Below are 45382 nucleotides of genomic sequence, written 5' to 3'. Positions count from 1 at the left end.
CGTGACCTCACGCATACGGTCCTGGCGCAGCGGACGGCCGAGCACTGAACGCATCGCCGTGTGCTCGGGCGGGTCGCTGCACAGGGTGATGCCTTCGAGCTGGGCGTTCATCGCCGGATCCACGAACACCCCGCGCGCCGAGGAGAATATCTGCCAGTCCATCAGGGCCGCGCGTACCTCGGCGTAGCGGGGCAGCGCGTAGAGGTCGTACCGGGACAGGTACACCACCGGCCCGAGAGCCCGGAGTTCGGAGTAGATCGCGTAGGGGTCGATACGCGCCTGCTCCGTGTAGAGGTCGACGTCGCTGACCGGAATGGTGGGCATGGGTTCTCCCAAGGGCGATCGGGTGTCTGGGTCTCCCAGGTCGTACCGCGAAAATCGACAAGGTGGCCGACGGGACGCACCTCCTGGGCCCGTGTTCATGGCGTCCCGCACGATCACCATCGTGGTGGGCGAAAACCCAGTCGCCGGTGATTTCGGGCGGATCATGGCACGTTTGGGCATCAACCTTGCCCGAAAGTCCTCGGCTTTCACGGTTCGGTGGAGCGGTCGGTTCACGCACGACCCGCCGATGGGCGACGCCTTCCGATACGCGGGAGTGCGGAAGCGGACTCCTACGCGTCCGTGAAGTGCGCGAGCGTGGTGATGACACGGTCGGCGATGTCCGGCGGCCAGGGGAACGAGGGGGCGACCGCTCGCTGGTGGGCGAGTCCGTGCAGGCCGAGCCACAGCGCGACCGCGTCGGCGGACACGTCGGTGCTGGTCGCGCAGCCGGCGGTGACGCAGTCCTGGAGGGCTTCGGTGAGTCGCCGCATGCTCGCCCGGCCGAGCGTGACCATGTCCTCCTCGGTCACGGAGCTCTCGTTCAGATCGGGCACCCAGACTCCCCCGAACATCGTGCGGTAGCGGCCGGGATGGGCCAGAGCGAACTCCAGGTAACTCCGGCACAGCGCCGTAAGCCGTTCACGGGGTGCGTCACCCGCGGCGTCCACGGCCGTGCGCAACTGTTCGTCCAGCTCGGTGAAAGCGCTGCGCACCACGGCCAGCATGATGGCGGGCTGGTCGGGGAAGTGACGGTAGATCGAAGGGGCGGCGATTCCGACACGGCGAGCGACGGAGCGCAGGGTGATGGCGCTCTCGTCACCGGTCTCGTCGAGCAGGTCGACCGCCGCCGCCACGATCTCGTGACGCAGTCGATCGCCCTCCCCCCGGCGGTTGCGGACGCGGACGCGAGTCGCTGACGTGTCGTCTCCCATGCCATCACCTTACATCGCAAAACTTACGAGCGTTGTCAGATGCCGAGGCCGGGATGGTCCCTGAGCTGTCTGCGGGAGGTGACGCCGAGCTTGCGGAAGATGTTGCGCAGATGCGCGTCGATGGTGCGCGGGCTGAGGAACAGCCGGGCGGCGACCTCTTTGGACGTCGCGCCGGAGGAGACCAGCCGTGCGATGTACACCTCCTGCGCGGTGAGCTGGTCGTAGGCGGGCCCGGACCGGCCGCGGGCCTTTTCGCCGGTGGCACGCAGTTCGTCCGCAGCCCGCCGGGCGAAGGCTTCGGCGCCCACCTCGGACAGCAACTCGTGAGCAGTACGCAGGTGCAGGCGGGAGTCGCGCCTGCGGCCCTCGCGCCGCAGCCATTCCCCGTACAGGAGGTGGGCCCTGGCTCGGTACGGGACCATGGGGCTCTTCTCCAGGTGCTCGACGGCCTCCCGGTAGTGGTCCTCGACTCCGGTCACCAGCCCTCGTGCGTACGCCGCGATGCCCAGGCCTGAGGCGGTTCCACTGGCGTCGGTGCGCTCGGTCAGCGATTCCAGGGCCCTGGCTGCCTCGTCCCGCTCGCCGCAGCGGACGGCCGCCTCCACCAGCTCGGGCAGGGAGAAGCCGGCGAGGAAGAGGTCGCCGTGCGCGGCGGCCTGCCGGGCCGCGGTCAGTGCGGCCGGATAGTCGCCCAGGCCGTTGTGCAGCACGGCCGCCGTCACCTGGGTGTTGGCGATCAGTTGCCCGGTGCCGCGTACCGTCGCCGCCGCGGTGACCGTCTCGAACAGCTCCAGGGCCTCCTGGCGGCGGCCACGCATCGCGACCAGTTGCAGCCGGTGATACGTCACCGGGGGTCCGCCGGTCGCGTCGGTGATCGCCTCCTCCTCGGCGATCGCCGCCATCGCCTGACCCAGGTCGCCGGTCAGGACGGCGTGGGACGCCAGCTGGGCGAGGCCGAGGCGCAGCAGGAGCGGCGAACCCGACTCGCGGCCGGTCTTCATCAGCCACTCGACGATCGCCCCGAGGGCGTGCGGGTCCCACAGTTCGCCCGCGAGCATGACGGCGAGTCCGGGCCGCCGGGTCCACATCGGCGCCCCATCGCCGTCGCCATCGCCATCGCCGTCGAGAACGCTTCGTATCAGCGGAACCGCGGCCCGGTGTCCGTCCGCGGCCAGCCGGATCAACGCGTCCAGGACGTCCGGGGAACGCGGCGCCGGCTCCGCGGACCGTGCCGCCGCCAGGACCATGTCCATCACACCGGTGGCCCGGCCGACGACCAGGCTCATTTCGAGCGCGTCCAGGAAGCACTCGCGGGACCGTTCCAGGTCCGTTTCCGCGAGCCGCTGGGCGGCGCGCAGCATGAGCATCGGGCCGTTGCCGTCGGTGTTGCGTACGAAGGCGATCTGTCCGCGCAGCAGATCGACCGTGGCGTGCTGGAGTTCGTCCAGTGCCGCGTTCTCGACGGTCGCCAGGAGTTGTGCCGCGCTGTCGTCGATGCCCGCGTCGAGCTTCGCCCGCACAGCCGTGAGCGTGCGTTCAGTCCGTCTGTCGGCGTCCAGCGACAGTTCCGCCGCGCGTTCGAGGAAGGCCGCCGCGGCCACCGCGCCGCCGCGCGACCGGGCACGGCACGCGGAACGCTCCAGCTCGGCGGCGACGTCCTCGTCGGGTCCCGTGCCGGCCTGGGCGCGGTGCCAGGCGCGCCGGTCGGGGTCCATGACCGGGTCGGTGACCTCGGCCAGCACCCGGTGAGCCGTACGGCGCTGTTCCGTCTCGGCGGCCCGGTAGACCGCGGAACGGGCCAGCGGGTGGCAGAAGCGGACGCGGGTGGAGAACTCGACCAGACCGGTGGCGGCCGCGGCCGCACCGGACGCCGTCAGGTCGAGGTCCAGTTGTCGCGCGGCGGGCCACAGCAGGCCGGGATCGCCGGTCGGGTCGGCGCTCGCGACGGTCAGCAGCAGCCGCGCTCCGTCGGGCAGGTCGGCCAGCCGGGCTTGGAAACCGCGCTCGATCCGGGTCGGCACCGACGACGTGTCCGGCGGGGCGAACCCGCCGGCCCTGGGCAGTTCGAGCAGCGCCAGGGGGTTTCCGCGTGCCTCGGCCATGATCCGCTGACGTATCTGGTCGTCGAGCGTCACATGACTCTTCGCCGTCAGTAACGTCCGTGCGTCGGTGTCGCTCAGCCCGCCGACGAACAGGCCGGGCAGTTCGTCCAGTTCACCCGCGGCGCGATGCGGCCGGGCCGCGAACATCATGGCGACGGGTTCGCAGGTGACACGCCGGGCGAGGAAGGTCAGCACCTTCGACGACGCCGCGTCCAACCAGTGGGCGTCGTCGATCAGGCACAGCAGCGGGCGTTCGCGGGCCGCGCAGGACAGCAGCTCCAAGGTCGCCACACCGATGCGGAACACGTCAGGCGCGCCCGTGACCAGTCCGAACGCGTTCCGCAGGGCCTCGCGGTGCCGGTCGGGCAGTTCGTCGAGATGCGGCAGCATCGGCAGGCACAGCTGGTGGAGGGCGGCGAACGGCAACTCCCTCTCGTACTGCGACCCGCACGCCTGGACGGTCCGGAACCCGGAGGCCGCCCGCCGGGCGTGGTCCAGCAGTGCGCTCTTGCCGATGCCCGCCTCGCCTCGCAGGACCAGTGCCCCGCCCCGGCCCGCGCGCGCGGCGCCGGTCAACTCGTCGATGCGCCTGATCTCGGCCTGTCTGCCGACGAGTTGACCGGGAGAGTGGGCCGACGTCATACCGCCTACGTTAGGCGACCGCCGTCACCTGATCTCTTGCGAGGAGGTCCCTGCGTTCACGCCGGGGAGGAATCGCATCCCGTGACAGCGGCGCGGAGCGTCGCCGCATCCTGCTTCCCGGGCGCGGAGCGCCGCTGCGGTTCGCCCGGCGGAGCCGGGTGCAGACGAACACGTGTGCCCGTGTTCGCCGATAGGAGTGATCGCAGTGGGAGAGGGGTGCGGGTGTGCGGATCCCGCACGTACGGTCGTCCGGCAGGCCTTGGGGTGGCCGGACCGTGGACGGGGGTGAGGGTGTGGTGGGAGCAGCAGGGGCCGGCGGAGCGGGGCGTGCCCGGTACACGTTCCGGCTTCGCGTGTCGTCCACCGCTCACACGCTGCTGCGGGCGGAGTGGGACCGGTGCCGGTGGACGTGGAATGAGTGCGTGGCCAAGTCGAAGCAGGTCCACGGCTGGAACAAGAACCGGCCCGAGGGAACGGACAAGCGGACCTGCGGCCCGGCGCAGCTCGACAAGATGCTGACCGAGGCCCGCGCCGCGAATGCGTGGCTCCGGGAAGGGGCCAGCGTTCCGCAGCAGCAGTTGATCCGGGATTTCGGCAAGTCCCGCGCCAAGGCCCAGAAGGACATCACGGAACGTCTGCCGATGCGGCAGCGGGCCGGGATGCCGAAGTGGAAGAAGAAGCGCGAGACGCTGCCCACGCTGAACTACACCCGGCGTGGCTTCCGTCTCAAGGACGGCAGGCTGCACCTGGCGGGCGGCATCGCCCTGACAGTGGTGTGGTCGCGAGACCTCCCGGCCGACCCGTCATCAGTGCGCGTGTATCAGGACAGCCTCGGGCACTGGTACGCCGGCTTCGTCGTCCCCGCCGAGGTGCAGCCGCTCCCCGCCACCGGCGGCGTGATCGGCATCGACTGGGGCGTGAAGGAGACCGCGACCACCACCAGCAACGCCCATGACCTCCCGCACACCCAGCACGGCCGGAAGGCCAAGGAGAAGCTGACCCGCTACGACCGGATGATGGCCCGGCGCAAGCCGAAGAAGGGGCAGGCCGCCTCGAAGGGGTACCGCGAGGCGAAGCGGTTGCGGGCCAAGGCGCACAAGAAGGTGGCCCGGCAGCGGCAGGACACCGGCCGCAAGTGGGCCAAGAGGGTCGTGCGTGACCATGACGCTCTTGCTGTCGAGGACTTCAGGCCGAAGTTCCTGGCCAAGTCCACCATGGCCAGGAAGGCCGCGGACGCCGCCATCGGCGCCACCAAACGGGCCCTGATCGATATGGGCCGCAAGCACGCACGCCGCGTGCACCTGGTACACCCCGCGCACACCACGATGGACTGCGCGCACTGCGGAGCGAGAGCCAAGCACGCTCCCCCACTGCCTTAAGGGCGTGGGGGGACCCCCAGCCGCTGGGTGAGCGCACCTACACCTGCACCGCCTGCGGAATCTCCTCTCCGAGGGACAAGAATTCCGCACGCGTGATGCTCGTCCGGGCTGGTCTCAACCCGGCTGGCGGCGAGGGCATAAGACCGCCTGGGGCGCCGCCCCGGATGGCAGCCTGAGCCAGAAATCCCCTCCCTTCAAGGAGGGGAGGATTCAATCGGGCATGTCATCCGCCGAGTACGGGCTGCTGACGCCGGTGTAGGCGAGGTGCATGATCATGCCGTTGGCGGCGTGCTCGAAGTTGTGGCAGTGATCCATCCAGATGCCGGGGTTGTCCGCGGTGAAGGTGATCTCGAAGACCTCGCCCGGGGCGATGTTGAGGGTGTCGGTCCACCAGGGGCTGCCGGTGGCCGGCTCGCCGCCCCGGGAGAGCACGCGCACGCGATGGCCGTGCAGGTGCAGTGGGTGGTCGTTGACGCCGCGGTTGGCTATACGCACCCGCACCTGGTCCCCTTCGGTGACCTCCAGTGTGGGCACCGCCGGGTACAGCCGGCCATTGATCAGGCTGCTGACGAAGCCGAACCCGTCCTGGCTGAAGCCGAAGCCGTCGTCCAGCCGGAGGTCGTACGTGCGGTCGTAACTGTCCGGTGCGGAGAGGGCGCCCGAGCCGTAGGTGAGCGGATCGAACAGCGAGCCGTCGGACAGGTCGGCGGGTTTCGCCTTGCCGTCCGGGCTGAAGGCGAGTGCGGCGGAGCCCTGGTTCCCGGAGTAGTCCAGGGTCACCGGACCGTCCGGCATGGTGAAGGTGATGTCGTAGCGTCCGCCGGCGGCCAGCAGGAGATCGGTTCCCGGACCGACCGGTTCGGCGCCCTGGATCGCGTTGCCGTCGATGGCCGCGACGGTGAAGCGTGTGCCGCCGATGCGGATCCGGCGCGGCTCCGCGGAACTGTTGATCAGCCGCAGCAGAACCGGCCGGCCGGCGTCGGCGGTGTACCGGGTGGGTCGGTCGTCCCTGCCGAAGGCGAGGGCCGAGGAGTCACCGGCGGGCCATTGATGGGTGAAGAGCGTGCGCTCGATCCCGTCGAAGGCGGTTTCCCGGGTGTCCTCGACGATCAGCGCTCCGAACAGCCCCCGCTCCACGGAGTCCAGGGCGTCGCGGTGCGTGTGGTACCAGAAGGTGCCCGCCCTGTTCGGTACGAACCGGTACACGTGCCGCTCCCCCGGCCGGACGGCGTTCTGTGTCACGCCGGGCACCCCGTCCTCCGCGTTGGACACGTCGACGCCGTGCCAGTGCACGGTCACGCCCTCCTCCACGTCGGTGTTCACGAGCGTCACCTCGACCAACTGCCCTCTCCTCGCCCGGATTTCGGGTCCGGGCGAGACGCCGTTGAACGTGAGCGCGTCGACGGTACGGCCGGAAGCCAGCCGCACCGTCTTCCGGGCCGCAGTCAGGGTCAGCCGGAGGTCGGGCTCCCGGTCGCGCGGGCCGGTGAGCTGATCGACGCTGACCTCACCGGCCGCGGAGTGGTGATGCCCGCCCGGTACGGCGTTCGCCTGGCTGCCCAGAACCAGCGCCAGCGCGGGCACCAGCAGGAACGCCGCCGACAGCCAGGGCATGCGCGAGACGCGTGAGCCCGATCGACGCCACCGGCCGAGTCCCGTGGAGAGCCCGGCGATCATCGCCAACGCGGCCACGGATCCGATGAGTACGTACACCGTGTCCTGGGGACCGAACGGCACGAAGAGCCACCAGACCGACAACAGCACGCCGGACACGCCGACATGAGCGGCCGTCCGGCCAGGCTTCCACACCGCCCAGGCGACCGGCAGGACCGCCAGCGGGACCTGCACGAGCAGCCGTGAGTCGGCCAGCACCATCCCACCGCTGAGGATCACGCAGGCGACGACCAGCCGTGCCGCCACCAGGGCCGCGGTGATGTACAGCCATCGACGGAGCCGCCGTTCGGTACCGGACGCCCGACCGCCGAGGACGAGTGCTGCGGCCATCGCCGGCAGGGCGAGCACCGCATCTGCAAGGAAGAGAGTCTCGAACACCTGATCACGGTGACTGCGAGCCATCCGTGCTCGCGTCGGTGGTGATCGCCCATGCGGCGCCGACCGTGGCCTCGTAGGCGGACTTCACCGACGCGAGGGTGCGTGCGCCCGTACAAGCCTGGCCGCCCGACCATGTCGTGCTTGAGGAGCGACCGTCGGCGGCACCCCCACCACGCAACCGGAAGAGAGCCCGATGATCTACCACGGCACCCGGATAAAGCTGAAGGAAGGCATCACCCCGGAGCAGTTCGAGGAGGCGCTGGAGATCCTGCACGAGCAGGGCCGGTCCATCTCCGTAGTGGAGGACATGAACGCCTACGAGGAGTACCTGACCCACCCGGCCCACACCAGGTCGGAACGGTTCGCATTCCCGTTGATCGAGAAGTTCGAGGCGTACGACATCACGGACGACCCCGACCCCGACCCCGAGTTCGGCGCCAAGGTCGCGGAGCTGCAGAGGCGCCACTACGAGACCGGCTAGTACCGCGGGGGCCCTTCGCCTTACACCGTGAAGTTTATCGGCGCATCCCCTTGCCACGCTTGAGCTAACACATGTAGCTTTACGGCCGTAAGCACACAGTCGAAACCTCTAGAGGTACGCCATGACCAGCACCGTCACCAGCTCCATCACCGAGATCGTTCTGCCCGGCGCCGTCGAACCGGACGGCCTGGAGCTGCGCACCCGCGATCTTCCGGCCCCGGTCAAAGGCCAGGTCGTCCTGCGGATGGACGCGACCGGCGTGTCGTTCGCCGAGCAGCAGATGCGGCGCGGCACGTACTACGACCAGCCGCCGTTCCCGTTCGTGCCCGGCTACGACCTGGTCGGCACCGTCACGGCGGTCGGCCCGGAGGTGGACGCCGCGCTCGTCGGACGCCGGTTCGCCGCGGTCACCAAGACCGGTGCGTGGGCCAGCCACCTCCTCATCGACGCCGCGGACCTGATGCCCGTACCGGACGAAGTGGACGCGGCCGCCGCGGAGACCGTGCTCGTCAACGGCGTCACCGCCTGGCAGATGCTGCATCGCGTCGCCAAGGTCCGCACCGGCGGCACGATCGTGGTGCTGGGCGCCAACGGCGGCGTCGGCTCCACGCTCGTGCAACTGGCCCGTCACGCCGGGATCACCGTGATCGGCACGGCGTCGGAGCGGCACCACGCGACCGTACGCGCGCTCGGCGCGAGCCCGGTCGACTACCGCGACCCGCACATGTACGACCGGATCCGCGAACTCGCCCCGGACGGCGTGGACGCGGTGTTCGACCACGTCGGCGGCGCCGGAGTGGAGCAGTCGTGGCGGCTGCTGCGCCGGGGCGGAGCGCTGGTCTCGTACGGCAGCGCGGCCACCAAGGACAACGAGGGCAACTCACAGGTGCCGGTGCTGAAGCTGTTCGCGCGGCTCACCGCCTGGAACTCCCTGCCCAACGGCAAGAGCGCACAGTTCTACAACTTCTGGGCCGGCAAGCGCCGCTGCCGCACGTCCTGGCAGCAGCGGATGAACGAGGACCTCACCCAGGTGCTGCGCCTGGTGGCCGACGGCGTCCTCATCCCGCAGATCGCCGCGAAGATCCAGCTGTCGGACGCCGCTTCGGCGATGACGCTCGCAGAGTCCCGCACCGTTGCCGGCAAGATCATCATCGTGCCTGAAGCGTGACAGTGTGAGTGCCGCCGCCGATTCGCTCCGCGGGGGGGTGCCGCGATAGGCCGTCGATCGACTGCGGGTCCGTCGTGGCTGGTCGCGCCCACGCGGCGGAGCCGCACATCGCTACAGCCCCGCGCCCCTTCGGGGCGCTGCCGAACCGCAGCCGACTTCACCACGGCCGCTCAGGGACTGTCCGGCCGGCCTGAGGCCGCCGCGCACCATGCCGACGACGCCGACCAGCGCTAAGCGCCCCGCGGGAAGTGCCGCGATGTGCCGTCGATCGACTGCGGGTCCGTCGTGGCTGGTCGCGCCCACGCGGCGGAGCCGCACATCGCTACAGCCCCGCGCCCCTTCGGGGCGCTGCCGAACCGCAGCTGACTTCACCGAGGCCCCTTGGTACGCCGCCTGCCACGCCCATCCCGGCTCAGCCCGCAACGGACTCACTCACCAGCGCACCGCTTGCCCCCGGTCGCACACCGGCCCCACCGGCACTCGCCCCGACCACGCGCTAGCGCACCGGGCCACGCCTCGTGAACTCACGCACCATCCGACGCTCCGCCCCACGACCCCGGAAGGCTCCGCCATGTCCCTCACCACCACCGTCACGCCGGCCACCACCGGCCGCCCGGCCGCGGCACACCTCCCGGGTGACGTCGACAATCGTGCGACCTACATCAGCTTCGGGCTCGCCTACGTACTCGGCCACGGCTCCGCCGCCCTCTCCCAGGGCGACGCCCCGCTGCTCGACCTGCCCGGCTGGCTGCCCATGGCCCTCCTCGGTGCCGGGCTCGCCGTCGGCACCGTCCAGGCCACCGTCGCCGCCCTGCGCGCCCAACGCACCGCCACCGAGCCCGACGACGTTCTCTCCGGCAAGCTCCTCGGCATGGCCTGGATCACCGCCTTCGCCGCGCTGTTCCTCGCCATCACGGGCCTGGCCTCCACCCTCGACATGCCCGACGTGCAGTCCCTGCTCTGGCCCACCGGCTCCGGCTTCGTCGTCGGCCTGCTCTACATCGCCGAAGGCGCCCACCGCCGCAACCTCCTCCACTACAGCCTCGGCACCTGGCTCGCCCTCACCTCCACCGGCGCACTCCTCCTCGGCAGCCCCGGCCTCTACTGGGTCCTCACCCTCGCCGGCGGGAGCGCCTACGCCATCGCGGCGATCCTCGAACACCGCCGCCTCAGCTCGCTCTCCGGGCGCCCCCAGAACTCCCGGCGCTGAAACCGCACCGACGCTCCGCGACGGCCACCCCGCCACTCACCCCGCCATTCGATCCCGGTCACCCACCACCAGAGGAACACCATGCCCAGCAACAGCCCCTCACCCCTGCCCGGTCAGCCGCCCCTGCGCCGGCCCCGAATGCGCGTGCGCGTGCGCACCACCGCGATCACGGCCTCACTCGCCGCCGTCGGCATCCTCGCAAGCACCGGCCCCGCCCAGGCCGCCCCCGCCCGGACCGGAGCCGCCCACCGCACCGGCACGCTCCAGTGCCAGGGGAAGGGCGTCGACCCCGCCGCCCTCATCCGCTACCGGTCCGACATCGTGATCAAGGCGCCGCTGAGCACCGTCTTCAAGTTGCAGGCCGACGTCGAACGATGGCCGTCGTGGCAGGCACCGGTTCTCTCCATCAAGCGTCTCGACCCCGGCCCTCTCCGGAAGGGCTCGCAGTTCCGGTGGAGGACCCCGGCACCCGCCACTCCCACCACACCCGCCACCACCCTGGAAATCACCTCCACTGTCCAGCAGTTGGCCCGCGACTCCTGCATTCGGTGGAGCGGACCCGCGATCGGAGACGGGCTGCGCATCGACGAGGGTGTCCACGTGTGGACCTTCACCAAGGTCAAGGGGGGCGTGCGCGTACAGACCGAGGAAACCTGGACCGGCGCCCAGGTCGAAGCGGACGTTCCCACCGCGACAGCGCTCCTCGGCGCGGGACTCGACCAGTGGCTCCGCGAGTTGAAGGCCACCGCGGAGGCCCACAGCGGCGGACCGTGCCCGTGACCGGCCGGCATACCTACGGCGTCGAGCCACGAAGTTGTCGAGCTACGCGGTTTTCGCCGACGCGACGGCGAGACGCCCGCCAGGACGATCGACACCAGCACACCAGCAGTACAGGACCACTGAGGAAGAGACCGACTCGATGACATCACGACGCAAACTCATGCAGGGCATGGCTGTCGCCGCGGTCGCCACGGCGACGACTCTGTCCGCGCCGTCCGTGGCAGCGGCGCACCAGGCGCAGCCCGGTGCCGGGACCTACCAGGAATGCCGGGGCGTGACCGTCGACAAGAACGCACCGGTCATCAGCCGCGCAAGCGTCCTCATCAAGGCACCGCTGACGACGGTCTGGAAACTGCACACCGACATCGACGCATGGGCCACCTGGATACCGGAGATCACACCGGCGCGGAAGACGACGCCGGGACCGCTACGACCGGGCTCGGTCTTCGAATGGTCCCCCCAGAACATGAAGGTCACCTCGACGGTCGCCTCGGTCCGACGGCTGCGGTGCACCGCATGGGCCGCGCCCGTGAACGGCATCGACGGCGTACACCTGTTCACCTTCAAGCCGGTCAAGGGCGGAGTGCTCGCCACCACCGAGGAATCCTGGGCAGGCGCTCCCGTCGAAGCCGACATCCCCGGCAACCAGGCCGCCCTCGACGCCGGGCTCAACGACTGGGTGAACCGGCTCAAGAGCACGGCCGAGACGAAGACCGGCTGCACCGGCCACAGGGGCAACTGACACGTCCGGCTGTAACCCCGGGTCACTGAACTCCATGTCAAACCCGCCCCGTTGAGGCCCAAGTCGGCCTGTGGTGCGTAGGCACCAGGACACGTGAGTGGCTGGTCCGGGCGCACCAGGGGAAGACGGTGACGGGGGACGATGCCCGGCCAGGCGCCGGAGGGAAGTGTGGGAGGCGCGCGGATCTCGCGCATTCCCCTTTCCCAGCGGCGTCTGGAGTGATCAACAAGTGGCGACATTTCTTTACCGGATCGGACGGTGGGCCTTCCGGCGGCGCCGGCTCGTGCTTCGTCTGTGGCTGGGTGCTCTGGTGGTGGCCGTGGCGGCCGCCGCCCTGGCGCCGGCCGCGGAGGAAGAGGACCTCTCCATGCCCGGCACCGAGTCGCAGAAGGCGTTCGACCTGCTGGACGAGCGCTTCCCCGAGAGCAACTCCCAGGGTGCCGAGGCCCGTTTGGTGTTCCAGGCCCCGGACGGGCAGCGGGTGACGGCCGCTCAGAACAAGGCGGCAGTCGAGGACGCGCTCGGCTCGCTGGACGGAGGCGATCAGGTCGCGTCGGCCACCGACCCCTATGAGACCGGCGCTGTCAGCGAGGACGGCACCATCGCCTACTCCACGATCACCTACACCGCGGACGCCGTCGACCTGACCGAGCCGACGAAGAGCGCCCTCGATGACGCCGCGAGCCAGGCCCGGGACGCGGGGCTGACCGTGGAGATCGGCGGCTCGGCCCTGGAATCGGAAGAGGAACCGGGCGGTACGACGGAGATCATCGGCGTGGCAGTGGCGGCGCTGGTGCTGATCCTCGCCCTCGGGTCGCTGGTCGCGGCCGGACTGTCGCTGCTGACCGCCTTCGTGGGCGTGGCCATCGCCTTCGGCCTGGTCTCCGCGCTGGCCGTGCCGCTGGGCCTGACGTCCACCGTCGCCATCCTGGCGCTGATGCTGGGGCTTGCGGTCGGCATCGACTACGCGCTCTTCATCACCTCACGCTTCCGCGACGAACTCGCCCAGGGCAGCGAGCCGGAGGAGGCCGCCGGCCGGGCGGTGGGCACGGCCGGATCCGCCGTCGTCTTCGCCGGCGCGACCGTCGTCATCGCCCTGGTCGGGCTGGGGGTCGTCGGAATCCCCGAACTCACCAAGATGGGCATGGGCGGCGCGGGCGCCGTGGTCCTTGCCGTACTCGTCGCACTGACCCTGGTCCCCGCGCTGTTCGGCTACTTCGGCCGGCGGATACTGTCCCGCGCCGCCCGCAAAGCCACCCGGCAGGGAATCGGGCGCCCGGTGCCCACCTCGGCCGGCCGGCCCGGGCTCGGCACCCGCTGGGCGCGGTTCGTGCTGCGCCGGCCGGTGCCCGTGCTGCTGATCGCAGGACTAGGTCTCGGCGCCGTCGCCCTACCGGCGCTGAGCCTCGAACTCGGGCTGCCCGGCGACGAGTCCAAGTCGGTGCAGACCACCGAGCGCCGCGCCTACGACCTGCTGTCGGAAGGCTTCGGCCCCGGCTTCAACGGCCCGTTGACCGTGGTCGTGGACACGTCGGCATCCTCGGGGTCTGCGGACACCCGGGCCACCACGGACCAGGTCGTCAGGACCGTACGGGGGGTGGACGGGGTCGCGTCGGTCGGTGATCCGGTTCTCAGCCGGACCAAGGACACGGCCGTCCTCACCGCCGTCCCGCGGACCGCGCCGAACAGCGGCGAGACCAAGGACCTGGTGCAGGCGATCCGGGGCGCGGTCTCCGGTGTCGAGGCCGACACGGGCGCCGCCGTCCTGGTGACCGGCACCACCGCGCTGAACATCGACATCTCCGAAGCCATGTCCGACGCCCTCCTCCCCTATCTGACCGTGGTCATCGGCCTGGCGGTGCTCCTGCTGACGTTGGTCTTCCGCTCGGTCCTGGTCCCGGTCAAGGCCGCGCTCGGCTTCCTGCTGTCGGTGGGTGCCGCCTTCGGCGTCCTCGTCGCCGTCTTCCAGTGGGGCTGGGCGGCGGATCTGGTCGGCATCGAGCAGACCGGACCGGTCATGTCGCTGATGCCGATCCTCATCATCGGCATCGTGTTCGGCCTCGCCATGGACTACGAGGTCTTCCTCCTCACCCGGATGCGGGAGGCCTACGTCCATGGCGCCTCCCCCGGCGAGGCGATCGTCAACGGCTTCCGGCACAGCGGACGTGTGGTGGCCGCGGCGGCGATCATCATGATCAGCGTGTTCGCCGGATTCATCGGGATGAACAGCCCGACCATCCAGACGATGGGCGTCGGCCTGGCCTCCGCCGTCGCCTTCGACGCCTTCGTGGTCCGGATGGCGATCGCACCCGCGGTCCTGGCACTGCTCGGCCACCGGGCCTGGTGGCTGCCTCGTATCCTGAACCGCGTGCTGCCGAACGTGGATATCGAGGGAGAGAAACTGAGCAGGCATGTCCCGGCCTCCGCGACCGAGTTGGACGCGACGGTGCCGCAGCTCCGACGTGTCCACGACTACCGGCACTGATCCGGCCATGACGAAGACGGGGGTCGATGACCCGCGATCACGCGGTACGTGGTGGCGGGAGGGAGCGATCACGGCGACGGCGTTCGCGCTCTGTCTGCTCGGCGGCGTGGTGCAGGACGACGGCAGCACGCTGTCACCGCCGTCCGCCGTCGCCTACTTCATCGCCGTGGTGTCCTGTGCCGTGCTTCCGGTGCGGCACCGGGCGCCCCTGGCCGCCATGGCGGTCACGACCGCGAGTGGCGTGCTGGCGCCGTCCCTGGGCCTCCTGCTGAGCCCGCTCATCGTGGCCCCCGCCGTGATCACCGCCTACTCCTACTCGCTCACCGCGCGCACCGAACGGCGCGCGGCGAGTGCGGTGGCGCTCATCTCGGTGGCGCTGCTGGTCGCCTCGACCCCCTTGTTCGGGGCCCTCTCATGGAAGGACGCGAGCAGGGTGGGAGCGGTGGCGGCGTTCCCTCTGGTGGCCGGCGTACTCGGTCACTCAGTGCAGAACCGACGGGCCTACCTGGCGGCCGTGGAGGAGCGGGCCCTGCGGGCCGAGCAGAGCCGGGAGAGCGAGGCGCGCCGGAGAGTCGCCGAGGAACGGGTGCGCATCGCCCGGGAGTTGCACGACCTGGTGGCCCATCAGATCACCCTGGCCAACGCGCAGGCCACGGTCGCCGACCACCTCTTCGACACCCGCCCGGAGCAGACCCGTAAGAGCCTCAAGGAACTCGTCGCGACCACCGGCGACGCGCTCGACGACCTGCGGGCCACGGTCGGTCTGCTGCGCCAGTCCGGGGACGCGGCCGCGCCCGCCGAACCGGCGCCCGGGCTGTACCGACTTCCCACGCTCATCGAGTCCTTCCGCCGCGCGGGTCTGGAAGTGTCGGTGCACCAGGAGGGCACGGCCAGGCCGCTGCCGCCTGGAGTTGACCTCACCGCCTACCGCATCGTCCAGGAGGCCCTGACCAACGTGACCAAGCACGCCGGTACGACCTCTGGCGCCCGGGTGCGTCTCGTCTGGAACCGCGATCGTGTGGCCATCACCATCGCCGACGACGGAGGGGGCGCTCGTACGACGCCTACCGGGGAGCGTCCGCCCGGTTACGGTCTGATCGGGATGCGTGAACGTGCCGCCGCGGTCGGAGGACACCTCTCTGCGGGCAGACGCCCGGAGGGCGGCTTCCTCGTCTCCACTGAGCTGCCCCTCCCGCCCGCCAAGGACACGGCACGGAGGACCGACGGAGCAACAACCGTCGAGGGGCAGACGCCTGACGGACCGACAGACGAGGGACGGACGGGCGACGCAGAGGCCGGGGATGCGCCGTGACGCTCCGAGTGCTGCTCGCCGACGATCAGGCCCTGCTGCGCGGCGCCTTCCGGCTGCTTCTCGACAGCGCCGACGACATCACCGTGGTCGGCGAGGCCGCCGACGGCAGGGAGGCGGTGAGACTCACCCGGGAGCTGCGCCCGGATGTGGTGATCATGGACATCCGTATGTCCGAGGTGGACGGTCTCACCGCCACGTCGGAGATCTGCGCGGACCCGGAACTGCGCGCCAGCCGCATCCTGATCCTCACCACCTACGAGACCGACGAGTACGTCGCTCAGGCGCTGCGCGCGGGGGCCGGCGGCTTCATCGGCAAGGGCATCGGGGCGGAGGACCTGCTGAACGCCGTACGCACGATCGCCGACGGCGACACCCTCCTCTCCCCCGCCGCGACCCGCTCCCTGGTCGCCCGTTTCCTGGCCACACCGGCCGACTCCCCGCCGCACCACCCCGAACAGCTCGCCGCGCTCACCCCGCGCGAACGCGAGATGGTGACCCTGGTCGCGACCGGCCAGTCCAACCAGGAGATCGCCGAGCGGATGTTCCTCAGCCCCTTCACCGTCCGCGCCCACGTGCAGCGCGCCATGACGAAACTGGAGGCCCGCGACCGGGCCCAACTCGTCGTCATCGCCTACCGGACGGGCCTGGCCCACGCCGCCCCCGACAGCGACACCGACCGCCTGTCGTAGTCCGATACCGAGGCCCCTCAGCGGCTCCACGCGGCCGGCCGCGCACACACTGCCGCTGCCCGCCGCGGAGCCGTTGGCGTCCGTGGACGTGGACTCCCGGCCCGCAAGCATGGCGCCGAGTTCGACCACACCAAGATCACGGGCAGGAGTGTCCCGGTCCGCGGCCTGAACACCCTGGCCGCGACGGCAATACACCCGTCCAGTTGCCCGAGCCCGTCTCCGAACCGGCCCGCGCGGTCGCCGCGAACCGCAAGGGCCACGCGCCCATCGGCACCCTGGTTCCATCGCCATGGCTCTTCCCGGCCGGCCGGCCGGGACGTCCCATCAGCACCACACGGCTGACGCAGCGGCTGAACAACTTCGACATCCGGCCCACCCAGACCCGCAGCACCGCACTCTTCCAGCTCGCCACCGAGATCCCCGCCGCGACCCTCGCCCGCGCCCCGGGCATCCACACCGACGTCGCCGTCTCCTGGCAACATCTCTCCGCGGGCGACTGGGCCACGTACGCCGCCGAAGTCAGTGGCCACCGGATGCCTCACCCCGGAGGCGGGCAAGGTGAGTTGAACGCTGTACGGGCCCGCGGACGTGACCCGGGACGCCATCCTCATACGTCCAGCATTCCGCTCCCGGACCCCGCCGTGCACCGCAAGCTGCGCGCCCGAACTCCGCCTTGTCGACTTGACACATGGTCGCACTCTGTCCAGCGTCGAAAGCTCGAAGAGCTTCGCCTCTATCGTCAGGCCGAAGTAGAGGACGGCGAAGCGGAGCAGGGCCGCGGTCGAGGCCACGGTGTCCAGGCCGTTCATGATCATGTCGCCGAGCTTGCCGCCCTTGCCCGCGATGAGGGCGGCGATGATCGGCGTGAGCATGATGGCGGTGAAGGCGGAGAGGTAGTTGCGCATCACGAGCAGCATGAAGCTGCCCAGTGTGGCGAAGCCGAGGACGGCGAGCATCGTGGCTCCTTGGGGCAGGGTGAGGCCGCCGTCGAGGCGACGGCCGTGGTGCGATCAGCCAGGGCGGGCAGAAGCCCCTCCGCACTCCTGAGCGGTCTCGGGCGCGGACCGCGAGACGGTTCGTGGAGGACTTCGGCGTGGATCGAAGCTTCGGCGGCGGCGCGTACGCCGGCGCGTGTCGCGTCCGGTGAGATGCGGCTCGCCACCGGAGCGGGATAGGTGCGTGCGGAGGGGCGGAGCACGGCCGCGAGCCGCGCGCGCCAGTCGCCGCCCGCCTGTGCCGCACCGAGGTCGGCCTCGCCCAGCAAGTCCTTCGAGATCGCCGCGTGCCGCTCAGCGGTCTTGGCAACGTACGCGCCCAGCGACGCGGGGCCGGTACCAGGATCGAGATCCCGCGCGTTCGCTCACCCAGGTGGCCTTCGCCGCTCCCGTGGCCAGTAGCCCTGGCCGGACGAAGGTAACGGTGATACAACCAATCGAAACATTGTTGCTCAACTTCTGGAATCTTGTATCACAATACTTCCAGCTACCCAGCCCGCAGCCTTGAGAGGCGCGGATCGACGAGGACGGGAGGTTGTCCCTACCGGTAGGCGAGGACCACGGTGACGTGAGCCCACGAGACCGGATCACGACCGCGCTACACAGCGCGTGAGCAGGTGGACGAACTCTTCAGCTTCCACACGACCCTCGGGCTCGACAGGCGTCACACCCCCGCAAGGCCTATGAAGGTTCTCTTGCAGAACGACGTGGCCGGGCGGCGGTTCCACACAGCCCCGCGCGTCCCCCCGGCGTTCGGGCATCACAGAAGGTGAGTTGCCATGGCCCTTTCGCAGATCCGCTCGAACCGTGTGCAGCCGGACAGGTCGGCAGGCAGCACCATCGCTGTGCTCGGCCTGCTCTCGGCTGGAGTCTTCATCTACCAGGCCTTGGAGGCCATGCTCCTGCCAGCCTTGCCGCTGGTCAGAACATCGCTGCACGCCTCGACCCAGGACATCGCGTGGGCGATCACCAGCGTGCTCCTGGCGGGCGCGGTGGCCACGCCGGTGGTCGGCCGGCTGGCCGACATCCGTGACAAGCGCCGTATCCTCCTGGCTGCTCTGGCCATCACGGCCTTGGGGACTTTGCTCTCGGCGCTCGCTCCGTCATTGGCCGTGCTGATCATCGGGCAGGCTCTGCAGGGGGTGGGCCTCGGCGTAGTGCCCTTGTCAATCGGCATCATCCGCGACACGCAGACCCCGGAGTGGTCGAGAATCGGAAACGGACTGATCATCGGCGTGGCCGGAGCGGGGTTCGTCGCCGGCACACTGCTCGCTGGGCCGATCGCGCAGCATCTGTCCTTCAAGTGGCTGTTCTGGATACCGCTGCTGGCGTTGCTGCTGACGCTCATCGGTGTGTGGTTGTTCATGCCCGCCTGTCCACCGATGTCCGAGCGGGTCAATGGCGACCGCGTCGGCTTCGGCCTTCTCGATGCCGGACTGCTCGGCGGCGGCCTGGCCCTCCTGCTCAGCGCGTTCACCATCGCTCCCGACGACGGCTGGACATCCAACCGGTTCCTTGCCTTCCTCGCCGCCGCCCTCGTGCTCTTGGCCGCCTTCGTCGCGGTGGAACTGCGGACCGCGGCACCGTTGATCGACCTACGCCGCCTGGCGAGCCGCCCGGTCATGCTGGCCTGCGTGATGTCCTTCGTCATCGGCTTCGCCAGCTTCGCCGTGCTCCTGGCTCTGCCGATGATCGTCGAGTTGCCGCCCGCAACCGGATACGGTCTCGGAAAGACCGTGACCGAAGCCGGCGTTCTGCTTGTGCCACTCGGCGTGGCCGCCGCGATCGCCGGACCGCTGACCGGAAAGCTTGAACGCCTCCTGGGCCAGCGTGGCGTGATGGCGCTCACCATGATCGTTCTGTCCGCCTCAAGTCTTGTCATGTTCGCCGGGCGGGGAATCTGGGCGTTGGCCCTCGCCAGCCTGCTCACCGGCATCGGCCAGGGACTCGGGCTGACCGCCGTGATGAACATGCTCGTCAAGACCGTCCCCAGCGAACACACCGGCGCCGTCAGCGGCCTCGCGTTCGTCCTGAAAGCCGTCGGCTCCGTCCTCGGTGCCCAAATCGCGGCCAGCGTTCTCGCCGCACACCTCGACCCGGGCACGCAGGCCCCGACCTGGAGCGGCTTCGAAGCCGTCTACTGGATCAGCGCATCACTCGGCTTCGCCGGTTTGGTCTTGTCCTTCCTTTTCTACCGTCCTGCGGACCGGCATTGATGAGGGGCGCCGGTCGGTGGGCCCTGTTTGTGCCGTAGGGCAGGGCTGTTGGAACAATCCAGGTTCGGCCTCGGTGCGGAAGCCGAGGCCGACCAGGCGTTTGAGTTTCACGCGAGTGCCTTCGACGTGTTTGTGCCTCGCGCCGCGTAGTGGTTGGTGTTCGTGGTCGATACGTTGATGGTCTGCTGGTGGGCCGCGCGGCCCGGCAGCACCAGGGCCGGTGACTGCTCAGGTTCGAGATCGGCGGCCGTCACGCCGATGGTCTCGGCCGTGATCCGCAGTGCTTCGCGTTCGGCCTCCGTCTCGCGCGGACGCGCGGCGAATTTGCCGACCTGCTCGGCCAGTTGGCGTTCGCCTGTTCGATCCTGTCCAGGAGTTGCTGAACGACGACGAGCGTGCTCGTGTCGCGAGCGCACCGGCGGCGAGTGTCAGGGCCAGGGCAACCGCGGCGGTCCGCGCCATGGGAAAGGTCCGACGCCACCCGCTGTCGAGGCGGGAAGGGAACTTCTGGTCTTCAGCGAAGCCTGCGAAGCATCTCGGTCTCGGCGCGTGTCGCGGCGGCGAGCGTCGCCTGCGCGACCGACTCGTCGGGTGCGTGCGCCTGTGTCAGCGGGTCCTGGACGGCGGTCACGAGAATGTCGGCTTCGGGCATCGCATCGAGGACCGTTGCGACGAAGGGGATTGCGCCGCCGACGCCGACGGTGGTCGCTGGAGTGCCGAAGGCTGTTTGCAGCACCTGGCGCGCGAGTGTCATGTGCGGTGACGCCGATCTGGCACGCCAGCCGCGGCCCATCGCCACGGGTTCGACGTCCAGATGCACGCCCCACGGTGCGTATGCGGCCAACCGGATCTTCAGAGCGCTCAGGGCGTCGCCGGGGTCGTCTTCGGGTGCAAGGCGGACGCTGATGGCGGCGCGGGCGATGGGTGGTAGTACGTTCGCCGCCCCCATGGCGCTCGGGGCGTCTATTCCCGTGATCGTCAGCGCGGGTCCGTCCCACAGCCGTTCGGCCATGGATCCGTGCCCGACAAGATGAACGCCGGGCAGCATTCCGGCCTCGGCGCGCACGACACCCGCGTCGGGGCCGCCCGTAGTGCCGGTACGGCGGTGCAGGCCCTCGATGGCGACGGCGCCGTGTTCATCGGTCAGCGCCGCGAGCAGCCGTACCAGGGCGCTGAGTGCATCCGGCACCGCGCCCCCGTAGATGCCGGAATGCACCGGACGCTCCGCGGTGCGCACCGTGACGAGCACGTTCAACAGTCCGCGTAGCGACACGGTCAGGGTCGGGGCCAGCGGTCCGGCGTTGACGGCGTCCGGCGCGAGCACGAGGTCGGCGCGCAGCAGGTCGGCGTGCTCGGCGAGCAGCGCGGCGAGGGTCGGCGAGCCGATTTCTTCCTCACCCTCGATCAGCACCGCCACCGACACGGGCAGATCGGGGCCCAAAGCGCGGAGTGTCTCAAGGTGCACGGCGATGCCACCCTTGTCGTCCGCAGCACCGCGTCCGAACAGGCGCCCCTCGCGCGAGGTGAGCGTGAACGGATCCGATTGCCACGCGGCCAGGTCCCCGACGGGCTGCACGTCGTGGTGCGCGTAGAGCAGCACGGTCGGTGCTCCGGGTGGGCCCTCGGCGCGGCCGACGACGGCCGGCAAACCGCAGGCTGCCGTGACCGTGGTGGCGTCGATCCCGACATCGCGGAAGGCCTCGGCCACGACCGCGGCACAGCGATGTACGTCTGTTGCCATGGCAGGGTCCGCGCTGACCGAGGGTATGGCCACGAAGCGTGCCAGGTCGTCCAGCAGCCGCCGCTCGTCGATCATCGCGCGCTGCTCGTCACGTGGTCAGTGGCGATGAGACCGGCCGTGAGCTGGATGTCGATGAGTTCTGTGACGGGGTACGCCGTGCACGGGATCGTTGCCAGAGCATCCAGCCCGTGTTGGAATGCCGCCTCGGCCGCAGCGGTGACGGAGGGCGGCGCCTGCGCCGTGGTCAAAGCCGAGAACAACATGCTGCGGTAGCGCTGCGGCAGGCAGAGGCCGAGCATCAGCTCGTACCGCGCGACCGCGTCAGAAGTTGCGGGCCCTTTCGCCGCGTCGCTGTCCGCCCACGCGCCCAGTCCCGCGGCGATGCGCGTCATCATCCCGACCGCGTTCAACGTCGATCGGGCATGCGGATCACTCATCGGCAGGTAAGCCACGTGCGTCACGGTGAAATCGTCGAGCCAGGCGGCGAATTCGTTCAGTGTCCGTGCCGTGCCGCGGGCGAGATCTCCCAGGGTCTCCCCGGCATTGAAGCGCTGCCCGGAGGCCGACCAGTAGGGAATCTCGGCCACGACGGTGACCGTGCCGAACCGCGCGCACCACGCCGCCGCCGACTCGCCGAGCGGGAGCAGGCTCGCCGGGTCCTCGTGCCCCGACTGGAGGACCGCCTCGTACGCGGGAGTCAGGTCCGGCAGGCCGAACACGCCCGGCGCGAGCGGTTCGGCGCCCGGATCGTCGAGCATCGCCTCTTCACGCGGCATCCCGAATCGTGCGGGCAGGGCCGAGAGCCGTTGCGCCAGACCGTCACTAGCGCCGAGGACACAGAAGTGCACACCGCCGAGTTCGGCATTGTGCAGCGCGTTGAGTACGTACGGCCGGCTCAACTCGAGCCCGGACAGCAGCGCCAGGGTCTCGGGGAGCTTCGGCGCCCGCCGCAACGTTCCGGAGGTAGAGCGGTACACGACGGGGAAGTCCCAGTCCGGACACTCGTCCATCGCCTGCCGGTAGAAGCCCCGGTAGTAGTCCGCCATGTTGATGATGGGCGCGAACCAGCGCTCGTTGAGTACATACGCGTCCGGATCGATACACAGCAGCAGGTCGAACCCGATGTCACCGGCCAGCAGGCCGGGCCGCGCGGCGAGCCGCTCGGCCAGCTCCACGATCGTCGATATGCCCAGCGGCTCGTTGGCGTGCGGGCCGCCGTACCAGAACGAACGCCGTGGCCCCGCCCCGATGCGCACCAGTTCCACGGGCCTGCCCGCCCGCGACTGCCCCAGCTTGACCCGCTCCGCGCCCAACTCCGACGCGACGCTCCCGAGCCGGGTTTCCGCTTCCGCGAGCGTGAGCAGCCCGGTGCGCGAGCGTGGCCTGAGCAGATCGTCCCAGCGTTCCATCGTCACCCCTGCGTACCGCTCGACAGTTCTCGGTGTGATGCCCGAAGGCCATGGTGGTGCATGCCTTCCAATTATTGTGACACAAGCTTCAAATTTTTGTGCCACAATCTCACCATGGTCACCGGACGCGGAGTTTCAACCGGCTGGTATGCGCCGCGATCGGCCGCCCCCTCGTACACCGTCGTACGGAAGGACCGCCCCATGCCCGCATCCGCGCGTGAGCGCCGCCGGCTCCCCCGCTATGCGGAACTGAAGCCCTTGCTGCGGATGCGCCCGCCCCAACTGAACGCCACGCGACGGCGCCTTCAGTCGGCGTTCACCATCGCCGATCTGCGCGCGATCGCCCGCCGCCGCTGCCCACGCGCGGTGTTCGACTACGTCGACGGGGCCGCCGAGCAGGAGATCAGCCTGCGCAGGGCCCGCGAGGCGTACGCACGGGTCGAGTTTCGCCCGCGGGTCCTGCGCGATGTCGGGTCGGTGGACACGGCCACCGCCATCCTCGGGGCCACCGCGTCGCTGCCACTGGTTCTCGCGCCGACCGGATTCACCCGGATGATGCACCACGAGGGCGAGCGCGCGGTCGCCCGTGCGGCCGCGGCCGCGTCGGTGCCCTACGCGCTGTCCACGATGGGCACCACCTCGATCGAGGACGTCGCCGCGGCGGCGCCCCTCGGGCGGCACTGGTTCCAGCTCTACCTGTGGAAGGACCGTGACGCCTCGACCGATCTCGTCGAGCGCGCCCGCAAGGCCGGCTACGACACCCTCGTGCTCACCGTCGACACCCCCGTCGCGGGCCTGCGGCTTCGCGACTCACACAACGGACTGATGATCCCGCCGTCGCTGACCGCCCGCACCCTGCTCGGCATGGCACGTCATCCCGCGTGGTGGGGCAATCTGCTGACCACCGAGCCGCTGAGCTTCGCCTCGCTGAACGCGTGGAACGGCACCGTGGCCGAACTGGTGAACAAGATGTTCGACCCGACCGCGACCACCGCCGATCTGACCTGGCTTCGCGATCAGTGGCCCGGCCGTCTCGTCGTCAAGGGCATCGGGCACGTCGACGACGCCCGCACCGTGGTCGACCTCGGGGCCGACGCCATCGTCATCTCCCACCACGGCGGCCGCCAACTCGACCGCGCCCCCGCCCCGCTGGACCTGCTGCCCGACGTGGTGGCCGCCGTGGGCGAGCGTGCCGAGGTGTTCATCGACTCGGGCGTCACCAGCGGCGCCGATCTGGTGGCCGCCCGCGCCCTGGGCGCTCGCGCCACGCTGGTCGGACGCGCCTACCTCTACGGACTGATGGCCGGCGGCCAGGCCGGAGTCACTCGCGCCCTGGACATCCTGGCCGGCGAGGTCGTCCGCACGCTGCAGCTGCTCGGCGTCGCGCACATCGACGAACTCGACTCCCGCCACGCCCGCCTGCTCCCCCGCTGAACCCTGCCCCGCATCAATGACCGAGCAGGCGTGCACTCGCCTCGGCACGCCGCAGCGCGGCCAGCAACGCCGCTCGGCCCATGCCGTCGATGTCTTCGGTGAGCGCGTCGAGTGCGGTCTTCCCGCCCGACTGGAGCTTCGCGATGAGATCACGGTGGACCGTGGCCAGGCGGGCGGCGTCGAAGTCCGGGCGGACGAAGGTGAGCAGCAGCCGGATCTCGTCCTCACAACGGTGATAGCTCTCCACCAGGTGCTGGTTTCCCGCCGCCTCGACGATCGCCCGGTGAATGGCGCCGTGAGCCTTCGTCACCTCTCGCCAGAGCGGGCCGGGTGACCGCTCGGCCAACGCCTCAAGCCGTTCGACCTCGGCGAGCGCCGGGCCGAAGTCCGCCTTCGCGTCCAGGGCCATGCGCAACGCGCCGAGTTCGAGCACTTTGCGGTAATCGAAGATCTCGTCGATGCGCTGTTTGCTCAAGGGAGCCACGATCGCGCCGCGGTGCCGCTCGTGCACCACCAGACCACGCTCGACGAGCAGCCGCAGCCCCGAGCGGATCGTATGCCGGCCCACGTCGAAACGCTCCGCCAACTCCTCCTCGCGGAAGCGAGTGCCCACCGGATGAGCCCCGTCCAGCAACTCATCACGCAACGTCCCGGCCACGCGCTCGGGCGCGGTCCGCACATCGGCTGGATCGGCGGCTGACACGACCATGACGCTCCTTGATCCACATACGTGTTCCCACTACGACCGGATACGATACTCCCAACTATTGTGCAACAATCTTTCGCATCTTGATGGTACGGTCCAGGCCAATTTTGCTGCGGCCGAGATACTCGCTCGGCTCACCTCGGGGAGCCCGTCAGCAGCGTGGACAGGCGAGGGACCAGCTCCCCTGGGTGCACGCTGATCAATCTCGCTTTCGAGCGGGGCTTCTCGAACGGAGTGAACCACGCCTGGAACGCCATCGGTACGACGCCGAGAGCTGCTCCGACAGCGCTCTCGTCGATGCCGTCCATGGCACAGTTCCGCCGCGCCACTCATCTCGGTGCCACCATCAGCCTGTTCATGGACCACGTCCGCCGGTGGGGCGACGTCCTGGCCGACGACCTGTTCACCTCGCAGACAGCCGACGTGGGGAGCCGAGCTCCTGGATGCGGCCGCGACGTACGGGCAGAGCCTGCCCCTGTGGGCGGGCCGGGTCCATCGTGAGGAAGTCGGCGTTGATGAAAAGGGTGTCCGCGGGCCGAGCCATGGCTGTCTCCGTCCGCATCAGGTGCCGGGGTGGCCGAGCCACTCAGCGGCCGCGTTGAGCAGCAGGCGCACGCCGGTGTCGAGGGCGGGTTCGGCCAGCGGGGCGAAGCGGGGTGAGTGGTTGCCGGGGATGTCAGCGGGCACTCCCTGGTCGATGAGGTCTTCCAGGCGGAAGCCTTCGAAGCTCGCAGGGTCCAGGCCTCCGAAGTGCCAGAACACCGAGGGGACGCCGAGGGCCGATCCGAATGTGCCGAAGTCCTCGCTGCCGGGCAGGGCGTGGGGCAGGGTGAAGGCCCGCTCCGGACCGAGCACCTGGGCCATAGCGGCCAGCACCTTGTCGGTTGCCTCGGGGTCGTTGACGGTGACGGGGAAGCCCGGCAGCTCGGTGATCTCAGGTTCCCGGGGCGCGGCGGAGGCTTCCGCCTCGGCGCGGATGATCCGCTTGACGGCCGTGAGGACCTTCTCACGCATGGCGGGCGTGGCACTGCGGATGTTGATTTTCAAGTCGGCGGTGTCGGGGATGATGTTTTCCTTGGTGCCCGCTCGCAGCGCGCCGACGGTGACTACCGCCATCTGGGTGGCTCCGACTTCGCGGGAGACCACGGTCTGCAGTCGCATGACGATCGCCGCGGCCATGACGACCGGGTCCACGGTGGTCTCCGGCGACGATCCGTGACCACCGGTGCCGAACAGCCGCACGTGCAGGTTGTCGGAGGCCGACATAACCGTGCCGTGCCGGGTGCCGGCGAAACCGACGGGAATAGGCGCTACATGCTGGCCGAGGCAGACATCGGGCCGGGGGAACCGCTCCAGGAAACCGTCCTCGATCATCGAGGGGGCGCCCCCGACCTCCTCTGCGGGCTGGAAGACCGCCACGACCGTGCCGCGCCAGGACTCCCTGTCGGCGGCCAGCAGCGCGGTGGCTCCCAGCAGGCACGTCACATGGACGTCGTGCCCGCACGCGTGCATGACCGGCACCGTCTCGCCCTGGTCATTGAGCGCGGTGACGGTGGAGGCGTAGGGCAGGCCGGTCTCTTCCCTGACCGGCAGCCCGTCCATGTCCGCGCGCAGCAGCACCGTGGGCCCCTCACCAGAACGCAGCACGCCGACCACACCCGTCGCACCGACGCCCTCCGTGACGTCCCAGCCTTGGTCGCGCAGTTTGCCGGCGACGATCTGGGCGGTGCGCTTCTCCTGGAAAGAGAGTTCGGGGTGGGCGTGCAGGTCTTCGTACACGTCCCGCAGATCCGGCAGGAGTGCGGGCAGCCCGGCTGCCAGAGGGTGGGAAGCGTGGTTCACGAGAGTTCCTTTTCGATCAGGGAAGAAGGTTCTTGGCTCGCCGCGGGGAGGTGCCCCGGAGCGCCGGCCGGCAGAGCCGGGGTGCTCCGGGGGTGAGGCAGGCCACGACAGAGTCGATGACCGCGCCCAGGACGAGGAAAGCGAAGGCGGCCTGGAAGGAGAGAGCATCGGCCGGCACATCCGTCACCGTGGGCGCCACCACACCGGCGAGCCGGCCGCCGGGGATCCGGCACAGCACACGGGCGAGGAAGAAGACCGAGATCACCACGCCCTGCTCGCTGCGGCCGAGATCGAACTCCTCACCGGTCGACGGCAGCACCACGTTGACGATCAGCCGGTCGGCGTGGTCGATGAACCAGGCCGCCAACAGCAAGACCACGGTGAGACGCACCGGGCCACTCAACCGAAGACGCGAACCGGCGCGAGGGCGGGGAAGCAGGCATCGCCGTTCCTTCCAGCAGCGGCAGATAATCGACCGTGACGGGGACTCCCTCCATGGTCCGGTTTCGGAAGGAAGCAGAAGAAAATATGCAGGAAAGCTTCAGCAAGCCACCTGCAGAGCCGGATTATGAAGCGGCCTCGTTCTCGGAGAACGACCTGGAACTCGTCGATGCCCTGCAGTCCTCACCCCGTGCGACGTGGGCCCAACTGGCCCGGGTCCTGGGGGTCGACGCGACCACGGTCGCACGCCGCTGGGAACGCCTGCGGACCCTCGGTCTGGCCTGGATCACCGCCTACGAAGCACCGCACGCGGCCACCGTCGCCTACGTCGAAGTGCGCTGCCGACCAGGCACCTTCGACCAGGTCAGCCACGCACTCGCCCGGATACCCTGGATCTTCAGCGTCGATGAGACGGCGGGCGACTTCGACCTCTTCCTCTCCGTCGCGGCCCCCGATCTCCACACCCTGGGAACCGCTGTGCACGGCACCATCGGCGCACTGCCCGGCGTCCACTCCACCAAGAGCCGTCTTGGCATCACCGTCTTCGGTGAAGGCAGCGACTGGCGTACCCGAGCCATCGACGCAGCGGCACGCGCCCAGTTGCCGGAATCCCGCAACACCGTCCGTGACACCTACAGCTCACACATGGGCACACGGCTCACCCAGCAAGATCACGCCCTGCGCACCGCGCTGGGCATCGACGGACGACTCAGCTACAAAGCACTCGGCGAAGCAGCCGGACTGAGCGAGCACACCGCCCGCAGACGCCTACTGCAGATGCTCCGCGCCCGCGACCTGACCTTGCGCTGCGACATCGCCCACCCCCTGGCCGGCTACCGGGCCATGGTCATCTACCGCGCCTGCGTGCCTCACAGCCACCTCGAACAGACCGGCATCGCCATGGCCCGGATGGAACAGATCCGCCTCGCCGTCTCCGTCAGCGGACCACACAACCTGCTCTTCATGGCCTGGCTCCACGACCTCAACGGCATCGGCCCCTTCGAGCGCCTCCTCACCGACCGCTTTCCTCACCTCGAAGTCAAGGACCGCACCGTCGCGCTCCACTCCCCCAAACGCATGGGGTGGCTCCTGGACCGTCACGGCCGCGCCACCCAGCATGTTCCGCTTCCCCTGAACCTGTAGAAGGCGCCCGTCCGAATGCCGTGCCCCCGGACTGCTGGTTCTGCGGCAGCGGAAAACGGATCGAGCCCGCCAACCCGAACCGGAGGACACCTCAGTGGGCGGTTCGTGATTTTATGTCCGTTCCGGACTCAGTTACTGCTTCTTGCTGAAGCTGAAGGTGCCGGGCGCGGCCTCGGTGAGGATTCCTGGTGTGACCAGGCGTTACATCTTGGCGTGGGTCCGTTCGACGTGTTTCGGCAGGAGCTCGAAGTCGAGGGCCTGGCAGATGTCGCGGGAAGCGGGCCCGCGGTGGCGTTGAAGGCAGCGAGGATGCGGGGGTAGTCCGGGCGCTCGGGCAGTTCCGGACTTCCTGATGGGGCGGCGCTCTGGACCGGGATCCGGTCGGCGAGGCCGGTGATGGTCGTGCGGGTGATGGCGAGTGTTCCAGACGTAGTTGGGCCTCGCGGAGCTGGGTCTGCAGGGCGCCGATCTGAGTACGGAGATCGTCGGCCAAAGCCCGGGCGGCGTCTTCCTGAAGGTCGAGTGCCTGGAGGAGGGGGTTCAGGTGCACGCGCCGACCACGCGCGGATCGCGCCAGGTGAGCGTGCTCATGTCGGTGAGCCGACGGGCCATGACGTGGGTCATGGCCCAGTAGATGCGGGAGGCGGAGGAGGCCGGGCGGTGTTCGTCATCGCGGACCGGGTGCCGGTGCGGTATCAGGGTCCCGAACGTCTGCTCCACCCGCCCACCGTTTCGGCCGCGGAAGGAATCCCCGCTCCTGAGGGTTCCGCTGGACGATCTCGACGTCGATGCCGAGGCCGCCCCGTGCGTGACGACCTGGTTCTTGAAGCCCTGGTCGACCAGGGCCTTGCTGACCGAGCCGCCGGCCGCGACGGCGACCTGGTCGAGCAGAGTGATGCCGGCCGCGTCGTCGTGGACACCTCGCGGCCGGCACGGTGACGGCGATGACCAGGCCGAGGACGTCCACGGCCAGGCACCCGTTTCGCGGCGTCTTTGCCCGTCGTGACCGCGGGGACCCCGGTGGCCGCCCGGACACTCCGGGTGTCCAGGATCACCAGGGTCGGGTCCTCTGACCGCCGGTTCCTCTCCCGCACCTGACAGCACAGGAGTTCATGGATCTGCTGGTCGGTACCGTCGTCCCGCCAGGCGGCGAAGTAGTAGTACGTCGCGCTCTTCGGCGGCAGGTCGTTCGGCAGGAGAGCCCACTGACAGCCGGTCCGGGACTGGTAGGGGATCGAGTTCACGATCTCCCGCATCGAGTAACGGCCCTGGTGGCCGCTGACGGAACGGTGCCGGTTCTTCCAGGCCGTGAGTACCGGCTCGATCAACGCCCATTGCCCGTCCGTCAAGTCGCTCTGGTACGGCTTGCGTTCACTCACCCACCGATCCCAGCAGGCCACCGGCATCGGACCGGCACGTTCCGGCTTCGCCCACGCCATCAGGCGACACCAGAACCACTCATAGACTCACGAACCGCCCACTGAGCATCCAGCAGGATCTCGGACATCGCGCCAGTGTCGACACCGTCGTCGCCAAACCATTCAGGCGCTGGACTGACTTCGCCGGAGGCGGGCCAGCAGAGACCGAGAAGGTCTGCTAGGGCCCGGCAGCCAAACGAGGGGCAGTTGGAACGCGCGATTGTCGGGTCGGTACAACAGCCGTTCCCCTGCGTGCCCCCAGTTGCGCGGCCGAGCAGGAGCCCGTTTGCACGCTTGGCCACCAAATGGCCACCACGTCATCCCGACCAGGTCGAGGCGGATCGACAACGAGCGACAAAAGGCCGGTTCACAGCCTTGCAGGGCGCAATCGCTACCGACTGTCAACCTGGAACCTGCGCATTACGATGCGTAGACCACGCATGCCCGTTTAGCCCGAATTTCAAAGCCAACGAAAACGAGAAACCCCAGGTCAAAGGCTTGACCTGGGGTTCACCATGGAGCCGCCTTCGGGATTCGAACCCGAGACCTACGCATTACGAGTGCGTTGCTCTGGCCATCTGAGCTAAGGCGGCGCGCCGTACACACTATGGTGCGATCAGCAACGTCGGTAAGTCTACACAGTTTCGGGGGGTGCTCCGTACCCGCCCCGGAGGGGTGACTCCGGGGCCGGTGACGTGGGCTATGAGCAGCGCTTTCCCTTGGTCGGAGGGGTGCCACGGAGCAGGTAGGCGTTGATCGTGGAGTCGATGCAGTCGCTGCCGCGGCCGTAGGCGGTGTGGCCGTCGCCCTCGTAGGTGAGGAGGCGGGCCGAGGAGAGCTGGCCGGACAGGGCGCGGGCCCAGCGGTAGGGCGTCGCGGGGTCGCGGGTGGTGCCGACCACGACGATCGGGGCCGCGCCCTTGGCCTCGATACGGTGCGGCCCGCCCGTCGCCGCCACCGGCCAGTACGCGCAGGGCAGGGTGGCCCAGGCGAGGCCCTCACCGAAGACCGGGGAGGCCTTCTCGAAAGTCGGCAGGGCCTTCTGCACCTCCTCGGGGGTGTCGAAGGCGGCCGGGAGGTCCAGGCAGTTCACGGCGGCGTTGGCGAACATCAGGTTCGTGTAGCGGCCGTCGGCGTCACGCTCGTAGTAGCTGTCGGAGAGGACCAGCAGACCCGCGCCGTCCTTCTCTTTCATCGCCAAGGTCAGCGCCTCGCGCAGTTGCGCCCATGCTCCCTCGTCGTACATCGCCGCGATCACGCCGGTGGTGGCGAGGGACTCGGTGAGCGTACGGCCGTCCGCGTCGCCGGTGGGGATGGGCTGCGCGTCGAGCTTCGCGAAGAACGCCTTGAGGTTGTCGCCGACCTTCGCCGGCGCCGTGCCCTTGCCGCCGAGCGGGCAGTCCGGCTGCTGCACACAGTCCTTCGCGAAGGACTGGAACGCCGTCTCGAAGCCCGCCGTCTGGTCGAGGTTCAGCCTGCGGGCGGGCAGCGACGGGTCCATCGCGCCGTCCAGCACCAGCCGGCCCGTCCGGTCCGGGAAGAGTCCCGCGTACGTCGCTCCGAGGAACGTCCCGTACGACGCCCCCACGAAGTTCAGCTTCCGGTCCCCCAGCGCCGCCCGCACGATGTCCATGTCCCGCGCCGCCTCGGCGGTGGAGACATGGCGCAGCAGCCGGGGCGCGTCACTGCCACAGCCCTCCGCGAACTTCTTGTACGCGTCGACGAGTTCGGTGGTCTCCTGCTCGTCGTCCGGCGTCGTGTCCGTCTGCGTGTAGGTGTCCATCTCCTTCCCGTCGAGGCATTCGACCGGCTCGCTGCGGGCGACCCCGCGCGGGTCGACCGCCACCATGTCGTAGCGGGCGCGGACCTCCGCCGGATAGCCGATACCGGCGTACGCCTGTAGATAGCCGATCGCCGAGCCGCCCGGACCGCCCGGGTTCACCAGCAGCGACCCGACCCGCTTACCCGGCCCCGTGGCCTTCTTCCGGGCTACGGCGAGCTGGACTTCACCGGCGTCGGGCTCGTCGTAGTCGAGCGGCGCCTTGACCGTGGCGCACTCGAACCCTTCGACCCCGCAACTGCGCCAGCCCGGCTTCTGCCCGTAGTACGGCGAGAGCGCGGCCGGCGTCGCCCGCGGCAGCGCAGCCAGTGCCGCCTCGGCCGCCGTACCGGCCGACGTCGTCGCGCCGCCGGAGGAGCAGGCGGAAGCGAGGAGAGCGACGGCGGTGAGGAGTGCGGCGGTGGCGGTGACTGCGGTGGTGCGGGTGGGGCCGGCCGCGTCCGTGGCGTGGCGGGCGTGGGGCTGAGGCTGGGGCTGAGGGCTCCGGCTGGTCGGTCGGGAGGCGCGCCTGATGTGCATCCAGCGAGCGTAACCCTGCGCGATGGATTGATTGCCGTCCGTGCAGGGTGTGGCTCGCATGCATGCAGGTCAGGTCTCGGTCGGATGCGGGGTGCGCCTCGCACGGGTACGGCTTCGGCCTCGGTCGGATGCGAGGGTGCGCCCCATACGCGCACCGCTCCCGCCTCGGTCGGATGCGGGCGCACCTCGTACGAGTACCGCTTCCACCTCCGGCACTGACCGGTCGCGCCTCGTACGAGTGCCGCTTCCGGCTTGAGCGGCAGCGCGGCGTGCCTCGTACGAGTTACGTCGTCAACACGTCTGCCACCCCCACGGTTTCGGGGTGCCGAGCGCCCGTCAGCCCGCTCTCAGTGCCATGGTCATTGCCTCCACCGCGAGCAGCGGGGCCACATTGCGGTCGAGGGCGTCTCGGCAGGCGGCGATCGCCTCGATGCGGCGGAGCGTGGACTCGGGGGAGGCGGCGCGGGCGAGGCGCTCCAGGGTGTCCTCGGCGTCGGCGTTGGCGATGGCCACGCGGGAGCCGAGCTGGAGGGCGAGGACATCGCGGTAGAAGGCGGTGAGATCGGTGAGGGCGAGGTCGAGGCTGTCCCGCTGCGTACGCGTCCTGCGGCGTTTCTGCTTGTCCTCCAGGTCCTTCATCACGCCCGCCGTGCCTCGCGGCATCCGGCCGCCCTGGGACGCGCCCATCGCCGCCTTCAGCTCCTCGGTCTCCTTGTCGTCCATCTCGGCGGCGAGTTGCTTGGCGTCCTCGGCCGCCGCGTCGACGAGCTCCTGGGCGGCCCTGAGGCAGCCGCCGACGTCGTCGACCCTCAGTGGCATCTTGAGCACGGCGGCCCTGCGCTCACGAGCGGCCGGGTCCGTGGCCAGGCGACGGGCCTGGTCGATGTGCCCCTGCGTGGCACTGGCCGCGGCGGCGGCGATCGCGGGCTCGATGCCCTCACGTCGTACGAGCATGTCGGCGACGGCGTCGACCGAGGGCGTCCGCAGGTTCAGGTGGCGGCAGCGGGAGCGGATGGTCGGCAGCACGTCCTCGATGGAGGGGGCGCACAGCAGCCAGACGGTGCGGGGGGCGGGCTCCTCGACCGCCTTGAGGACGGCGTTGGCCGACTTCTCGTTCAGCCGCTCGGCGTCCTCGACGAGGATGACCTGCCAGCGGCCGGTCGCCGGCGAGGTGAACGACTTACGGACGGTGTCCCGCATGTCGTCGGCGAGGATCTGCGTACCGACGGCCGCGACCGTGCTCACGTCGGCGTGCGTGCCGATCAGTGTCGTATGGCAGCCGTCGCAGAACCCGCAGCCGGGGGTTCCGCCGAGCGCACGGTCCGGGCTGACGCACTGAAGCGCGGCGGCGAAGGCCCGCGCCGCCTGGGTGCGGCCGGAGCCGGGCGGGCCGGTGAACAGCCAGGCGTGCGTCATCTTCGACGCCTCGGGGGGCGGCACGTCCGTGCCCGCGGCGGTGACCAGGGCGTCGGCATCGCGGGCGGCGGCATCGAGCTGGGCGCTCACCTTCTCCTGCCCCACCAGGTCATCCCATACGGTCATGGGTCACCCGCCCCTTTCGTCATGGTCCGTGCTGTGCCATCCATTGTGGCGGGTGGCACTGACAACGGGGTCCCTGAGCCAACCGAGACGGCCAGGGGTCCCCGTGGCGCCTCACGAGCCGAGTTCGGCCGAGCTCAGCGGCGCCGACCGCGCCCCCGCTCGTCGTCGAACTCCTCGTCGTCCTCGCGCGGCCCGAGCAACTCGTCCGCCAGCGTCGGCAGATCGTCCAGCGGCGTCTCCTCGGCCCAGTCGGACCGCGTCCGCCGCCGAGGCGCCGCCTCCGCATCGACCTGAGGCATCTCGCGCGTACGGTCCTCGGTCCCGTCCGGCTGCGCCCCCGTCCGCTCGTCCCGGAAGAGCCCCGGCGGAACCCGGTCCGAAGGATCCTCCCCCCGAACGGGAGGAAGCACCGCAGTCTCATCCGCCGCACCGGGCGTCACGGGCGGGAGAACAGCGGTCTCATCCGCCGCACCAGGCGCCACCGGCGGAAGGACAGCCGTCTCGTCAGCCGCCCCCGGCACAACCGGCGGCAACACAGCCGTCTCATCCGCCGCCCCCTGTGCCCCCTCGGGCTTGGGCAGCTCAGCCGTCACCTCGGAATCGCCCGGCCCGGAGGAGCCGGCCTTTCCGGAAGAACCGGCCCGGGACGAATCGCCCTCGGCCGCATCCCCCCGCACCGGCCGCAGCACAGCCGTCTCCTCAGCCGACCGCCCGCGAGCCACGTCCTCCGGCGTCACGACCGGCGTGGGCACAGTCACCGCATCCGACACCGCACCGGGCGCCGCTTCCGGCGCCGCAGGAGCCGTCGCCTGCGGAGGCCCCGCCTCCGCTGCGGCCGCCGCCTGCTCCGCCAGCCTGCGTGCCTCCTCGGCCCGCAGCAGCGCCTCCTCGGCCTTGCGCTGCTTCTCCAGGCGCCGCGCCTCCGCCTCGGCGCGCAGCCGGGCCTCTTCCTCGGCCTGCTTGCGCCGCCGGTCCTCCTCGGCCTTGCGACGGGCCTCCTCCTCGGCGCGCGCCTTCTCCTCGGCGAGGAGCCGGACCCGCTCCTCCTCCGCACGCCGACGCGCTTCCTCGGCCCGCTGCCGGGCCTCCTCCGCCTGCCGCTCGGCCTCGCGCCGCTGCGCCTCCTCCAGCTCGCGCCGCTTGCGCTCCTCCTCCTCGGCGCGCAACCGCTCCAGCTGCTCCTGGCGCTCGCGCTCCAGTCGCTCCTCCTCGGCCTTGCGGGCCGCCTCTTCCTCAGCCTTGCGCCGGGCCTCTTCCTCGGCCTTCCGGCGGGCCTCCTCCCGGGCCTGGATCTCGGCCTCGGACAGCGGCAGCATCTGGTCGAGTCGCGCCCGGACGACGGTCGTGACGGCCTCGGGCTCCTGGCCCGCGTCCACGACCAGGTACCGCCCGGGGTCGGCGGCGGCCAGCGTCAGGAAACCGGACCGCACGCGTGCGTGGAACTCGGCGGGCTCCGACTCCAGCCGGTCCGGCGCCTCCGTGAACCGCTCGCGCGCGGTCTCCGGCGCGACATCCAGCAGGACGGTCAGGTGCGGCACCAGCCCGTTCGTCGCCCACCGGTTGATACGGGCGATCTCCGTCGGGGACAGATCACGCCCCGCCCCCTGGTAGGCCACGGACGAGTCGATGTAACGGTCCGAGACGACCACCGCGCCGCGCTCCAGCGCAGGGCGCACAACCGTGTCCACGTGCTCCGCGCGGTCCGCCGCGTACAGCAGCGCCTCCGCCCGGTGCGACAGCCCCGCCGACGACACGTCCAGCAGGATCGACCGCAGCCGCTTCCCGACCGGCGTCGCCCCCGGCTCATGCGTCACCACGACCTCGTGTCCCTTGGCCCGGATCCACTCGGCGAGCGCCTCGGCCTGGGTGGACTTCCCGGCGCCGTCGCCGCCCTCCAGGGCGATGAAGAAACCGGACGCGGCGGGTACCGTCTCCGGGTCGTCGCCGCCGAGCAGCGCGTCCCGCAGATCCTGCCGCAGCGGCACACCGGAACGGTCGTCGGCCTTGGCGAGCACCAGCGCGGCCACCGGCAGCAGCAGCGCGCCGACCAGCATCAGCGTGAACGCGGCGCCGCCGTGCGCGAACACGAACTTGCCGCTCTCCAGCCGGTGCGGGCCGATGAGCGCCGCCACCAGGGGCGCGATCAGCGCGCCGAGCGCCACGAAGACCCGTACGACCGCGTGCAGATGCTCCGTCGTGCGCGCCCGGCGGTAGTCCTCGGCCTCCTGGTCGAGCAGCGTGTGCCCGGTGCTGGCGGCCACGCCCGCGCCGACGCCGGCCAGCGCGACGATCAGCAGCACGGTGGTCAGGTCCGGGACGAGCCCGGCGGCGAGCAGCGCAACCCCGGTGAAGGCTATGGCCAGCGCGAACAGGCGTCGTCGCGACAGGGAGGGGAGCACCGAAGGTGCCGTACGGATGCCGACTGCGACACCGCCGGTCAGCGCGAGCACCAGCAGCCCGTACGTCACCGGGCCGCCGCCCAGGTCCTTGGCGTGCAGCACCGACACGGCGACGGCCGCGGCGATCGCGCCGGCCACGGCGGCGCAGGCCAGCACCAGCAGCGGCAGGGCGCCGGTGCGGCCCTTTTCATCGACGCCGGTGCCCGTCTTGGGCCGGCGCAGCCCCTCGAGCGGCGACCGCGGGCGCGGGGTGCGCGTGCCGGGCAGCTCCAGGAAGGTCAGCACGGACAGGGAGGCGGCGAAGAGACCGGCCGCCACATACGACGCGAGGGCGGCCTGGTGCTGCTCGAACCAGTCGATTCCGGCGCCCAGCAGGTTGTTGAGCAGGCCCGCCGCGATCAGCCCGCCGGCCGCCAGAGGGATCGCCACGAAGGTCGTACGGATCGACAGGCGCCGCAGGGCGTCCAGGTGGTCCGGCAGCGGACGCACCGTCGCCCCCTCCAAGGGCGGGGTCGGCAGCAGCGCGGGCGCCGCGCTCTCCCGGCACACCGTCCAGAAGCGCTCGGCGACTCCGGTCACGAAGACGGTGACCAGGAGGACGGCCAGCGCGTCGTCCGGCGTCCAGTCGATCCACAGCGGCGCGACGATCAGCAACGCGGCCCGCAGCCCGTCCGCGCCGACCATGGTCCAGCGGCGGTCGAGCGGGCCATCCTGGGACGTGAGCGAGGTGAGCGGGCCGAGCAGTACGGCCCCGAAGAGCAGCGTTGCGAGGACACGCACCGCGAAGACGGTCGCCACTGCGAACGCCACACCCCGGTAGCCGCCACCGAACGAGCCCTCGGCGATCGCCGCCTGGAGGGCGAGGAGGACCAGCACCAGCAGCGCCAGCGCATCGCCGACTCCGCCCACGAGGTGTGCGCTCCACAACCGCTTCAGCTGCGGTTCGCGCAGCAGCGCGCGGACGGCACGCTCGCGGGAATCCGCGACCAGGGTGTCGTCGGGGGCCGGGTTATGGGCCGTTGGCTGCTCGGCTCGCGTCATGCGTTCAGCCTATCGGCAGCCACCGACAGACCGCCGGGCGCGTCCGAACGTGCGCACGCCCCGACACCAAAGCGTTGCCGGGGCGCGCCTTTTGCGAACCAGAAGTGAAGAAGCCGACTCTCACACGACTCGCGGAGAGCCTCAGTCCTCCGAGGCCGACTTGGCAGCCGTCGCCTTCTTGGCCGCCGTCGTCTTCGCGGCCGTTTTCTTCGCCGTCGTCTTCTTGGCAGCCGTCGTCGTCTTCTTCGCCGCGGTCTTCTTGGCGGCCGTGGCCTTCTTGGCCGGAGCCTTCTTCGCGGCCGTCCTCTTCGCCGTCTTCTTGGCGGGCGCCTTCGCCCGCTTCTCGGCGAGCAGTTCGAAGCCGCGCTCCGGGCTGATCTCCTCGACGCTGTCGCCGGACCGCAGGGTCGCGTTGGTCTCGCCGTCGGTGACGTACGGCCCGAAGCGGCCGTCCTTGACGACGACCGGCTTCCCGCTGACCGGGTCCTCGCCCAGTTCCTTCAGCGGCGGCTTGGCGGCGGCCCGGCCACGCTGCTTGGGCTGGGAGTAGATTTCCAGCGCCTCTTCGAGGGTGATCGTGAAGAGCTGGTCCTCGGTCTGCAGCGAGCGTGAGTCCGTGCCCTTCTTCAGATACGGGCCGTAGCGGCCGTTCTGCGCGGTGATCTCCACGCCCTCGGCGTCCTTGCCGACGACACGCGGCAGCGACATCAGCTTGAGGGCGTCCTGAAGGGTCACCGTGTCGAGGGACATCGACTTGAACAGCGAGGCCGTACGCGGCTTCACAGCGTTCTTGCCGGTCTTCGGGGTGCCCTCCGGGAGCACCTCGGTGACGTACGGGCCGTAGCGGCCGTCGCGGGCGATGATCTGGTGGCCCGTCTCCGGATCGGCGCCCAGCTCGAAGTCGCCGCTCGGCTTGGCGAGCAACTCCTCGGCGAGCTCGACGGAGAGCTCGTCCGGGGCGAGGTCCTCGGGCACGTCCGCGCGCTGGTGGAACTCGGAGTCCTTCTCGCCACGCTCGACGTACGGACCGTAACGCCCGACCCGCAGCACGATGTCGTTGGCCACGGGGAACGACGACACCTCGCGCGCGTCGATCGCGCCCAGGTCGGTCACCAGCTCCTTGAGACCGCCGAGGTGGTCACCGTCGCCGTTGCCGGCCTCCGCGGCACCGCCCGAGCCCGTGCCCTCGCCGAAGTAGAACCGCCTCAGCCACGGCACGGCCTGCGCCTCGCCGCGCGCGATGCGGTCGAGGTCGTCCTCCATCCTGGCGGTGAAGTCGTAGTCGACGAGCCGCCCGAAGTGCTTCTCCAGGAGGTTGACCACGGCGAAGGACAGGAAGGACGGGACGAGTGCCGTGCCCTTCTTGAACACATAGCCGCGGTCGAGGATCGTGCCGATGATCGACGCATACGTCGACGGGCGGCCGATCTCGCGCTCTTCGAGCTCCTTGACCAGGCTGGCCTCGGTGTAGCGGGCCGGGGGCTTGGTGGCGTGCCCGTCGACCGTGATCTCCTCGGCGCTGAGCGGGTCGCCCTCGTTCACCTGCGGCAGGCGGCGCTCGCGGTCGTCCAGTTCGGCGTTCGGGTCGTCGGCGCCTTCGACGTAGGCCTTCAGGAAGCCGTGGAAGGTGATCGTCTTGCCGGAGGCGCTGAACTCGACGTCCCGGCCGTCGGCGGCGGCGCCACCGATCTTCACGGTCACGCTGTTCCCGGTCGCGTCCTTCATCTGCGAGGCGACGGTCCGCTTCCAGATCAGCTCGTAGAGCCTGAACTGGTCGCCGGTCAGACCGGTCTCGGCAGGTGTGCGGAACCGGTCGCCCGAGGGGCGGATCGCCTCGTGGGCCTCCTGCGCGTTCTTGACCTTCCCGGCGTACGTCCGCGGGGACGACGGCAGGTAGTCGGCGCCGTACAGCTGCGTGACCTGGGCGCGGGCGGCCGCGATCGCGGTGTCGCTCAGCGTCGTGGAGTCCGTACGCATGTACGTGATGAAGCCGTTCTCGTACAGCTTCTGCGCGACCTGCATCGTGGCCTTCGCGCCGAAGCCGAGCTTGCGGCTGGCCTCCTGCTGCAACGTCGTCGTTCGGAACGGGGCGTACGGCGAGCGGCGGTACGGCTTGGACTCGACCGACCGGACGGCGAACCGCGTGTCCTCCAGGGCGGCGGCCAGGGCGCGGGCGTTGGCCTCGTCGAGGTGGAGGGTGTTCGCGCTCTTGAGTTGTCCCAGGGAGTCGAAGTCGCGGCCCTGCGCGACCCGCCTGCCGTCGACGGTCTGGAGGCGGGCGACCAGCGACGACGGGTCCGAGGAGTCCCCCGCACGGCCGGTCGCGAAGGTGCCCGTCAGGTCCCAGTACTCAGCGGAACGAAACGCGATGCGCTCGCGTTCCCGCTCCACCACGAGTCGAGTGGCGACCGACTGGACGCGGCCGGCCGACAGCCGCGGCATGACCTTCTTCCACAGGACCGGCGAGACCTCGTAGCCGTAGAGGCGGTCGAGGATGCGGCGGGTCTCCTGGGCGTCGACCATGCGCTGGTTGAGGTCGCGCGGGTTGGCGACGGCGGCGCGGATCGCGTCCTTGGTGATCTCGTGGAACACCATGCGCTTGACCGGGACCTTGGGCTTGAGCACCTCCAGGAGGTGCCACGCGATGGCCTCGCCCTCGCGGTCCTCATCGGTGGCGAGGTAGAGCTCGTCGGAGTCCTTCAGCAGGTCCTTGAGCTTTTTGACCTGTGCCCTCTTGTCGGCGTTGACCACATAGATCGGCTCGAAGTCGTGCTCGACGTCCACGCCGAGGCGGCGCACCTCGCCGGTGTACTTCTCGGGCACTTCGGCGGCGCCGTTGGGGAGGTCGCGGATGTGCCCGACGCTCGCCTCGACGACGTATCCGGGGCCGAGATAGCCCTTGATCGTCTTCGCCTTGGCAGGCGACTCGACGATGACGAGTCGGCGGCCGCCCTTTGCGGTCTCGCTGGTCGGGGACAACTTCGCTCTTCTCTCCGGTCGGCGCTGGGGTCAATCCCCAGGCCTTGGTTCCCGGGGTCGGGTCATGCTGACGCTGCGGAGTGTGACGGTACATCCCGCCCCCGTGTCAAACGGGAAAAGCCCGCAACGGCCACTCGAACGGTAACCCGACTCCCGCCATTCCTGCCGCCCGGAGTGCCCACCGGCCTTTTCGAGCCTATGCGGAGCATGACCTCCTAATTATTGAAGTCCCTGTCCTGGCACGGTCCTCAGACGCGGGTGAAGCACCACGTTCCGAGGATCAGCGCGATCACCGCGGCGACGGTCGCGAGGGTCGCCGATGCGACAGGGCTCACACCGTGGGCCACGGGTTCGCGGTGCCGCACACGCACCGCCGTCCACACCAGCAGTCCGCCTCCGAACAGGGCGAACACCACACCCGCGAAGATCGCCGGTCCGCTCTCCATGGTTCTTTGCGCCCCTTTTCTCCCGTCCGTACCTACCCCGGTGCCGGGAGGCTGGCACGTACGGACGGCGGCCCGGCGAACCTCAGGTGAACGAGGGACCGACGCGGCTGTGGATCCCCGCCGCCGGGCCCGGACCGCTCTCGGGCCCGATCCCGACCGGGCTCGGACCGGTCTCAGACCGACCCGGGCGCGGGTATCTTTCCGGTCGTCTTCTTGTCGTCGGCACGGCTCACCGTGCACACGACCTTGGTGAAGCCGAGTTCCCAGTCGTCCTCGTCGGCCACCCAGCCGTACACGGTCCGCTCCGACCCGGGCGCCCAGGTCGACGCGAATTTGTTGCGGCAGAGCTTGGTCGAGTTGTCACCGCCCTTCTTCTGACTCATTCCGCTCGGTGCCTGAACAGTGCCTATGACCTGGTCGGTGTGCGGTTTGGAGCATTCGGTGAGCGGCGCTTTGTAGCCGTCCTCCAGTTCCCCGTAGACCCAGCAGTCGCCGACGCTCATCTGTCCGACCCACAAATCCGTGCCCGCGTCGCGGAAGCTGCCCACTTCACCGCCTATCGCGGCATGGCGGCCGAGTACGAGACATGCCGTACCGCTGTTGGCCGTCGTGAAGCCCTCCCTCGTCGGTACGACGGCGTAGCCGGCCGCGTCCGGCAGCGCCTCCGTGACCGACCGGGTCTGGTTCTCGCAGCGTTTCGCTCCCTGGGTGCGGGCGTCGTCGTAACCGGCGGCCGTGTCGACCGCGACGACCTGCCCGTCCGGCCAGTCATCGGCGCAGTCCACGACCCCGAGGTTCGGCTCCGACTTGAACGGCGCCCCCGTCCAGACCGCCTGCACACAGTCCCCGGTTTCCAGGGCATCGGTGAGGCCGATCACTTCGCCGTACGGATACACGGGCCCGGTCGGCGGTTGCGACCCCTGGGACGACGCGCTCGACGACGGCGAGCTCTTCGTCGCCGCGCGCCGGCCGCCACCGTCGTCACCGGTCAGCGAGACGGCCGCCCAGGCACCGCCGGCGACGACGAGGACGGCGCCCACGACGAGGGCGATCAGCGCGAGACGTTTCCTGGAAGCGGGGGGCGGTGTGCCCGGGCCGCCGGGGAAACCACCGGCATACGGCTGTGGAGTGCCACCGTACGGCGAAGGCGCGCCGCTCCCCGCGTACGGCGAGCCCGGCACCTGCGCATACGGGTTGCCGGGGTCGACGTGCCCCTGGGGGCCGGGCTGCCGCCAGACGTCGTACGGCGTCGCCCCGGGCGCACCGCCGTATGTCCCACCGGGTGTCGCCGGGCCACCGGCACCGGGGCCGGCGCTGCCCGGACCGCCGGCAGGAGTGTGCGGCGTCTGTGGAGTGTTGGGCGTCGGAGGCATGCCCGGTGGCATCCGGGGCGTGCCGGGCGGAGCTGCCACGAAACCCTCCGGCGGCGGCCCGAAACCCCCTGCCACGGGCGCCGCGCCCCATCCGGGCGCCCCGGGAAACCCCGAGCCCGCCGCACCTTGCAGCACCCGCTCCAACCCCCGCGCCACCGTCTCCGGCGTCGACCTGCGCACCGGATCCTTCACCAGCAATCCCTGCAACACCGGCGCCAGTTCACCCGCGCGGACCGGTGGCGTGGGTTCCTCGCCGAGCAGCGCCGTAAGGGTCGCGTAGTCGCCGTGGCGGTCGAAGGGGCCGCGTCCCTCGACCGCGGCGTACAGCGTGGCGCCGAGCGAGAACAGGTCGGCGGCCGGTGTGGGCGGCTCGCCGCGGGCCCGCTCCGGGGCCAGATAGCCCGGCGTGCCGAGGATGCCGGCGGTGGCGGTGAGCCGGGGTTCGCGGGACTCGGGCTGGAGGGCGATGCCGTAGTCCGTGAGCAGCACGCGTGCGTGCGGGTCGCCCGAAGCGTCCGGCGCCAGCAGGATGTTGGCCGGTTTCACATCCCGGTGGAGGATTCCGATGCGGTGCCCGGCGGCGAGTGCGTCGAGGACGGCGAGCCCGACGCGGGCCACCTGGGCGGGCGACAGCGGCCCCGAACTCCGTACGACCGCCTGGAGGTCGACCGCGTCCGGCACGTACTCCATGACGATCCAGGGCAGCCCCTCGTTCACCACCACGTCGTGCACCGTCGCGACATGCGGATGGCCGCGCAGCCGTGCCGCGTGCCGGGCCTCGCTGCGGGCGCGGGCGATCCTCCCTTGCATCGCGGGCTCGCTCGCGTCCATGGGCACGTCCGGAAGCGCGATCTCCTTCATCGCGACTTCGCAGGCCAACTCCCCGTCGTACGCAAGCCATACGCGGCCCATGCCGCCCGCGCCGAGCGTGCTCAGCAGCCGATACCGGCCGTTGATGACCCTGCCTTCGCCCTGATCCGGCGTCTCCCCCGACATCACGCCTCCCCCGAGACAGCGCGCCTCCCCCGAGAACGCGTGGACTCTGTCTCTCGAAGGTAGCTTCGCACGCACCACTGACAGGAGACCTTTTCCGGATCAATCCCACCAGAGCAGACGCATGTGTATCAGGGACGCACTCGCGCCTCAGGCATCACGGGCGCAGCCGCCCGCCGGGGTCACTACGCCGGATGGAGGAACCCCTGCTCCACCAGGAGCCGGATCTGCGCGGGCGTGCGGTCGCGCAGCAACACCGGGTCCTCGCCCATCAGTTGGGCGATGGCATCCAGAATCCGGCCGGCGCTCAGCGTGCCGTCGCAGACGCCGGCAAAGCCCGCGCCGACGGTGTCCACCTTGGTGGCCCGGCGCATACCGCGGTGCTGGCGCAGCACCACATGCTCCGGGTCCTCGGCGCCGGGCAGCCCGACCTGCTCCTGGACGATCTCGGCAGCGAGCCTGAAGTGCCCTTCGAGCAGGTCCGCGTCGTCGTGCGCGCGCAGAAAGTCGAGGCGGCCGAAGTGCGCCCGGACCGTCTCGCCGAGCGGCTGTTCGACCGGATGCGGCCACTCCTCGACCGTCACCGAGGGCACGGCCGTCCCGGTCCTGCGCAGCGTGATCCAGCCGAAGCCGACCGCCTTCACCTTGCGCGCCTCGAACTCGTCCAGCCATGCGTCGTACAGCGCCTGGTACTCGGCCGGGTCACCCCGGTGATCGCCGGCGTCCCTGAGCCACAGCTCGGCGTACTGCGTGACGTCCTGCACCTCGCGCTGCACGATCCAGGCATCGCACCCGCGCGGCACCCACGACCTGAGCCGGTCCTGCCAGTCCTCCCCCTCCACGTGCTGCCAGTTGGCGAGGAAGTGCGCGAACCCGCCGTCCCGCAGCCGTTCCCCCGCCTCCTGAACGAGCGAGCGGCACAGATCGTCCCCGCCCATTCCTCCGTCGCGGTACGTCAGCCGTGCGCCGGGCGAGATCACGAAGGGCGGGTTCGACACGATCAGGTCGTACGTCTCGTCGTCCCGGACCGGCTCGAACAGCGAGCCCTCCCGGAGGTCGGCCCCCGGGGCTCCCGACAGGGCCAGCGTGAGTGCGGTGATGTGCAACGCGCGCGGGTTGACGTCGGTCGCCGTCACGCGCGTGGCGTGCTGCGCGGCGTGCAGCGCCTGGATCCCGGAGCCGGTGCCGAGGTCGAGGGCGGCGGAGACAGGCGTACGGACGGTGATGCCCGCCAGCGTCATGGACGCGCCGCCGACTCCGAGGACGACGCCTTCGTTCCGGCTGCCGATGCCGCCGGCGCCGCCGACCGCGCACCCCAGGTCGGACACGATGAACCAGTCCTCACCACCGGGCCCGCCGTACGGCCGTACATCCACGGTGGCGGCGATCTCGCTCCCGCCGACGGGCACCAGCCACCCGCTGTCGAGGCACTCCGCCAGCGGCAGAACGTCCTCCACGCGCGCGTGCGGCACCGGCTGCTGCAACAGGAACAGCCGTACGAGCATCTCCAACGGCGTGTCGCCGCGTGTCGCCCGGAGCGCGGGCACGGTTTCGCTCCGGGCGAGCGCCGCGTACGCGGGCGCGCCGAGGAGCTCGAGCAGCCCGTCGGCGGTGAAAGAGGCCGCGAGCAGGGCGTCCCGGAGGCGGGCGGTGATCTCGGGGTGGTCGGCGGAGGGCAGCGGGGACAGGCTGGAGTTACTCACGCCCTCATTGTGACCCGCGTGCGGCCACGGGTACCGCGTCCTGCCGCGGAGGGGGCCTCAGCTGTCGGTGGCCGAGACCGACGCGGCCGCCTTCTTGCAGCTGGCCTGCTTGACCAGAGACTTCTTGGCGTCGCCCTCTTCCAGCTGCTTGAGCGCGGCGACCGCGTTCTTGCGCAGGGTCGCCACGTCCTTCATCCCGTCCGACATCTCGTTCAGTCCGGACGCGAACTTCGCCTGGTCCTTCGTGTTCAGCCCGTCGACCTGCTTCTTCAGATCGGTGTAGGCCGTGGACACGGCGGTGAGCTTGCTGATGGCGTCCTGCTGCTTCTTCGCACCGTCGTCGATGCCCGCGGGCGCGCCGGCGTCCTTGAGGGAGGCCGCCCGCGTCTCGAAGCCCTCGGCAAGGTCCCCGAATGCCTGGGAGTCGACCTTCTGGAGCTCCTCGGGCTCGCTGTCCGTGGCCACCTTGTTGATCGCGGCGTCGGCGGCGGCGATCTTCGCGTTCGGGGCCAGGGCCGTGTCGCAGATCTTCTTGGCCCAGGCGTCGAGCTCCTCGTTGCTCTCGTCGCTGGTGCATGCCGACAGCGCCAGTACCAGTACCGCACCGCCGGACAGTGCGGCCGCGAGCTTCTTGTTCACCGGTTTGGTCCCTTCCATGGCTCTCGGCCCCGGAACTTACACGCCGGACAGGGGACAGCCACACACGGAAGGTCCACTAGAAACCTGTTTGATGTGATTTACACCAGAGAGAGAAGGGTCACGGCATCCGGCGTGAACACGCACGGGGCGGGCGGGGGGGGCGGGGGGGGGGGCCGGGCCGCCGCCGCCGGGGGCGGGGGGGGGGCGGGGGGGGGGGCGGCGCGGGGCGCTCCGCCGCCCGGCCGCCGGCGGGGCGCGGGCCGCC

General features: G+C 70.3%; 30 protein-coding genes, 1 tRNA gene and 3 pseudogenes. 12 read left to right on the top strand and 22 right to left on the bottom strand.

The genetic code is table 11. From position 1 onward, the window contains the following. From KCH87_RS46605 to KCH87_RS46595, 3 genes and pseudogenes are all read right to left on the bottom strand, one after another. Positions 1-324, bottom strand: a pseudogene (locus tag KCH87_RS46605) (cytochrome P450); the annotation flags it as partial. Between the two features lie 290 nt (positions 325-614). Continuing rightward, on the bottom strand, positions 615-1256 hold the full coding sequence (locus KCH87_RS46600; protein WP_210594057.1) for a TetR/AcrR family transcriptional regulator: 642 nt from the start codon (positions 1254-1256) through the stop codon (positions 615-617). A gap of 35 nt (positions 1257-1291) precedes the next feature. After that, entirely contained in the window at positions 1292-4000 is a 2709-nt protein-coding gene (locus KCH87_RS46595) for an AAA family ATPase (RefSeq protein WP_210594056.1), read from the bottom strand. 296 nt (positions 4001-4296) lie between these two features. Here KCH87_RS46595 and KCH87_RS46590 point away from each other — a divergent pair. Next, positions 4297-5555: pseudogene (locus KCH87_RS46590) on the top strand (RNA-guided endonuclease InsQ/TnpB family protein). Between the two features lie 34 nt (positions 5556-5589). Here the strand turns inward: KCH87_RS46590 and KCH87_RS46585 are convergent. Further along, the gene (locus tag KCH87_RS46585; RefSeq protein WP_210594055.1) at positions 5590-7431 is read right to left on the bottom strand and encodes a multicopper oxidase family protein; all 1842 of its coding nucleotides are present in this window, start codon (positions 7429-7431) and stop codon (positions 5590-5592) included. A 193-nt stretch (positions 7432-7624) separates the two neighbouring features. Here KCH87_RS46585 and KCH87_RS46580 point away from each other — a divergent pair, with 193 nt between their 5' ends. The 8 genes from KCH87_RS46580 (at position 7625) to KCH87_RS46545 (ending at position 16298) form a co-directional block, all read left to right on the top strand. After that, a complete protein-coding gene (locus KCH87_RS46580; protein WP_210594054.1) occupies positions 7625-7912 on the top strand; it encodes a Dabb family protein in 288 nt (95 codons plus the stop codon). 121 nt (positions 7913-8033) lie between these two features. Next, entirely contained in the window at positions 8034-9080 is a 1047-nt protein-coding gene (locus tag KCH87_RS46575; protein ID WP_210594053.1) for a medium chain dehydrogenase/reductase family protein, read from the top strand. Positions 9081-9651: 571 nt separating this feature from the next. Continuing rightward, entirely contained in the window at positions 9652-10290 is a 639-nt protein-coding gene (locus tag KCH87_RS46570; RefSeq protein ID WP_210594052.1) for an ABC transporter permease, read from the top strand. 138 nt (positions 10291-10428) lie between these two features. After that, the gene (locus KCH87_RS46565; RefSeq protein ID WP_210594059.1) at positions 10429-11070 is read left to right on the top strand and encodes an SRPBCC family protein; all 642 of its coding nucleotides are present in this window, start codon (positions 10429-10431) and stop codon (positions 11068-11070) included. A gap of 139 nt (positions 11071-11209) precedes the next feature. After that, positions 11210-11812, top strand: a complete 603-nt coding sequence (locus KCH87_RS46560; protein ID WP_247197859.1) for an SRPBCC family protein — start codon at positions 11210-11212, stop codon at positions 11810-11812. 229 nt (positions 11813-12041) lie between these two features. Beyond that, positions 12042-14297 (top strand): MMPL family transporter, encoded by a 2256-nt coding sequence (locus KCH87_RS46555; protein WP_210594051.1) that lies wholly within the window; start codon positions 12042-12044, stop codon positions 14295-14297. Between the two features lie 7 nt (positions 14298-14304). Further along, on the top strand, positions 14305-15609 hold the full coding sequence (locus tag KCH87_RS46550) for a sensor histidine kinase (RefSeq protein ID WP_210594050.1): 1305 nt from the start codon (positions 14305-14307) through the stop codon (positions 15607-15609). Next, positions 15606-16298 (top strand): response regulator transcription factor, encoded by a 693-nt coding sequence (locus KCH87_RS46545; protein WP_210594049.1) that lies wholly within the window; start codon positions 15606-15608, stop codon positions 16296-16298. The genes KCH87_RS46550 and KCH87_RS46545 overlap by 4 nt, the downstream gene beginning before the upstream one ends. 17 nt (positions 16299-16315) lie before the next feature. Here KCH87_RS46545 and KCH87_RS49825 read toward each other — a convergent pair whose 3' ends face one another. After that, a complete protein-coding gene (locus KCH87_RS49825; protein WP_247197858.1) occupies positions 16316-17254 on the bottom strand; it encodes a hypothetical protein in 939 nt (312 codons plus the stop codon). An 818-nt stretch (positions 17255-18072) separates the two neighbouring features. Between KCH87_RS49825 and KCH87_RS46535 the strand changes: the two genes are divergently transcribed. Further along, on the top strand, positions 18073-19509 hold the full coding sequence (locus KCH87_RS46535; RefSeq protein ID WP_210594048.1) for an MFS transporter: 1437 nt from the start codon (positions 18073-18075) through the stop codon (positions 19507-19509). A gap of 107 nt (positions 19510-19616) precedes the next feature. On the opposite strand, the gene KCH87_RS46530 is transcribed toward KCH87_RS46535, so the two are convergent. From KCH87_RS46530 to KCH87_RS46520, 3 genes are all read right to left on the bottom strand, one after another. Further along, complete coding sequence (locus KCH87_RS46530) at positions 19617-19925, bottom strand: hypothetical protein (RefSeq protein WP_210594047.1); 309 nt, start codon at positions 19923-19925, stop codon at positions 19617-19619. 98 nt (positions 19926-20023) lie between these two features. Further along, entirely contained in the window at positions 20024-21325 is a 1302-nt protein-coding gene (locus tag KCH87_RS46525; RefSeq protein ID WP_210594046.1) for a M20/M25/M40 family metallo-hydrolase, read from the bottom strand. Next, entirely contained in the window at positions 21322-22764 is a 1443-nt protein-coding gene (locus KCH87_RS46520) for a hypothetical protein (RefSeq protein ID WP_210594045.1), read from the bottom strand. Before KCH87_RS46520 ends, KCH87_RS46525 begins: the two co-directional genes overlap by 4 nt. Positions 22765-22860: 96 nt before the next feature. Between KCH87_RS46520 and KCH87_RS46515 the strand changes: the two genes are divergently transcribed. Next, entirely contained in the window at positions 22861-24093 is a 1233-nt protein-coding gene (locus tag KCH87_RS46515; protein ID WP_210594044.1) for an alpha-hydroxy acid oxidase, read from the top strand. 13 nt (positions 24094-24106) lie between these two features. Here the strand turns inward: KCH87_RS46515 and KCH87_RS46510 are convergent, their stop codons facing one another. From KCH87_RS46510 to KCH87_RS49815, 4 genes are all read right to left on the bottom strand, one after another. Continuing rightward, entirely contained in the window at positions 24107-24802 is a 696-nt protein-coding gene (locus KCH87_RS46510; RefSeq protein WP_210594043.1) for a GntR family transcriptional regulator, read from the bottom strand. 400 nt (positions 24803-25202) lie between these two features. After that, on the bottom strand, positions 25203-25343 hold the full coding sequence (locus KCH87_RS46505) for a hypothetical protein (protein WP_210594042.1): 141 nt from the start codon (positions 25341-25343) through the stop codon (positions 25203-25205). Between the two features lie 17 nt (positions 25344-25360). Beyond that, positions 25361-26641 carry an amidohydrolase gene (locus KCH87_RS46500; RefSeq protein WP_308299087.1) on the bottom strand — a complete coding sequence of 427 codons (1281 nt, stop codon included), beginning with the start codon at positions 26639-26641 and terminating at the stop codon, positions 25361-25363. Between the two features lie 16 nt (positions 26642-26657). Then, complete coding sequence (locus tag KCH87_RS49815) at positions 26658-27032, bottom strand: hypothetical protein (RefSeq protein WP_247197857.1); 375 nt, start codon at positions 27030-27032, stop codon at positions 26658-26660. A 137-nt stretch (positions 27033-27169) separates the two neighbouring features. On the opposite strand from KCH87_RS49815, the gene KCH87_RS46495 reads away from it, so the two are divergent. Then, complete coding sequence (locus tag KCH87_RS46495; RefSeq protein ID WP_210594040.1) at positions 27170-28225, top strand: Lrp/AsnC family transcriptional regulator; 1056 nt, start codon at positions 27170-27172, stop codon at positions 28223-28225. Between the two features lie 540 nt (positions 28226-28765). On the opposite strand, the pseudogene KCH87_RS46490 reads toward KCH87_RS46495, so the two are convergent. The 10 genes and pseudogenes from KCH87_RS46490 to KCH87_RS46445 all read right to left on the bottom strand — a co-directional run bounded on the left by KCH87_RS46490 (position 28766) and on the right by KCH87_RS46445 (position 45135). Beyond that, positions 28766-29604 (bottom strand): annotated as a pseudogene (locus KCH87_RS46490) (IS5 family transposase). A 555-nt stretch (positions 29605-30159) separates the two neighbouring features. Continuing rightward, positions 30160-30236, bottom strand: a tRNA-Thr gene (locus tag KCH87_RS46485). Between the two features lie 107 nt (positions 30237-30343). Continuing rightward, on the bottom strand, positions 30344-32002 hold the full coding sequence (locus KCH87_RS46480) for an alpha/beta hydrolase (protein ID WP_210594039.1): 1659 nt from the start codon (positions 32000-32002) through the stop codon (positions 30344-30346). A gap of 336 nt (positions 32003-32338) precedes the next feature. Then, entirely contained in the window at positions 32339-33544 is a 1206-nt protein-coding gene (locus KCH87_RS46475; RefSeq protein WP_210594038.1) for a DNA polymerase III subunit delta', read from the bottom strand. 134 nt (positions 33545-33678) lie between these two features. Then, positions 33679-36984 (bottom strand): dTMP kinase, encoded by a 3306-nt coding sequence (gene tmk, locus KCH87_RS46470; RefSeq protein WP_210594037.1) that lies wholly within the window; start codon positions 36982-36984, stop codon positions 33679-33681. 141 nt (positions 36985-37125) lie between these two features. Beyond that, the gene (topA, locus tag KCH87_RS46465) at positions 37126-39963 is read right to left on the bottom strand and encodes a type I DNA topoisomerase (RefSeq protein ID WP_210594036.1); all 2838 of its coding nucleotides are present in this window, start codon (positions 39961-39963) and stop codon (positions 37126-37128) included. 248 nt (positions 39964-40211) lie between these two features. Further along, positions 40212-40409, bottom strand: coding sequence for a hypothetical protein (locus tag KCH87_RS46460; protein WP_210594035.1), 198 nt, complete (start codon positions 40407-40409; stop codon positions 40212-40214). Positions 40410-40582: 173 nt separating this feature from the next. Continuing rightward, positions 40583-42778 carry a serine/threonine-protein kinase gene (locus KCH87_RS46455; protein ID WP_210594034.1) on the bottom strand — a complete coding sequence of 732 codons (2196 nt, stop codon included), beginning with the start codon at positions 42776-42778 and terminating at the stop codon, positions 40583-40585. 182 nt (positions 42779-42960) lie between these two features. Next, complete coding sequence (locus KCH87_RS46450; protein ID WP_210594033.1) at positions 42961-44478, bottom strand: class I SAM-dependent methyltransferase; 1518 nt, start codon at positions 44476-44478, stop codon at positions 42961-42963. 57 nt (positions 44479-44535) lie between these two features. Further along, positions 44536-45135 (bottom strand): small secreted protein, encoded by a 600-nt coding sequence (locus tag KCH87_RS46445; protein ID WP_210594032.1) that lies wholly within the window; start codon positions 45133-45135, stop codon positions 44536-44538. Positions 45136-45382 lie beyond the last annotated feature (247 nt).

The organism is Streptomyces sp. GESEQ-35, from assembly GCF_017948485.1.
Lineage (GTDB): Bacteria > Actinomycetota > Actinomycetes > Streptomycetales > Streptomycetaceae > Streptomyces.
This window is presented reverse-complemented; position numbering and strand designations above follow the sequence as displayed.

Excerpts from the sequence above, each read along its gene's own strand:
- KCH87_RS46600 (WP_210594057.1), bottom strand. The coding sequence starts at position 1,256 with ATGGGAGACGACACGTCAGCGACTCGCGTCCGCGTCCGCAACCGCCGG.
- KCH87_RS46595 (WP_210594056.1), bottom strand. The coding sequence starts at position 4,000 with ATGACGTCGGCCCACTCTCCCGGTCAACTCGTCGGCAGACAGGCCGAG.
- KCH87_RS46580 (WP_210594054.1), top strand. The coding sequence starts at position 7,625 with ATGATCTACCACGGCACCCGGATAAAGCTGAAGGAAGGCATCACCCCG.
- KCH87_RS46575 (WP_210594053.1), top strand. The coding sequence starts at position 8,034 with ATGACCAGCACCGTCACCAGCTCCATCACCGAGATCGTTCTGCCCGGC.
- KCH87_RS46570 (WP_210594052.1), top strand. The coding sequence starts at position 9,652 with ATGTCCCTCACCACCACCGTCACGCCGGCCACCACCGGCCGCCCGGCC.
- KCH87_RS46565 (WP_210594059.1), top strand. The coding sequence starts at position 10,429 with ATGCGCGTGCGCGTGCGCACCACCGCGATCACGGCCTCACTCGCCGCC.
- KCH87_RS46560 (WP_247197859.1), top strand. The coding sequence starts at position 11,210 with ATGACATCACGACGCAAACTCATGCAGGGCATGGCTGTCGCCGCGGTC.
- KCH87_RS46550 (WP_210594050.1), top strand. The coding sequence starts at position 14,305 with ATGACGAAGACGGGGGTCGATGACCCGCGATCACGCGGTACGTGGTGG.
- KCH87_RS49825 (WP_247197858.1), bottom strand. The coding sequence starts at position 17,254 with ATGCTCGCCGTCCTCGGCTTCGCCACACTGGGCAGCTTCATGCTGCTC.
- KCH87_RS46535 (WP_210594048.1), top strand. The coding sequence starts at position 18,073 with ATGGCCCTTTCGCAGATCCGCTCGAACCGTGTGCAGCCGGACAGGTCG.
- KCH87_RS46525 (WP_210594046.1), bottom strand. The coding sequence starts at position 21,325 with ATGATCGACGAGCGGCGGCTGCTGGACGACCTGGCACGCTTCGTGGCC.
- KCH87_RS46515 (WP_210594044.1), top strand. The coding sequence starts at position 22,861 with ATGCCCGCATCCGCGCGTGAGCGCCGCCGGCTCCCCCGCTATGCGGAA.
- KCH87_RS46510 (WP_210594043.1), bottom strand. The coding sequence starts at position 24,802 with ATGGTCGTGTCAGCCGCCGATCCAGCCGATGTGCGGACCGCGCCCGAG.
- KCH87_RS46505 (WP_210594042.1), bottom strand. The coding sequence starts at position 25,343 with ATGGCTCGGCCCGCGGACACCCTTTTCATCAACGCCGACTTCCTCACG.
- KCH87_RS46495 (WP_210594040.1), top strand. The coding sequence starts at position 27,170 with ATGCAGGAAAGCTTCAGCAAGCCACCTGCAGAGCCGGATTATGAAGCG.
- KCH87_RS46480 (WP_210594039.1), bottom strand. The coding sequence starts at position 32,002 with ATGCACATCAGGCGCGCCTCCCGACCGACCAGCCGGAGCCCTCAGCCC.
- KCH87_RS46475 (WP_210594038.1), bottom strand. The coding sequence starts at position 33,544 with ATGACCGTATGGGATGACCTGGTGGGGCAGGAGAAGGTGAGCGCCCAG.
- tmk (WP_210594037.1), bottom strand. The coding sequence starts at position 36,984 with ATGACGCGAGCCGAGCAGCCAACGGCCCATAACCCGGCCCCCGACGAC.
- KCH87_RS46460 (WP_210594035.1), bottom strand. The coding sequence starts at position 40,409 with ATGGAGAGCGGACCGGCGATCTTCGCGGGTGTGGTGTTCGCCCTGTTC.
- KCH87_RS46455 (WP_210594034.1), bottom strand. The coding sequence starts at position 42,778 with ATGTCGGGGGAGACGCCGGATCAGGGCGAAGGCAGGGTCATCAACGGC.
- KCH87_RS46445 (WP_210594032.1), bottom strand. The coding sequence starts at position 45,135 with ATGGAAGGGACCAAACCGGTGAACAAGAAGCTCGCGGCCGCACTGTCC.